The 57411-nt window shown below is 72.8% G+C and carries 48 protein-coding genes (1 of these 48 only partly in view); 22 read left to right on the top strand and 26 right to left on the bottom strand.

Annotated elements, in window-relative coordinates; all coding sequences use genetic code 11:
• Window positions 1-460, top strand: the final stretch of a protein-coding gene (locus FXF51_RS53700) for an esterase-like activity of phytase family protein (RefSeq protein WP_222871883.1). The gene continues 887 nt to the left of window position 1, outside the view; the window shows 460 of its 1347 coding nt (coding positions 888-1347); its start codon lies off the left edge, out of view; its stop codon occupies window positions 458-460.
• Window positions 457-714 carry a hypothetical protein gene (locus FXF51_RS62260; RefSeq protein ID WP_222871882.1) on the top strand — a complete coding sequence of 86 codons (258 nt, stop codon included), beginning with the start codon at window positions 457-459 and terminating at the stop codon, window positions 712-714. The genes FXF51_RS53700 and FXF51_RS62260 overlap by 4 nt, the downstream gene beginning before the upstream one ends.
• 54 nt (window positions 715-768) lie before the next feature.
• Here the strand turns inward: FXF51_RS62260 and FXF51_RS53695 are convergent, their stop codons facing one another.
• The 3 genes from FXF51_RS53695 to FXF51_RS53685 all read right to left on the bottom strand — a co-directional run bounded on the left by FXF51_RS53695 (window position 769) and on the right by FXF51_RS53685 (window position 6527).
• Window positions 769-1176, bottom strand: a complete 408-nt coding sequence (locus FXF51_RS53695; protein ID WP_148442589.1) for a hypothetical protein — start codon at window positions 1174-1176, stop codon at window positions 769-771.
• A gap of 1 nt (window position 1177) precedes the next feature.
• Window positions 1178-5620, bottom strand: a complete 4443-nt coding sequence (locus tag FXF51_RS53690; RefSeq protein WP_148442588.1) for a polymorphic toxin type 27 domain-containing protein — start codon at window positions 5618-5620, stop codon at window positions 1178-1180.
• Between the two features lie 64 nt (window positions 5621-5684).
• Window positions 5685-6527, bottom strand: coding sequence for an FG-GAP-like repeat-containing protein (locus tag FXF51_RS53685; protein WP_148442587.1), 843 nt, complete (start codon window positions 6525-6527; stop codon window positions 5685-5687).
• A 340-nt stretch (window positions 6528-6867) separates the two neighbouring features.
• On the opposite strand from FXF51_RS53685, the gene FXF51_RS53680 reads away from it, so the two are divergent.
• The 4 genes from FXF51_RS53680 to FXF51_RS53665 are packed head-to-tail and all read left to right on the top strand — an operon-like array spanning window position 6868 to window position 12809.
• Window positions 6868-7812 carry a hypothetical protein gene (locus tag FXF51_RS53680; RefSeq protein WP_148442586.1) on the top strand — a complete coding sequence of 315 codons (945 nt, stop codon included), beginning with the start codon at window positions 6868-6870 and terminating at the stop codon, window positions 7810-7812.
• Window positions 7809-8225: a hypothetical protein gene (locus FXF51_RS53675; RefSeq protein WP_148442585.1), complete on the top strand. Its 417-nt coding sequence runs from the start codon at window positions 7809-7811 to the stop codon at window positions 8223-8225. Before FXF51_RS53680 ends, FXF51_RS53675 begins: the two co-directional genes overlap by 4 nt.
• Window positions 8222-9019, top strand: a complete 798-nt coding sequence (locus FXF51_RS53670) for an Ig-like domain-containing protein (RefSeq protein WP_148442584.1) — start codon at window positions 8222-8224, stop codon at window positions 9017-9019. Before FXF51_RS53675 ends, FXF51_RS53670 begins: the two co-directional genes overlap by 4 nt.
• Before the next feature lie 13 nt (window positions 9020-9032).
• A complete protein-coding gene (locus tag FXF51_RS53665; protein ID WP_148442583.1) occupies window positions 9033-12809 on the top strand; it encodes a S8 family serine peptidase in 3777 nt (1258 codons plus the stop codon).
• Between the two features lie 8 nt (window positions 12810-12817).
• Here FXF51_RS53665 and FXF51_RS53660 read toward each other — a convergent pair whose 3' ends face one another.
• From FXF51_RS53660 to FXF51_RS53650, 3 genes are all read right to left on the bottom strand, one after another.
• Window positions 12818-13561, bottom strand: a complete 744-nt coding sequence (locus FXF51_RS53660; RefSeq protein ID WP_148442582.1) for a BTAD domain-containing putative transcriptional regulator — start codon at window positions 13559-13561, stop codon at window positions 12818-12820.
• A gap of 76 nt (window positions 13562-13637) precedes the next feature.
• Window positions 13638-14912 carry a glycosyltransferase family 4 protein gene (locus FXF51_RS53655; protein WP_148442581.1) on the bottom strand — a complete coding sequence of 425 codons (1275 nt, stop codon included), beginning with the start codon at window positions 14910-14912 and terminating at the stop codon, window positions 13638-13640.
• Window positions 14909-17137 carry a glycoside hydrolase domain-containing protein gene (locus FXF51_RS53650; protein ID WP_262380494.1) on the bottom strand — a complete coding sequence of 743 codons (2229 nt, stop codon included), beginning with the start codon at window positions 17135-17137 and terminating at the stop codon, window positions 14909-14911. Before FXF51_RS53650 ends, FXF51_RS53655 begins: the two co-directional genes overlap by 4 nt.
• A 168-nt stretch (window positions 17138-17305) precedes the next feature.
• Between FXF51_RS53650 and FXF51_RS53645 the strand changes: the two genes are divergently transcribed.
• The 4 genes from FXF51_RS53645 to FXF51_RS53630 all read left to right on the top strand — a co-directional run bounded on the left by FXF51_RS53645 (window position 17306) and on the right by FXF51_RS53630 (window position 21224).
• A complete protein-coding gene (locus FXF51_RS53645) occupies window positions 17306-17611 on the top strand; it encodes a hypothetical protein (protein WP_148442580.1) in 306 nt (101 codons plus the stop codon).
• A gap of 184 nt (window positions 17612-17795) precedes the next feature.
• On the top strand, window positions 17796-19322 hold the full coding sequence (locus FXF51_RS61460) for a choice-of-anchor I family protein (protein ID WP_262380488.1): 1527 nt from the start codon (window positions 17796-17798) through the stop codon (window positions 19320-19322).
• A 32-nt stretch (window positions 19323-19354) separates the two neighbouring features.
• The gene (locus FXF51_RS53635; RefSeq protein WP_148442579.1) at window positions 19355-19957 is read left to right on the top strand and encodes a TetR/AcrR family transcriptional regulator; all 603 of its coding nucleotides are present in this window, start codon (window positions 19355-19357) and stop codon (window positions 19955-19957) included.
• On the top strand, window positions 19950-21224 hold the full coding sequence (locus FXF51_RS53630; protein WP_148442578.1) for a glycosyltransferase: 1275 nt from the start codon (window positions 19950-19952) through the stop codon (window positions 21222-21224). The genes FXF51_RS53635 and FXF51_RS53630 overlap by 8 nt, the downstream gene beginning before the upstream one ends.
• Here FXF51_RS53630 and FXF51_RS62255 read toward each other — a convergent pair.
• Window positions 21214-21336 (bottom strand): S1 family peptidase, encoded by a 123-nt coding sequence (locus FXF51_RS62255; protein WP_222871881.1) that lies wholly within the window; start codon window positions 21334-21336, stop codon window positions 21214-21216. The two genes, FXF51_RS53630 and FXF51_RS62255, sit on opposite strands and share 11 nt — an antisense overlap.
• A 131-nt stretch (window positions 21337-21467) precedes the next feature.
• Between FXF51_RS62255 and FXF51_RS53625 the strand changes: the two genes are divergently transcribed.
• A complete protein-coding gene (locus FXF51_RS53625; protein ID WP_262380487.1) occupies window positions 21468-22778 on the top strand; it encodes a PP2C family protein-serine/threonine phosphatase in 1311 nt (436 codons plus the stop codon).
• A gap of 45 nt (window positions 22779-22823) precedes the next feature.
• Window positions 22824-23504 carry a GAF domain-containing protein gene (locus FXF51_RS53620; RefSeq protein WP_187415068.1) on the top strand — a complete coding sequence of 227 codons (681 nt, stop codon included), beginning with the start codon at window positions 22824-22826 and terminating at the stop codon, window positions 23502-23504.
• Here FXF51_RS53620 and FXF51_RS53615 read toward each other — a convergent pair.
• From FXF51_RS53615 to FXF51_RS53595, 5 genes are all read right to left on the bottom strand, one after another.
• Window positions 23482-24225: an ABC transporter permease gene (locus FXF51_RS53615; protein WP_148442576.1), complete on the bottom strand. Its 744-nt coding sequence runs from the start codon at window positions 24223-24225 to the stop codon at window positions 23482-23484. The genes FXF51_RS53620 and FXF51_RS53615 overlap by 23 nt on opposite strands.
• Before the next feature lie 61 nt (window positions 24226-24286).
• The gene (locus tag FXF51_RS53610) at window positions 24287-27958 is read right to left on the bottom strand and encodes a hypothetical protein (RefSeq protein WP_148442575.1); all 3672 of its coding nucleotides are present in this window, start codon (window positions 27956-27958) and stop codon (window positions 24287-24289) included.
• Between the two features lie 23 nt (window positions 27959-27981).
• On the bottom strand, window positions 27982-28794 hold the full coding sequence (locus FXF51_RS53605) for a carbohydrate ABC transporter permease (RefSeq protein WP_222871880.1): 813 nt from the start codon (window positions 28792-28794) through the stop codon (window positions 27982-27984).
• On the bottom strand, window positions 28791-29702 hold the full coding sequence (locus tag FXF51_RS53600) for a carbohydrate ABC transporter permease (protein WP_187415067.1): 912 nt from the start codon (window positions 29700-29702) through the stop codon (window positions 28791-28793). Before FXF51_RS53600 ends, FXF51_RS53605 begins: the two co-directional genes overlap by 4 nt.
• A complete protein-coding gene (locus FXF51_RS53595) occupies window positions 29699-31006 on the bottom strand; it encodes an extracellular solute-binding protein (protein ID WP_148442574.1) in 1308 nt (435 codons plus the stop codon). Before FXF51_RS53595 ends, FXF51_RS53600 begins: the two co-directional genes overlap by 4 nt.
• A 205-nt stretch (window positions 31007-31211) precedes the next feature.
• Between FXF51_RS53595 and FXF51_RS53590 the strand changes: the two genes are divergently transcribed.
• The 5 genes from FXF51_RS53590 (at window position 31212) to FXF51_RS53570 (ending at window position 36677) form a co-directional block, all read left to right on the top strand.
• Window positions 31212-31991, top strand: a complete 780-nt coding sequence (locus FXF51_RS53590; protein WP_222871879.1) for a DeoR/GlpR family DNA-binding transcription regulator — start codon at window positions 31212-31214, stop codon at window positions 31989-31991.
• 92 nt (window positions 31992-32083) lie between these two features.
• On the top strand, window positions 32084-33655 hold the full coding sequence (locus tag FXF51_RS53585; protein ID WP_148442573.1) for an alkaline phosphatase D family protein: 1572 nt from the start codon (window positions 32084-32086) through the stop codon (window positions 33653-33655).
• Between the two features lie 13 nt (window positions 33656-33668).
• Entirely contained in the window at window positions 33669-34562 is an 894-nt protein-coding gene (locus tag FXF51_RS53580) for a discoidin domain-containing protein (RefSeq protein WP_148442572.1), read from the top strand.
• 19 nt (window positions 34563-34581) lie between these two features.
• Entirely contained in the window at window positions 34582-36006 is a 1425-nt protein-coding gene (locus tag FXF51_RS53575) for an L-fucose/L-arabinose isomerase family protein (RefSeq protein WP_148442571.1), read from the top strand.
• 152 nt (window positions 36007-36158) lie between these two features.
• Window positions 36159-36677: a tyrosine-type recombinase/integrase gene (locus FXF51_RS53570; RefSeq protein WP_148442570.1), complete on the top strand. Its 519-nt coding sequence runs from the start codon at window positions 36159-36161 to the stop codon at window positions 36675-36677.
• Between the two features lie 375 nt (window positions 36678-37052).
• Here the strand turns inward: FXF51_RS53570 and FXF51_RS53565 are convergent, their stop codons facing one another.
• From FXF51_RS53565 to FXF51_RS53540, 6 genes are all read right to left on the bottom strand, one after another.
• On the bottom strand, window positions 37053-37286 hold the full coding sequence (locus FXF51_RS53565) for a hypothetical protein (RefSeq protein WP_148442569.1): 234 nt from the start codon (window positions 37284-37286) through the stop codon (window positions 37053-37055).
• Between the two features lie 111 nt (window positions 37287-37397).
• Window positions 37398-38093 carry an ABC transporter permease gene (locus FXF51_RS53560; protein WP_148442568.1) on the bottom strand — a complete coding sequence of 232 codons (696 nt, stop codon included), beginning with the start codon at window positions 38091-38093 and terminating at the stop codon, window positions 37398-37400.
• The gene (locus FXF51_RS53555; RefSeq protein ID WP_148442567.1) at window positions 38090-38995 is read right to left on the bottom strand and encodes an ABC transporter ATP-binding protein; all 906 of its coding nucleotides are present in this window, start codon (window positions 38993-38995) and stop codon (window positions 38090-38092) included. The genes FXF51_RS53560 and FXF51_RS53555 overlap by 4 nt, the downstream gene beginning before the upstream one ends.
• Entirely contained in the window at window positions 38992-39366 is a 375-nt protein-coding gene (locus tag FXF51_RS53550) for a GntR family transcriptional regulator (protein ID WP_148442566.1), read from the bottom strand. The genes FXF51_RS53555 and FXF51_RS53550 overlap by 4 nt, the downstream gene beginning before the upstream one ends.
• A gap of 216 nt (window positions 39367-39582) precedes the next feature.
• Entirely contained in the window at window positions 39583-40569 is a 987-nt protein-coding gene (locus FXF51_RS63995) for a transposase domain-containing protein (protein WP_148442565.1), read from the bottom strand.
• 366 nt (window positions 40570-40935) lie between these two features.
• Window positions 40936-41589, bottom strand: coding sequence for a hypothetical protein (locus FXF51_RS53540; RefSeq protein WP_148442564.1), 654 nt, complete (start codon window positions 41587-41589; stop codon window positions 40936-40938).
• 128 nt (window positions 41590-41717) lie between these two features.
• Between FXF51_RS53540 and FXF51_RS53535 the strand changes: the two genes are divergently transcribed.
• Window positions 41718-42635 carry an alpha/beta hydrolase family protein gene (locus FXF51_RS53535; protein WP_148442563.1) on the top strand — a complete coding sequence of 306 codons (918 nt, stop codon included), beginning with the start codon at window positions 41718-41720 and terminating at the stop codon, window positions 42633-42635.
• Window positions 42636-42651: 16 nt separating this feature from the next.
• On the opposite strand, the gene FXF51_RS53530 is transcribed toward FXF51_RS53535, so the two are convergent.
• From FXF51_RS53530 to FXF51_RS53520, 3 genes are all read right to left on the bottom strand, one after another.
• The gene (locus tag FXF51_RS53530; RefSeq protein WP_148442562.1) at window positions 42652-43341 is read right to left on the bottom strand and encodes a helix-turn-helix transcriptional regulator; all 690 of its coding nucleotides are present in this window, start codon (window positions 43339-43341) and stop codon (window positions 42652-42654) included.
• A gap of 89 nt (window positions 43342-43430) precedes the next feature.
• Window positions 43431-43634, bottom strand: a complete 204-nt coding sequence (locus FXF51_RS53525) for an ADP-ribosyltransferase domain-containing protein (RefSeq protein WP_222871878.1) — start codon at window positions 43632-43634, stop codon at window positions 43431-43433.
• On the bottom strand, window positions 43631-44974 hold the full coding sequence (locus FXF51_RS53520; protein WP_148442561.1) for an NAD(P)/FAD-dependent oxidoreductase: 1344 nt from the start codon (window positions 44972-44974) through the stop codon (window positions 43631-43633). The genes FXF51_RS53525 and FXF51_RS53520 overlap by 4 nt, the downstream gene beginning before the upstream one ends.
• Window positions 44975-45067: 93 nt before the next feature.
• On the opposite strand from FXF51_RS53520, the gene FXF51_RS53515 reads away from it, so the two are divergent.
• Together FXF51_RS53515 and FXF51_RS53510 are read left to right on the top strand one after the other, a co-directional pair.
• Entirely contained in the window at window positions 45068-45688 is a 621-nt protein-coding gene (locus tag FXF51_RS53515; RefSeq protein WP_262380485.1) for a TetR/AcrR family transcriptional regulator, read from the top strand.
• Between the two features lie 92 nt (window positions 45689-45780).
• A complete protein-coding gene (locus tag FXF51_RS53510; protein ID WP_148442560.1) occupies window positions 45781-47592 on the top strand; it encodes an FAD-dependent oxidoreductase in 1812 nt (603 codons plus the stop codon).
• Here the strand turns inward: FXF51_RS53510 and FXF51_RS53505 are convergent.
• On the bottom strand, window positions 47532-48389 hold the full coding sequence (locus FXF51_RS53505; protein WP_262380493.1) for a BTAD domain-containing putative transcriptional regulator: 858 nt from the start codon (window positions 48387-48389) through the stop codon (window positions 47532-47534). The genes FXF51_RS53510 and FXF51_RS53505 overlap by 61 nt on opposite strands.
• Window positions 48389-49690, bottom strand: coding sequence for a hypothetical protein (locus FXF51_RS61455; RefSeq protein ID WP_187415065.1), 1302 nt, complete (start codon window positions 49688-49690; stop codon window positions 48389-48391). Before FXF51_RS61455 ends, FXF51_RS53505 begins: the two co-directional genes overlap by 1 nt.
• Before the next feature lie 221 nt (window positions 49691-49911).
• Between FXF51_RS61455 and FXF51_RS53500 the strand changes: the two genes are divergently transcribed.
• On the top strand, window positions 49912-50871 hold the full coding sequence (locus tag FXF51_RS53500; RefSeq protein ID WP_187415064.1) for a GlxA family transcriptional regulator: 960 nt from the start codon (window positions 49912-49914) through the stop codon (window positions 50869-50871).
• A gap of 71 nt (window positions 50872-50942) precedes the next feature.
• Window positions 50943-51965 carry a serine hydrolase domain-containing protein gene (locus FXF51_RS53495; RefSeq protein WP_148442558.1) on the top strand — a complete coding sequence of 341 codons (1023 nt, stop codon included), beginning with the start codon at window positions 50943-50945 and terminating at the stop codon, window positions 51963-51965.
• On the opposite strand, the gene FXF51_RS53490 is transcribed toward FXF51_RS53495, so the two are convergent.
• The 3 genes from FXF51_RS53490 to FXF51_RS53480 all read right to left on the bottom strand — a co-directional run.
• Window positions 51958-55275: a CARDB domain-containing protein gene (locus tag FXF51_RS53490; RefSeq protein ID WP_148442557.1), complete on the bottom strand. Its 3318-nt coding sequence runs from the start codon at window positions 55273-55275 to the stop codon at window positions 51958-51960. The genes FXF51_RS53495 and FXF51_RS53490 overlap by 8 nt on opposite strands.
• A gap of 235 nt (window positions 55276-55510) precedes the next feature.
• Window positions 55511-56947, bottom strand: a complete 1437-nt coding sequence (locus FXF51_RS53485) for a serine/threonine-protein kinase (RefSeq protein WP_148442556.1) — start codon at window positions 56945-56947, stop codon at window positions 55511-55513.
• A 139-nt stretch (window positions 56948-57086) separates the two neighbouring features.
• The coding region (locus FXF51_RS53480) for a hypothetical protein (protein ID WP_187415063.1) at window positions 57087-57411 on the bottom strand (325 nt) is incomplete at its 5' end.

The raw sequence follows: 57411 nt of genomic DNA, 5'->3' as shown, positions 1-57411 counted from the left end.
CGTGCGCGTGTACCGGGTCTCCGCCACCGGCGCCGCCGACGTGTCCGGCGTCGAGTCGCTGTCCACACTCACCGACCGGCGCGCCTGGCTCGGCAAGCGGCTGCTCGCCGACATCGCCGACTGCCCGCCGTCGGGCGCCACCGCCAAGCAGCCGCAGCCCAACCCGCTGCTGGACAACATCGAGGGCATGGCGCTGGGCGGCCGCCTGTCCGGCGGCCGCCGCACGCTCCACCTGCTGTCGGACGACAACAACAGCGCCACCCAGACCACCCGCCTGTACGCGCTGAGCGTCCGGCTCGCGGACGAGCCCGAGCTGCCGGGACGCGCGCCGCTGCCGGCGACCGCCCACCAGCCCGGCCCCACGTCCGGCCCCACGTCCGGCACGCAGCTCCCGCCGGCCACCGTCAACGGCGTCACCCCGCCCTTCCCCGGCCGGCCGAGCCCGGCTTCTCCGCGGTGATCCCGGCCACGCCGCGCTCCCGCTCCGCCTCCCGGCTGCTCGCCATGCTCGACAAGAACGACTCGGCGGACTTCCTGCTCAGGGCGTGCTGTGGGGCCGCTGTTCTCCTTCCCGCCGCAGTCGGTGCTGCCGCTGGGGGTGACCGGGTGGTGGTGGCCGGCGACAACGACTTCCCGGGGAACGACGGCCGCGTCCCGGGCCGGGCGGACGACACCGAGGTGATCGTCCTCGACGTGCCGGGACTGCGCGGCTGACAAGGGCGCGTGCCGCCGGGCCCCGTCCGATGTGACGGGGCCCGGCGGCGCGGGTCACTCGACGATGCCCCACTCCGCCGGATAGTCCGGCGGCCACGGCTTGCCGAAGTCGAACAACCACTCCCGATCCCCCGGCGGATACTCCGTCTCACGCCAGGCCGGCTGCGCCCCGACGACGAAACTCCCGCCACCCCGTTCGAGCATCCACGTCCACCCCTCCGCGTCCGCACCGAGCCCGTGCCGCTCACGCAGCGAGGCGAACTCGGCGGGATCGGCGCGCCGGACGTGCAGCCCGTCCCGGTAGATGGGTTTGAGCAGCATCAGCTCCACGTGCCCGATGTGCACCTCGACCACGGTGGTGGTCGCGTCGACCGCCACGGCCTCGCTGCGCAGCAGGAGCTGCCGGTGCGAGGGGTCGAAGCGGACGACCCGGAACAGCCGTCCTTGCCTGCTGAACTCCATGTCACGACCCCGGTGCGGCCGGCGGTTTCGGATACACCCTGGTGGGATTCCCGTTCTTGGTCATGTAGAACTCGACCGAGTCCCAGGTGCGCTTCTCCAGCCGGTAGGCCCGCCGCAGCTCGGTCATCTCCCAGGCGGTGCCCAGCCCGCTGTTGACCTCGGCCACCATCTGCCAGTTCCCGGCGGGCACCGTGTCGCCATGGGCCAGGAGGGCGGCGAGCGCCTCGTCGGCGTTGGACGCGCCGGGCACCCCGTCCAGGCTGACGGACAGCCGGATGTTGGGGTTGCCGACCGCTTCTGAGACCGCGACCATCCAGATGGGTCTGCCGTCCCCGTTCGGGAACGGCGCCCCCAGCGCCCGGTTGTTGAACGTGAACGCGCCCGTCATCCCGGCGGCCAGGTCGTCGGAGTACGGGTTGATGCCCAGCACGACGTGGTCCCCGGCTCTGACGATGTCGGTGATGCAGTCGTTGTGCACCAGCACCGGCGTCGAGCCCGCGTACACGTAGTACGTGTGGTCGGTCTCGACCTCGAAGTTGTACACGTCCACCGGCCCGTCGGCCCGCGCCACGCCGAGCACGGGTTCGGCCGCGCCGGCCGGGCTCCGCAGCGCGTCGCCCGGACGCAGGTCCTGCGACTCGACCCAGCCCCGGCCCTGCACCCAGAACCGGTGGCCTTCGCTGGCCGACAGGGTGCCGCTGCCGGTGGTGATCGTCACGAGCGTGTCCACCGTCCGGTGGAACAGCCGGGTGACGTGCCGCAGCGTCCGTTCGCCTGTCGCCGGGTCGGCGGACCAGACGCGGTCGCCGACCCTGATGTCCTCGATCTTGCGCGGGCCGTGCTCGGTGTCCACGAGCGTGCCGGCGGGGAAGCAGCGCCCGGCCGCCAGCGCGTTGCCCGCGGCCCGCTCCAGGCCGTAGACCGCCTCGGCGGGCAGCGTCGAGTACCGCAGCCGGAACAGCGCGTGGGTGAAGGACGTGCCGTTGCTCATCGCGGTGCGCAGCGACAGCGCGTACGTGTAACCCGCCTTGATCATCGGCGGGATGACGATGGAGCCGATCGCCCAGGCGCAGCTCGTGGCCGATCCGCCGTCCTGACCGGTCACCTTGCGCCAGCAGGCGACGTAGTCGTACACCAGCGCGCTGACCAGCGCGCGCAGGAAGTTCTCGACCAGGTCCCTGCCGTTGAAGTGGGTGGTCTCGGAGTAGCGGATGTCCAGCGGGCCGTTGCCCAGGTAGTCGTAGACCAGGGGTCCTGTGCAGTCGGCGACGTCCCTGCCGGGCTGGGCGCAGGTCACCAGGTAGTAGTCCTGCGTCCCGTAGATGTGGTACTCCATGTCGATGTCGCACCCGTTGGTGCCGACACAGAGGTCCTCCAGCGGCGTCGCGTCGTAGCGGACGTCGTCGCTCGGCACGGCGATCAGGTTGGGGATGCCGGTCGGGCCGGACGAGGAGGCCCGTTCGGCCTCGCGCCGCCGGTCGGCCTCCACCTCGGCCCGTTCGGCCGCGGCCTGCGCCTCTTCCGCCGCCTCGCGGGCGCGTTGCGCCGCCGCCTCGGCCGTGGCCGCGTCCCGCTCGGCCTGGGTGGCCACGTCGCGGGCCTTGGCGGCGTCGCTCTCGGCCGCGCTCGCGGCGTCGCGCGCGGAGGCGGCGTCCCGTTCTGCCGCGTCGGCGGAGGCGTCGGCCTCGTCGGCGTAGCCTTCGGCGGCGGTGGCGGCCGAGTCGGCCGCCGCCGCGTCCGCGGTGGCCTGGCGGTCGTACTCGACGGTGTTGGCCTCGGCCTGCACCGCCGCCTTGGCCGCCTTCTTGGCCTCGGCCGCCGACGCCTGCGCCTCGGCCAGCGATGCGGCGGCCTGGGCCGCGTAGTCGGCCGCCTGGGCCGCCGCGGTGGCCGCTGCCTTGGCGTCGGCCGACGCCTGCGCCGCCAGCGCCGCCGCCTCCGCGGCGGCCTTCTTCGCCTGCGCGGCCTTGGCCTTGGCGACGGCGGCCTGCTGCTCGGCGAGCGGCTTGGCCGCCTGCCCGGTCAGCACGGCCAGGCCCGCCGAGGCGTCGGTGTCCTTGTACGGTGACCCGAGCTCGATCGCGTCGTTGGCCGGTTTGATCACCTGCGCCGCCGAGTCGCGGGCGGCGGTCGCGGCCTGGGCCGTGGAGTAGGCGTACCCGGCGGTGCGCACGGCCGAGGCGTGCGCCGCGTCGGCCTCCTTGCGGGCGATCGCGGCGTCCGCCTTCGCGGTGGCGGCCTTGGCCTTGGCGGTGTCGGCGTAGATCTTGGCCAGCCGGACGTTCTCGGCCGCCGCCTCTGACGCGTCGATGGCCTCGGCCGCCGCGGCGTGGGCCGTCTTGACGGCGGCGTTGGTGATCGCCACGTCGCGCTGGGCGGCGTCGGAGGCGGCCCGCGAGCGGGACGCGGCGGCGTCGGCGCGGGTGGCCGCCTCGCGGGCGGCGGTCGCGGCGGCGGTGGCGTCGTTCGCGGCGGCCCTGGCCTGGGTGGCGGCGGTGGTCGCGCGGTCGGCGGCGGCCCGCGCCCGGGTGGCGGCGGCCCGCGCGCCCTCGGCGGCGTCGGTGCCCTCGACGGCGGCGGCGTGCGCCTCGCGGGAGGCGGCCTTGGCCACCAGCACGTCCCGCTCGGCCTCCGCGTCCAGTGCCCTGTTGCGGGCGTCCACGGCCTTGCGCTCGGCCTCCAGGGCGGCGTCCTTCTTGGAAGCGGCGGTGCCGCCCGCCGCTTCCGCGTCGCTCAGCGCCGCCGCGGCCACCTGCCGCTGCTCCTGGGCGCGGGCCTCGGCCTGCGCGGCCTTCTGCCGTTCCGTGGCGGCGCGGTTCTTCTCCGCCTCGGCCTTGTCCCGCTCGGCCTCGGCGACCTGCCGCTTGGCCCTGGCGTCCGCGGCGGCGTTCTTGGCGATCAGCTCGGCGGCCTCGGCCTTCTGCTGCGCCGCCTTCGCCTTGGCGGCGTTGTCGGCCGCCTGTACGGCCTGCGCGGCGGCGCCCTCGGCGGCGGCCTTGGCCTGCGCGGCCGCCTCCTGTGCCGCGATGCGCCTGAACTCGGCCTGCGAGGCGTGCGCCTGCGTCTCGGCCAGCGCCATCAGCGTCTTGCTGTCGGCGGCGGAGGCGCGGGTGGCGTTCGAGGCCGTCTCCGTGGCCTTGGCCGCCGCCACCGTGGCCGCGGCCGAGGCCCGGGTGATCTGCACGGCCTGCTGGCCGTAGAGCAGGCCGCGGCCCCTGGGCAGCCCGGCCGCGTCGGCGATGGCGTACGCGGCCTGCTGGGCGGCGACGGCCGTGGCGGCGTGCTGCTGCGCCGACTGGGCGGCCCGCGAGGCGACGAACAGCCGGCCGAGCGCCAGGGCCTGCGCCTTGACGATGTCGTTCTTGACCTTGGTGAACTCCGCCGCGTCCGGGTAGCTCAGCCCGGCGCTCTCCGGCGTCTGCTTCAGCCAGTACGCCTGCCAGTCGGCCAGCCGTGAGGCGATGAGCGACTGGCCGAGCGCCTCGCCCAGGGCCTGCGAGGCAAGCTGGAGGTCGGCGGTGGCCTGCGCCTCCTCCTTCAGGATCGTGTCACGCTGGACGCGCTGGCCGTTCACCTCCTGCGCCCACTCCTGCGAGGCCGTGACGAACTCGGCGGTCAGCACCTTGCGCGGGTCCTGCGGGTTGTGCGTGGTGCAGGAGGCGTAGCGGGACTTGAGGTTCTCGACGTCGATCCGGAACTCCATGCTGTCCGGGTCGGGCGCGCTCTCCGGGAACCCGCCGGCGGCCAGGAAGGCCCGCGCGTCGTCGGCGTACATGTCGTGCATCCACGTCATGTCCTCCCACGCCTGCCAGCCCTCGAGGTCGGGGTGCGGCCACGTGTCGGGGTAGCGGACGGAGGCGATCGCGTTGACGGCGTCCACCGACTCCTGGCCGGCCAGCGGCGTCTGGTCGGCGTAGAAGTCGCTCTCCCCCTGCCAGAACTGGCCGGCGACCCAGGTGGACAGCCCGACCTTGTCGAACGGGTCGTCCTCGTCCTCGACCCACTGGAAGCCGGTGTAGGAGTAGTCGGCGGGAGGGGTGACGCTCAGCGACTCCTCCCACACCTCGGAGCGGGCCGCCAGCTCGTCCAGCTTGGCCGAGGCGCGCTCGCGGTCCGTGTCGAAGGCGGTGGCGAGCTGGGTCTTCGGGTCGGACGTCCAGTAGTCGCGTGCGCCGGCCTGCAGCAGGGCGGCGTCGTCGCCGGCGAGCCCGGCGCGGGCGACGGCCTTCATGTCCTGGCCGCCCTTGCGCTGCGCGACCGTGAGCAGGCACTGCGCGGCCCTGACGGCGATGGCGTGGTCGAGGTCGTATTCGCCGTCCGCGGTGGCGGCGGCAGCCACGGCCGGCTGGATTCCCGGCACAGGCACGACCTGTGCGAACGTCGCCAGGACGGCGACGGAGGTGATGGCCGCGGCGGTGGCGCGCAGCCGCCCTGATAAGGGCATGCGAGTAGGCATGGTGAGCCGTTTCTCTGCGGCGGGGTTCCCCGCCGGAGGGGGAGAGAGGGGATCAGAAGAAGGCGTTGAAGGCGTTCCAGCCCGAGGTGCCGATCTTCTGTGCGGCGGAGAAGGGGGCCGTCGCGACCCCGGTGCCCTTGAACAGCCACAGCGCGCCCGCCGAGTCGCGGGCGATCAGGTCGGCCTTGCCGTCGCCGTTGTTGTCCCCGGTGGAGACGAGCGCCGTGTAGGCGCTGAAGCCGGTGCCCGCGCTGATGCGGGTGCCCAGGATCTGGTTGGCGGTGATGCTGCCGGTGCCCGGATAGATGTACAGGGTGCCGGCCGTGGTCCTGGCCAGCAGGTCGTTCTTGCCGTCACCGGTGTAGTCGCCGTACCCGGCCAGGGCGTTCATGCCGTTCCAGCCCGCGGTGCCGGCCTGCACGCGCGTGCCCAGGAGGCCGTCGGAGCGCCCGGGGAACAGCCACAGCGCGCCGGCGGCGTCCCTGGCGAGGATCTCGGGCGAGACGGTGCTGCCCATGTTGCCCGGCGTCATGATCAGGTTGAAGCCGCTCACGTTCGTGACGGCGCGAACGGTGGAGGCGCCGCGCTCCGCGGTGTAGTACAGGTCGTTGCCCATCCGGAAGTACAGGTCGTTGCCCGCGCCGGACGCCGAGGTGTTGGCGCGCAGCAGGGCGGTCGCCGCGGCGAAGCCGCCGCCCAGGTTCACGGCCGGCTGCACGCCGCCGCCGCTCTTGGGTTCGTACACCAGCAGCACGCCGTCGCTGCTCCTGCGGACGAACAGCGGCAGCATCGGCGCGGCGGCCGCCTGCGCGGAGGCCGCCGGGATCACGACCAGCCCGGTGGCCAGCACGATCGCGGCGAACAGTGCCCGGTACCGGCGTAATTGTGTGCTCAACGCACTGGTTGTCAACGCAACCTCACAAGACTCATGGCCAATGGAGCGTCACATCTCACGGCTGATCAGCCGTCCCCAGGGGTTGCGGCGTTTCGCCAGGCAGGCTCGGTCCGCACGCCGGGAGACGCCCGGTGAGGGGTGGCGGGCCGGGCGATCGCCACCCGAAGGAAGATCTACTTTAGGGCAGCCCGCCGCGACCCCGAGCGCCGGGGGACGATCATCACGCTCGGAACGGCGGCGCATACGCCCCGTTGACGCGGCCGCATACGGGCGCCGTCCACGCTGGCCACCTCCCAGGCGGGTCTCCTCGCCGATGGGACGGCACGTGGAGGTGAGCGATGTGACAGAGCCCTTCGATGAGCCCTTCGAGGAGCCCTTCGAAGACCTGGACGACTGGGCGGAAGACGACGCGTGGGACGAGGCCGGGAGCCTGATCGAGCAGGGGCTGGGGTTCGTGCTGCGGGAGGTGCTGAGCGACGAGTACGACGGCGCCGACGAGGAGGACTACGACCACGCGCTGGAGGTCATGCTCGACGGGATGAGCCCGGCGGAGGCGATCGGCTTCGCCAACGCGTTCCGGCAGATCCAGGGCGGGGCGTCGCGGGCGCTGGCCGTTCCGTTCGTGGCGCAGGGGTTGCGTACGGCGCTGCCCACGGGGGCCGCCGCGCTGGGGACGCTGATCGGCGGGCCGGCCGGGAACCTGATCGGGACCCGGCTGGGAACGCTGGCCGCGGGGGCCCTGGCAGGGAGGGGCACACCACCGCAGTACACCGCCGTACCGACCGCCCCGCCGCAGTTCATCCCCGTACTACCGCAAATCCCCGGCGTGCCGTCCCCGCCCCCAGCCATCACCCCGGCGATCGCGCCACCGCCGGGTTTCCCCGCCATCCCGGCGGGGGCGGCCGGCGCCGTCCCCGCCGTGGTGGTGGAGCCTCCGGCGCCCGTCCCCGCCGTGGCCGAGGGCTCCGCCGCGGCGGCCCAGGGCCTCGTGCTGGCCTGCCAGCCCGACGTCCTCGCCGCACTGCTGGCGCTCTGCCTGGGCAGGCACGGCGCGAGGCGGATCGGCGGCGTCCCGGTCGCGCGCGTCATGGGCATGCTCAGCGACGTGTTCGCCCAGGCCGCCGCGGACGCCGACGAGCTGGCCTACCACGACGGCCTGACCTACGGCGCGGACGAGAGCGCCACCGGCTTCGGCGAGGAAACCGGCGCCGGCCCGTCACCGGGGTCCGGCCGCGCCCTCTACACCGCGTTCATGGACGCCGAGAACGAGGAGCTGGCCTCATGAGCAGCGCGTCCGAACTGGCGGCCGTCGAGGAGCTGCTGCTGAAGGTCCTGCCCGACCCGATGGGCTTCGCGGAGCGGGTGCTCGGCGAGCTGGCGGACCGCCTGGCGACGCCCCCGCCCGCCGACGGCCCCGCCGTCGTGCACGGCTTCCAGGAGCCCGACCATGCGCTCGCCGACCGCGACCTGCTGCTCGCCGCGGCGCTCGGCGCCTGCGGGTGCTGGGGCGAGGCCGCCGGCTGCCCCGACTGCGCCGGACGGGGGTCGCCCGGCTGGATGCCGCCCGACCCCGAGCTGTACGAGCAGTACGTCGCCCCGGCCGTCCGCCGCGCGGCCCCGCCCGCCAGGACCGGCCTGGCGCGGAGCGAGGGCGCCGCGCCCCGCGAAGAGCGTCCCGATGAAGGAGGAACCAGATGAGCAGTCTGTTCGAGGAGAACTACGACACCGGCTACGACGAGGAGGATGAGGAGTTCTACGACGAGGAGCAGTCGCGGGACTCGCGGGCGCGGCGCAGGCGCGCCCAGGCGCTGGCGTCCGCGCGCCGCCGGGCGGCGGCCCGCCGCGACCGCAGGCTGCCCGCCACTTCGGCGTCCCCGCCCGCCACGCCGCCGCGGCGGGCCGTGGTGAACGCCGTCAAGGAGCTGGACCTGCAGACCCAGGTGCAGCAGGACACGCTGCAGAGCGCGATCGCGGCGCAGAACAGGAAGTTCGACAGGGCCGCGCTGTCCACTGTGGCTACGCTGCTGGTCAGCGAGGGGTTCCGGACGTTCGGCACGCCGGACAACACGTTCGTGCGGGCGGGGATCCAGATCGCGCCGCTGCTGGCGTTCCCCGCCGGGGAGAAGCGCAAGGGCATCGGCGGCGTGATCAGGCATCCGGCGTTCTACGGCGGGCTGGGCGTGCTGGCGCTGGCGTTCATCGACGACCAGCGCAAGCGCAACTCGGCGGCGCAGAACGTCGACGTCCTCGGCCCGAGCCGGCTGACGGTGGGCGCGGTGGACCTGTTCGTGGCCGACGTGCGCGACGCGAGCGGCAAGGTGCCGGCGAACGTCACGCCCGCGTGGGAGTCGAGCAACGTCGCCGTCGCCGAGATCAACGCGACGACCGGCCAGGTCACCGCCAAGAGCGCGGGCGTCGCGATCATCTCGGTCAAGGCCGGCGACATCGTGCGCAGGGTCCGGCTGGAGGTCGTCGCGGCGGGCGGCAAGTGAGGCGTGGCAGGCCGTGGACCCAGCCCTGCGGGAGCTGCTGCGTGACGCGCCGGCGGACCGGATGGTCGAGGCGATCATCCGGTTCCGCCGGCCGGGCGTCGAGCTTCCCTCCGTGCGGCTCGTGGCGCGGTTCGGAAGCGTCGCGACCTGCCGCCTGCCGCTGTCGGCGGTGCGGGAGGTGTGGGCGCATCCGGACGTCATCAGCCTGAAGGCGCCCCGCCCCATCAGCCCCGAGATCGCCGTGCCCGCCCCACCGTCGTCACGGCCCTTCGGTCAGTGGACGGAGCCGCGACCGCCCGCCCAGACCGAGGTCGTCGTCGGCGTCGTGGACGCGGGCGCCGACTTCGACCACCCGAACTTCAAGCACGCCGACGGCACCACCAGGCTGCTCGCCCTCTGGGACCAGCGGCACCGGCCCGGCTCCGCGCCGCAGCCGTACGGGTACGGCGTCGTCCACACGCGGGAGGACATCGACCGGGCGCTGCGCACGTCCCACCCCTACCGGACGCTCGGCTACCACCCGGCGGACGCCGACCGCGGCGGCGGCGCGCACGGCACCCACGTCATGGACATCGCAGCGGGCAACGGCACCGTCGGCCCGGCCGGGATGGCGCCCGAGGCGAGCCTCGTCTTCGTCCACCTGTCCAACCGCGGCACGGGCGGCCTGGCCAACCTGGGCGACTCGGTGCGGCTGCTGGAGGCGGTGGACTTCATCGTCAGGACCGCGGGGGAACGCCCCTGGGTGATCAACCTCAGCCTCGGCTGCCACGGCGGCCCGCACGACGGCAGGACGCCGACCGAGCTGGCCCTGGACGAGCTGCTGGCGGCGGCGCCCGGCCGGTTCCTCGCGCAGAGCTGCGGCAACTACTACCGGGCGCGCACGCACGCCTCCGGCTTCCTGCTGCCCGGCAGGCAGCGGGTGCTGCGGTTCGTCACGGACCCCGCCGACACCACCGTCAACGAGGTCGAGATCTGGTACAGCGGAGCCGACGAGCTGACCGTCCGCATCGACCATCCGCGCATCCCGGCCGGGCCCGTCGTCCCGCTCGGCGGCTCCGCCGACATCGTCGCGGGCGGACGCGTCGCCGGGCGCGTCTACCACCGGGCTCACGACCCGAACAACGGCGACCACCACATCGACGCGTTCCTCTACCCGTGGGCGCCCGACGGCGAGTGGCGCGTCACCTTGGAGAGCCGCCGCGTCACCGGCGGCCGTTTCCACGCCTGGATCGAGCGGGACGAGGCGTGCCCGCGGTGCCAGGCGCGTTTCCTGCCGTCCGACGCGGATCCGGCGAGCACGATCGGCACCATCGCCAACGGGCGCGTTCCGCTCGTCGTCGGCGCGTACGACGCCCACTCCCCCGGCCGGCCGCCCGGCCCGACCAGCAGCGCCGGCCCCACCCGCGACCACCGCGCCAAGCCCGATCTCGCCGCGCCCGGCGTCGCCGTCCTGGCGGCCCGCTCGGCGCCGCGCGGCAGCGCGCGCAGCCCGGGGCTGCTGACCCGCAAGACCGGCACCAGCATGGCGGCGCCGCACGTCACCGGGGCGGTCGCCCTGTGCCTGCAGTACGGCGGGCACCGGCTGACCGCCGCCGGGATCCGGCGACTGGTGCTGTCCTCGGCCGACCCGCCGCTTCCCCAGATGGACCGGCTGGAGCCGCCGCTTCCCGGGATGGACCGGCGGGGGCCGCCCGCCGCCGACCCGCCGCCGCCCGGGACCGAGCGGCTGGGGCGCGGCCGGTTGAACGTCCGCGCCCTGCTCGCCGCCGTCCGCCGCAGCCTTCCGCCCCTAACGGAGGTCACCGCCATGGAAGAACACGACCGCATCGCCCCGCTCCTGTCCGTCGCGCCCGCCCGCGCCTACCGGGAGCTGCTCTACCGGCCCGCCGGAAGCCTCTCGACCTGGCTGAGGGACCGGTTCGCGGTCCTCGCGGGGCCCGGCCAGCGGGCCGTGGACGTGCCCCGGGCCGGTGACGTCCTGATCCGGGTCGTGCTCGGGGAGCCCGCGGCGGCCGGCCAGTGCGCGATCGTCTCCGCGGCGGGCCTCACCCGGCGGCTCGGCAGCCGGCGCGGCGCGCCGTCCGGCTGGTACGCGGTCGCGTCCGTCATGGGGCCGGTGGGGGGCCGGCGGCCGGTGCGGCTGCTGGATCCGGCGGGACGCGTGCCACCGGGGCAGTTGCTGCTGCGTCCCTGGCCGGTGGAGCCGCTCGCGCCGCAGACCCCCGCCGAGGAGCCGCAGGAGGAGCCGTTCGAGGATGACGGGCTCGCGGAGGAGAGCAGATGCGGCTGCGGCGGCACCGGGGAAGAGGAGCCGCCCGGCGAGAGCGAACCGGAGGAAGCGGACCCCGGGCCGTGGACGGGCACGGCCGAGCAGGAGGACTTCCGCGCCCGCGTCCTGGCCGAACACCTGCGCCGCTCCCGCGCGTCCAAGGGCGACCCGCAGCGGGACCTGCGCGACGACGAACTGGCCGGCATCGCCAGAACCCCCATGACCGGCGGCGGACGCAAGCGGGTCCGCACCGCGACGGCGACGGCCCAGGCCGTGGACGACCTGCTCGAAGCCGCGAACACCGCCCTGGCGGCAGCCCAGCAGGCGGGCCACGCCGACGCCCGGCGCACCGTCGAGCTGACGGTGACCAGCGGCTACCGCGGCGGCGCCCACCAGCGGCAGCTCTGGCTGGACCACTTCTCCGGCAAGTACTACAACCGCTCACGCGAGGCCCGCGCCGGGATCGCCGAAGGGCCGCACTCGGACGCGGCCGTGGACTACCTGCTGCGCCCCAGAGGACAGGGCGGCTACGGCCTCGGCGGCCGCATCGCCGCACCCGGCTACAGCAACCACCAGAACGGGGTGGCGCTCGACTTCTACCAGGTGCGGACCGCCGGCCAGGCCATCCCCAACGACTCCGACGACCCGGCCAGGTGCCGGTGGCGGCACACCTGGTTCCACGGGTGGATGCGCAGGAACGCGGCGGGGCGCGGATTCCGGCCGCTGGCCACGGAGGAGTGGCACTGGGAGTACCGTCCCGGCGTCCCGGCCGCCTCCGACCTGGCGGACTTCCGTGGCGGGAAGGTGTGGACCTTCGCCTCGGCGGTCCACCCGCAGCCGGTCGCGGTGTTCTGCCCGAAGGCCGCGCTCGGGCAGGCGGAGGTGGACGTGCTGGTGTTCGCCCACGGGCTGCTGACGGGGTGCACCAGGCCGAAGCGGGTGCCGCTCGGGTTCGTGACGGGGGCGCCGTTCGAGCTGGGGCGGATCGTGGACGAGTCGGGGCAGCCCGTCGTGCTGGTCGTGCCGCTGCTCGACTGGGGCAACCCGTGCGGCGAGGTCGTGTTCGGGCGCGGTCACCGGCGCCTGCACCCGCTGGGCAGGCCCGCCCTGCTCAACGCGGTCGTCGAGGAGAGCGTGGCCGAGGTGGGGCGGGTGCGCGGCGGGGCTGTCCCGGCGGTGCGGCGGCTGGTCGTGGCGGGGCATTCACGGGCGTACGACCTGCTGGAGCCGCTGGCCGCCGGCCGGGACGACGCGGAGATGGGGCAGGGAGCGCTGAGCCGGTTGAGCGAGGTGTGGGCGTTCGACACCACGTATCGCGGCGACGTGGGGAACTGGACGGACTGGCTGCGGGTGAACCCGTCGTTGCGGGTGCGGGTCTATTACCGGCCGGGCACCGGGACGGCGGGGGTGGGTGGGCGGTTCCTGGCGCAGGCGAGCGACCGGCTGGTGGTGACCCAGGTCAAGGAGGGCCACTGCGCCGTCCCCGCCACCCGCCTGGCCGAGCTGCTGCCCAAGCCCTGACACTCGCGCTACCCGGCCGCGCGGGCGACTTCCGCGCACCCCCGCACCCGCCGCGTCAGCCCAGCCGACGGCCGCAACGCCATCTCCGCCCACAACAGCGCCGTATAACGCTCAAGCTGCCGCCGGGCCTGCGCCACGTTCCCCTCGGCCAGGAACACCTCGATCAGCGCCGCGTGCGCCGACTCCCGCAACGGATCCTCACCGATCGCCGCGTAAGCGGCCTCGATGGCCTCCAGATACCGCCCGAGCCCGCACAACCGCCCCGCCAGGGCCTCCAGCGCGTGGATCCGGACCTGGCCGAGCCGCTCCCGCTCCAGCAGCAGCCACTCCTCGTCCCATCCGGGCAGCAGGTCACCGCGCAGCACGGCGAGGGAGGTGTCCTGGGGCCGGAGTTCCTGGTCGCCGGAGAGCAGCCGGCCGGCCTGGGCGGCGCACCGCCACACGTCGGCGTCCACGGCCTCGTGCAGCCGCACGGTGTCGCGGGAGGCGCGGACGAGCCGCTCGTCCGCCTGCCGCAGCCGCCACAGCGCGGTGCGCAGGCTGGCGGCGGAGCGGACGGCGGGTACGGGCCAGAGGCGTTCCGCCAGGTCGGCGCGGCGGTGGGCGAGGGGTGGCGGCCGCACGAGCGCGAGGTAGGCGAGCACCCGCTGTTCCTGGATGCCCAGGGTGACGGGCACGTCGTCGAGGACGAGGCCGAAGCCGCCCAGCAGGGACAGCTTCGGCCGGGTGGGGCAGCGCGGAGCCTGGGTCATCCGTCCCGAACCCCCTTCGGGCACGTCGGTCGTCCCTGGCAGTGTGCGGGGCCCCCGTTGCGCAACCGTTGAGGTCTCAGGCGGCGCCGAGCGCGGTCGGTTCCTGGGGGAAGAGGCCGTCGAAGACCGCGGCCCGGTCGAAGGCCATCGCGCGGGTGCGGGCCCGCAGCTCCAGGTCGTTGCGCTCGCCGGGCGTCAGTTCGAGTACGACCCGGTCCACGGCCGCGACCAAGGCGGCGACGTCGCCCGGCGGGACGATGACGGCGGTGTCGCCGACGGCTTCCAGGGTGCCGCCCGTCGGGGTGGTGACGATGGGCCCGCCACCGGCCAGCATCTTCTCGGCCAGCGCGATGCCGAACGTCTCGACGAAGTCGGGCTCGGGCTTGGTCGGCAGCACGTAGGCCGCGCATCCCCGCATGAGCAGCGCCTTCTCGCGGTCGTCCACGTCCGTGAGGAAGACGACCCGGTCGTCGCCTGCGGCCATGGCCCGCGCCTGTTCCAGCAGTGGCCCGGTCCCGGCGACGACCAGTCTGACGCGCGAACGGCAGCGCATCCGGGCGTAGGCGGCGATCAGGTCGTCGATGCCCTTGGCCTTGGTGACGCGGGACAGGAACAGGAGGTACCCGTCGTGTTCCAGGCCGCGCCGGGCGAGCGTGTCCCGCATGGCGGCCGGGTCGGGGTCGAGGAAGGCGGCGGAGTCGATCGGCGGGTAGCTGACGGTGACGCGGCGCCGGCACTGCTCGGCGAAGGTGGTGCCGCAGCGGGCGTCCACCTGCTCGGCGGAGGCGACGATCTCGTCGCGGGTGTAGTCGGAGACGGCGACGACCTCGTCATTGGCCAGGAACGTGCTGAACAGCACGGTGGCCGCGCCGAACCGGCCCTCCCGCAGGCAGGAGGCGATCACGTTGGTCACGTCCGAGCCGACCGCCTTGGCGACGGTGCGCACGTGCGGCGCGAACCCGGCCGCGCGGGCGGCGGCGACCGCGTCCACGACGACCGCCGTGTGCGGCGCCAGGTACATCGACAGGCAGGTCGTGGCGTACGGCTCGGCGAGCAGCTCGACGAGGCGGCCGGTGAGCCCCGACTGGTAGCGCCCGTCGGGCACCCGGTAGTCGCCGACCGGTTCCGGCCGTTCCACGGTGATCCCGTCGCTGTACGGCAGCAGCCGGTCCAGCGGTTTGAGCGGCAGCCCGGCGGCCCGCAGCGCGGGAACGGGCCAGGTCAGCAGGCGTACGTCGGCGTAGCCGCGGGTCAGCGCGACCTCGGCGAGGTTGCGTGCCTCCCCTGAGTGGCCGCAGATGACCGGGTCGGCCCTGACGGCGATGACGAGACGGCGAGGCAGGAGAGTCATCGCGTTACCTCCGATGTCGGAAGCGGACGGGACAGCGCTTGGGTCAGGGACGGCGGGCGGAGTCCGCGCCCCCACGCGGACGGTTCCGGGCCCAGCCGCAGGCGCAGCAGCCCGCCTTCGTGCACGGTGGCGGCGCTGAGGTGGGTGGCGTGCAGGGGCTTGCCGTTGAGCGTGGCCTCCTGCACGTACTGGGCGGGCGGGTGGCGGTCGAGGCCCTCGGCGCCGATGGGCGTCTCTCGGTGGCCGCTGGTCTCGATGACGAACTCGTTGCCGCCGGCCTGGAGCACGGCGCGGGAGAAGGCGGGCGTGTTGACGAGGAAGAGGTTCTGCCCGGCGACGGGGAACAGGCCGAGGGACGCCCACACGTACCAGGAGCTGAGGCCGCCGGAGTCGTCGTTGCCGGGCAGCCCGCCGGGGCCGGTGCCGAACTGCCAGGTCAGCGCGGCGTGCACGATCTCCGCCGTACGGTCGGGGCGGCCCGCGTAGTGGTAGGCCCAGGGGGCTTCCATGTCGGGCTCGTTGTTGAGTCCTTCGAAGCGGTTGAGCGCGTACCCGGCGGCCATCTCGGCCGGGTCGGGGCGGCGGCCGGGGCGTGCCACCGGTTCGGCGCCGTAGCCGAAGAAGCGGTCGAGCTTGCCGATGAAGGCGTCGTCGCCGCCGGCCAGGGCGATGCGCGCGGCCATGTCGTGCAGCAGGCGGAAGGAGTAGTTCCACTTGCCGCCCTCGTAGAACTCGGAGTCGCGCAGCAGCCCGGTGCCGGGGTCGAAGGCGTTGCGCCACTGCCGGGCGAGCTCCTCCAGGTCGTCGGCCAGGCCGCCGTCGTTGAGCGCGCGGGCGACCTGGGCGGTGCAGTGGTGGGCGTAGGCGAGGTCGAGGGTGTGGGTGATCGGGTGTACGACGCCGCGCTCGTAGAAGTCCTCGCCGTAGCCGCGGCGCAGGTCGCCGACCATGTGCACGAGCGCCCAGCTCCAGTCGAGCTCGGCGCGGCCGAGCGCGTGGGCGTCGGCGAGCGCGGTGTGGGCGAGCGCGCTGGCCTGGCGGAAGAACCGGTCGGCGCCGCGCGACATGCGGTAGCCGATGGGGAAGTTGCCCTCCTCCTCGCAGACCCTGATCAGCGACTCCAGCAGGCCCGCCGCCCGGTCGGGGGCGATGGCGGCCAGCAGCGGGAGCTGGGTCTTGTAGATGTCCCACATGGTGCACACGTCGAACGCGAACGGGCCCGGGGTGGGCCAGAACGGGCTCTCGTCGTCGGCGAAGCACGGCTTGATCAGCGCGTGGTAGAGGGACGTGGCCAGCACCGTGCGGCGGGCGGGCGTGCCGCCCTCGACCTGGACGCGGTCGAGGTGCTCGGCCCAGCGGGCGCGGGTGCGGAACAGCACGGTGTCGAAGGCCTGCCCGGCGGGCCCGCACTCGCGTTCCAGGTTCTGACGCGCCTGCTCGCAGCCGCGCAGCGAGAACCCCATCCGCACCTCGACGCTCTGCCCCGGCGCGGCGGGCCCCATGAAGAGCATGCCGAAGGGCCGCAGCGTGGTGTGCCGGATGCTGTCGAAGTCGAGCCGGGTGCCGCCGTCGATGAGGCGCCGGTCGTACCAGAGCATCTGCCGCCAGCCGGGGCTGTCGACCTCGACGTACACCGACAGCGGGACGCCCTCCATCACCACGGTGCCCTGGGCGCGGCCGTGGCCCATGCTCTCGACCTGGGCCCGCACCGGCACGGTCTGGCCGAGGTCGATGGCCAGACCGCCGCAGGACAGGTCGATCACGACACGGGCGCTGCCGTGCTCGGGGAAGGTGTAGCGGTGCACGGCGACCTTGGCGCCGACCGTGAGCTCGCAGCGGATGCCGGTGTCGAGGGTGGCCGCGTAGTAGCCGGCCCGGGCGACCTCGTCGTACAGCGGCCAGGACTCGCCGAGCACGTCGAGCGGCTGCACCATCGGGGTGACGCGGACGTAGTTGTAGTACTTGCGGATGGCGCCGGTGCCGGACTGCTGGAAGTGGGTGAAGCCGGAGGCCTGCAACCGCTCGAACATCTCCTCGGGCACGCCCTCGGTGTTCTTGGCGTACCGGCCGTAGCCCGTCGGGTACGCGCCGGAGTAGGCGCAGGCGGACACCATGCCGAGCGGCGACGTGGCGCCCGGGTGGGTGTTGCCCACCTGCGGTTTCGGCCACCACCAAGTGGCGGCCAGACCGCGCGCGCGTGGCAGGTCCGTCGCCGCTGTTCCGATGAAGGGGTCAACGTTGTCGAGGATGGCGGGACTCTACCCAGAGTGCCGCGCCCGTAGGTTTCGGCGAGGTGAACTCCTCGCCAGGCTTTCGTGGACCGTGATGGCACGCGGTGGAACCGGATGTCACGCCTCTGAGGTGAAGATTCAACGATCCATCGAGGGAGACCCATGAGGTACCTGACGAAGAAGCTGCTCGTCGCGCTGGCCTCGGCGGCGCTGGCCTGTTCCGGCGTCGCGGCCGTCGCCGCCGGGCCGGCCTCCGCCGCCACCGCCGTTCAGGGCGCGCTGTTCACCGGGACGGGGCAGAGCCTCGACCTGGACACGGCGCTCGCCATCGCCGAGGCGGACGCCAGGGCGGACGCGGCGGCGCACGGGTTCACGGAGTGCGACCCGTTCGAGTCGGTGGCCTCGCAGAGCCCCAAGCTGGTGTGGACCGCGTGGTTCACGGTCCGCTGCCTGGCGATCAGAGGCTAGGCGGGCGCCCAGGGATTGATTCTGCCGACGGCCCGCCGCCGCTCGCCTGCGGCGGGCCAGGGACCTGGCGCTGTTCATGTCCGGCGCCGCCTTTCGTCATCCGGACGTCGGAAAGCGTTCATGAAACATCACGACACTCCGCCACATGCACATTAAGACCCCGATTTGTCTGGCAGCGGCGACTTTGTCGGTATTCGCCACGCTCTCCGTCGTCCCTGCCTCCGCCACCTCGAAGCCGAAGCCGTCCGGGCTGTCGCTGTCCCTGCTCGGCCGCTACTCCGCCGGCGCCGTCGGGGCCGGGGCGGCGGAGATCACCGCGTACGACGCGAAGACCCGGCGCGTGTTCGTGGTCAACGCGGAGCAGGGCACGGTGGACGTGCTCGACATCCGCGACCCGCGCACCCCGCGCAAGGTGGCCACGCTCGCCACCCCCGGAGCCAACAGCGTGGCCGTGCACGACGGGCTGGTGGCGGTCGCGCAGCAGGCGGCGGACAAGACGGCCGCCGGCACGGTCGCCTTCTTCGACGCCCGCACGGGGGCGAAGAAGCGGCAGGTCACCGTGGGGGCGCTGCCGGACATGCTGACGTTCACCGCCGACGGGCGGCAGGTCGTGGTGGCGAACGAGGGCGAGGCGTCGTCGTACTGCGCGGGCGCGGTGAACGACCCGGAGGGGTCGGTCAGCGTGATCGACGTGCGGCGCGGCACCGTCCGCACGGCCGGTTTCCGGGCCTGGAACGGCAAGGAGGACGCGCTGCGCGCCGAGGGCGTGCGGATCAGCGGGCCGGGCGCGAGCGCGGCGCAGGACCTGGAGCCCGAGTACATCAGCACGGAGAACGGCACCGCCTGGGTCACCCTCCAGGAGAACAACGCGCTGGCCGTCGTGGACCTCGGCCGGGCCACGGTGCGCGACATCGTGCCGCTCGGGCTGAAGGACCACTCCAGGGCCGCCGCCGGGCTGGACGCCTCCGACCGCGACGGCAAGGTGGACATCCGCCCCCACCCGGTCAAGGGCGTGTACATGCCCGACGCGATCGCCCACTTCCGCGAGCGCGGGCGGACGTACCTGGTGACCGCGAACGAGGGCGACAGCCGCGACTGGGACTGCCACAGCGACGAGGTGCGGGTCAAGGACGCCGAGCTGTCGCCGTCCGCGTTCCCCGACGCGGCGGCGCTCAAGCAGGACGCCGAGCTGGGCCGGCTGACCGTCCTGTCCGACTCGCCGAAGGACGCCGAGGGCCGGTACACGGAGCTGCGCGCGTTCGGGGCGCGCTCGATCTCGGTGCGCGCGGCCGACGGCTCGCTGGTCTGGGACTCCGGCAGCGAGCTGGAGCAGCTCGTCGCGCGTGAGCTGCCGGGCGAGTTCAACGCCGACAACGAGGAGAACGACTCCTTCGACTCCCGCAGCGACAACAAGGGGCCCGAGCCGGAGGGCGTCACGGTCGGCGAGGTGCGGGGCCGCACGTTCGCGTTCGCCGGTCTGGAGCGGGTGGGCGGCGTCGTCGCCTACGACCTGTCGGACCCGCGCCGGCCGAAGCTCGCCGGATACGTCAACACCCGGGACTTCGCCGGCGACGTCGAGGCGGGCACCGCCGGGGACGTCGGGCCGGAGGGGGTGCTGTTCATCGACGCGCAGGACAGCCCGACGCGCTCCCCGCTGCTGGTGGTGGGCAACGAGGTGAGCGGCACCACCGCCGTCTACGCTTTGGTTTGACCCGACACACAATTGAATATAGATATGACTCCATGGAAAATGGGGCAAGGCGCCCGTACCGCATGGGGGCGCGCGCGGCGGCCGTGGAGGTCACCCGCGCGCGCGTGATGGAGGCCGCCGCCGCGCTGTGGACGCGGCGGTGGTACGACGAGGTCACGCTGCAGGACATCGCCGACGAGGCGGGCGTGTCGGTCCAGACGATCGTCAACCACTTCGGCGGCAAGGAGGGGCTCGCCGACGCCGCCGCCGAGGTGGCGGCGGCGCAGGCGGAGCTCGCCCGGCAGGCCCCCGCCGGCGACGTCGAGGCCGTCGTGACCGTGCTCTTCGAGGAGTACGAGCGCCAGGGCGACGCGACCGTGCTGTGGACCGCGCAGATCGACCGGGTCCCGGCGATCGCCCGTGCGGCGGCCCACGCCCGCCGCCAGCACAGGGACTGGCTCGAACGGGTCTTCGCCGACCGGCTGCCCGGCCCGGGGCCCGCCCGCGAGCACGCGCTGCACCTGCATCACGCCGCCACGGACGTCTACCTGTGGAAGCTGTGGCGGCGCGACCTCGGCCTGCCGCGCGACGACGCCGAACGCGCCATGCGCGACCTGCTGACGTCGATCGACCCGCGAAGGGGGCACGATGCCTAGCACGTTCCTGTTCGCCACCTGGAACGGCGGCGGCGCCGTGCCGCCCGTCCTGTCGGTCGCCCGCGCGCTGCGCGAGCGCGGCCACACCGTCCGGGTGCTGGCCGACACGTCGCTGCACGCCCAGGTCGCCGCCATCGGCGTGGAGGCGATCGCCTGGACCACCGCTCCCCAGGGCGACCCCGCCGACCCGGCCAAGGACGTCATCAAGGACTTCGAGGCCCGCACCCCGATCGGCGCGTTCGCGCGGCTGCGCGACCGCATCGTCTGCGGCCCGGCGTCCGCCTACGCCCGGGACACGGCGGCCGAGCTGCGCGCCCGCCCGGCCGACGTGCTGGTCGCCGAGTTCATGCTGCTCGGCGCGCTCACCGCCGGCGAGGGCGCCGGCGTCCCCGTGGCCTCGCTGGCCACGACCCTCTACACCTTCCCCACGCAGGGAGCGCCGCCGCCCGGCCTGGGCCTCGAACCCGCCACGGGCGCGCTGGGCCGCCTGCGCGACCGGGTGCTGACCAGCGTCATGCTCAAGCCGTGGGAGAAGGGGCTGCCGCCGCTGAACGTCGCGCGCGCCGCCTGCGGCCTGCCGCCGCTGGATTCGGTGGTGGACGCGTTCGGCCGCGTCGACCGGCTGCTCGTCCTGTCGCCGCGCGCCCTGGACCACCCGGGCCGCGAGTTCCCCGCCTACGTGCGGCACGTCGGGCCGCGCCTCGACGACCCGGCCTGGGCGGGCGACATCGAGCTGCCACCCGGTGACGCGCCGCTGGTGCTGGCCAGTATGAGCTCGTCGTACATGAAGCAGCGCGGCCGGCTCGAACGCATCGCGCGGGCCCTCGGCACGCTGCCCGTGCGCGGGCTGCTGACCACCGGCCCTGCCGTGGACCCGGCGACGATCCGCGCGCCCGGCAACGTCCTGGTCACCGCGGCCGCCCCGCACACCGCCGCGCTGCGCCACGCCGCCGTGACGATCACGCACGCCGGCCACGGGACGGCCGTCAAGTCCCTGGCCGCCGCCGTGCCCCTGGTCTGCATGCCGCAGGGGCGCGACCAGCCCGAGGTGGCCAGGCACGTCGAGTCCGCCGGCGCGGGCATCACCGTGGGCGGGAACGCCTCGTCCCGCACCATCGCCCAAGCGGTCGAACGGATCCTGCGCGAGCCGTCCTACCAGTGGCACGCGCGGCGGATGGCCGCCGCGATCGCCGCCGAGACGGCCACCGACCTGGCGGTCGCGGAGCTCGAAGCCCTCGCGGGAGCGGGCGCGCAGCTCAGCGGGTGACCAGCGTGCGCCCGTACGCCGACAGCGCCTCCGTCACCGGCTGGAAGAACGTGCTCCCGCCCGTGGCGCAGCTGCCCGCGCCGCGGGGTGTCCAGCCCGGGAGGAGCGACACCCAGGCGTAGTCGTCGCCCGGGCAGGAGGCCCGGGTAGGAGGACGCCTGGAAGACGCCGTTCGGGGTGCCGCGCCGCACGTGAACGCGACCGTGCAGCGTCCCCTGCCGTCGACACCGTTACGTTAGGTGCATGACCGGTCACGATGGCGCGGCAGCGTCCGGCGCGGCTGAGCCCGCGCCGGCGCGCGGGGCGGAACACACGGCGGCGCGCGCCGCGATGTTCGGCGCGCTGATCTCCGCGAGCCACACCTCCACCCTGGAGCAGATCCCCGCCCTGGTGGCCGAACAGGCCGCCCGCGTGGGGCTGCACGACGTGCTGATCTACCTGGCGGACCTGCAACAGGAGGTGCTCTCGCCGCTGGTCCCCCGCCCGGCGCCCGCGGGGGCGGCCGAGCGCGGCGAGATCTGCATCGAGGGGACGGTGGCCGGCCGCGCCTTCCAGCACGGCAGGACCATGCCCGCCTCGGTACGCGACCCGCGCCAGTGGTGGGTGCCGCTGGTGGACGGCACGGACCGGCTCGGCGTCCTGCGGATCAGCGCCCCCGGCGCCGACCCCGCGACGATCCAGGACATGGAGCGCCTGGCCGGGCTGGTCGCGCTGCTCGTCGTCTCCAAACGGCCGCTCAGCGACACCTACGCCCGGCTGGTGCGGCGCAGGCGGATGAGCGTGTCGGCGGAGATGGAGTGGCGGCTCATGCCGCAGCGCACGTTCGCGACCGACCGCCTCGTGATCAGCGCGGTCATGGAGCCCGCGTACGACGTCAGCGGCGACGTCTACGACTACGCCTTCGAAGGGACCGCCGCCCACCTGGCGATCTTCGACGCGATGGGCCACGACACCGCCGCCGGCCTGACCGCCAACCTCGCCCTGACGACCCTGCGCAACAGCCGCCACGAGGGGCAGGGGCTCGTCCGCGCGGCCCGCAGGATCGACCAGGCGCTCATGGGGCAGTTCGGCGGCGAACGGTTCGCCACCGGCGTGCTGGCCACGCTCGACATCCCCAGCGGCGAGCTGACCTGGGTCAACTGCGGCCACCACCCGCCGGTGATCGTCCGCAGGCGCGCCACCATCGAGCTGGCCTGCGAGCCGGGGCCGCCGGCGGGCACCGGCCTGGGCCTGCCGGTGACGCAGTGCCACGACCAGCTCCAGCCCGGCGACCGGCTCCTCCTCTACACCGACGGCATCACCGAGGCGCGCAACCGCCAGGGCGAGGAGTTCGGCATGGAGCGGTTCACCGACTTCCTCATCCGGCACCAGGCCGACGAGCTGCCGGTGCCCGAGACGCTGCGGCGGCTGATCCTGCACCACCTCGACTACCACGAGCGCCGGCTGCGCGACGACGCCACCGTCCTGCTCGTCGAATGGCCGGGCACCCCGTACACCAGGAAGGAGGCCGAGGCCCTGACCGGCGTCCCCGAAGGGAGCGATGGCCTCTTCTAGCCATGGGGGTGGTGCGCCGGCGCGCCCGGCGTGAGACTCGAAGGCGTGGACCCGGATGCCGGCGACCTCAAGCGGCAGATCGAGCGCCTGATCGCCAGGACGCGGGCCGCGCGACGCCGTGCCGAGGAGCTGCGGCTCGACGCGGCGGTGAGCCGGCGACGGGTGGAGGAGCGGGAGACGGACACGCTGCGGCGGCTGGAACGGCAGTGGGCCAACAGCGAGAAGCTCGGCGAGCTGGGCCTGCCCCCGCCGCCCGCCCGCCCCCACGCCGACCCGGGCGGCCTCGCGGAGGCCGGCCTGCGCGCCGCGCTGGCGCTCACCGGCGCCGACATGGGCACCGTCCACCTGCTGGACAGCGCCACCGGGGCGCTGACCATCGTCGCCGGCCAGGGCTTCCAGCAGCCGTTCCTCGGCTTCTTCGCGGTGGTGGACGACGACAGGCCGGCGTGCGGGCGGGCCATGGCCACCCGCAAGGCCGTCGCGGTGCGCGACGTCGAGCAGGACCGGCTGCTGGCCGGCACGCCGGCGTCCAGGGTTCTGCGAGAGGCGGAGGTGCGGGCCGTGTACTCCGCTCCCCTGCTCGACCGGTACGGGACGGTGCTCGGCGTGCTGTCGGTGCACCATCGGCAGCGGCACGAGTGGACCCGGCAGGATCACCTGCTGCTGCGGCTGCTGAGCCGCCACCTCAGCCACCTGCTGAGCACTACTGACCCGCGGTCCGGGTGAAGCGGCCGCGGGCGACGAGCTCGACCGTCACCACGGTCGCGACCGCCTCCGCGGCCAGCAACGCCACCAGCACCACGAGCTGGACGATCCCCGCCTCGATCGGGCTCGCCCCGCCGAGCAGCATCCCCACGAACGCCCCCGGCAACGTCACCAGCCCCACCGTCCTCGTCTGGTCCAGCGCGGGCACCAGCGCCCCGGCTGCGGACGGGCGGCAGATCTCCATGGCCGCGTCCCGTGGCATGAACCCCAGCGCCAGCGCCGCCTCCACCTCTCCCCTGCGCTGCCGCAACTCCTCCACGGCCCGCCGCCCGGCCAGCGCGGTCGCGGTCAGGCAGCCGCCCAGCAGGATCCCCGCGATCGGGATGATCACGATGCCGGACGTGGGCGTCACGCCGCTGCCGGTCAGGACCGCCAGCACCGGCGCGGTCCCGGCCGCGATCGGCAGCCCCGCCCACCACCATCCGGGCCCTGCGCCGGTGACGCGCCGACCGGCGGTGAAGGCGGCGACGCCGTACATGAGCAGGATGAAGCCCGCCACCGCCGCCGCGTACGCGACCACCCAGGTGATCACCAGTGACACGGCGCCGAGCTGCAGCGCGGCCCGCAGGCACGCCGTCACGACGGCCCGGCCGTGCCCCAGCCGCCCCAGCCACGCCACCGCGCCGCCCAGCGCGGTCAGCAGGAGGACGATCACGGGGAGCAGGGGGGTGAGGGCGATCATGGATGAGGACGACGAATGCACAGCAGCAGTCTGGCGGAAACGCGCCGCGGTGATCGTCGCGTCAGCCGGTCTCCCGCAGGCGGACGGGGCCGAACAGGCCGGTGGTGCGCTGGCCGGGGAAGACGAAGTGGGTGGGGCTGACCTCGTCCAGGTAGGCGGCCAGGGTGCCGAGGACGAGAATCTCGACCTCGTTGTCGCCGTCGTCCAGGTCCACGTCGAACACGTACGGGGAGCACACGCGGACGCCGCAGGGGCGGCCGTTCACGCTCACCTCGGCGCTGCCCCTGACCCGGCCCAGGTCCAGCTGGGCCGGGCCGCGGCGGGCCGGCACCGTGGTGCGGTAGCGCACGCCGCCGCTGTATCCGGCCAGCCCCTGCTCCTCCCAGTCGCCCAGCCGCATCCGGCCGGGGCCGCAGGTGAAGCGGACCGGCCCGGTCAGGGCCGCTCCGGCTTGGGCGTCCGGGGTGGTGTGCACCACGAGCTCGACCGGCGCGCCGAAGCCCACGCGTTCGGCCGCCGTGCCGCCGGTGGCGCGCTCAGCCTCCGCGCCAGGGGCCGGACGCCCGGTGGGCGTGGCGAGGGCCGGACGCCCGGTGGGCGTGGCGGGGGCCGGGGGTTCGGCGGGCGTGGCGGGGGCCGGGGGTTCGGCGGGCCATCGCACGTCGTACCGGCCTGCCGCGTTCACCTCGACGCCGGTCGCTCCCGGGGGCGGGTCGAGCAGGAACCGCTCGACGCGCGGCCGGGCGCCGGGCACCGCGAACGTGGCGGGCAGCGCGACGGGCCCGCCGTCGAGCCATCCCGCCCCGGGCAGCGGGTGCGGGCGAGGCAGCAGCCAGAGGGCGGCCGGATCGCCGTGCGGCCGCCGTCGTACGCGAGTCGCGGGCGACCAGCCGGGTCCCGAGACCGCCACCCCGTCCACCAGCACCCACCCGTCGGACTCGACGCGCACGGTGTTGGCTCCCTCCCGCAGCAGGGAGGTGACGTCGTAGCGGCGCACCCGCGGGATGTCGGCCTCCGCGTACGGATCGAACCCGCCCTGCCGTCCCGCCTCGACCCCGTTCACGAGCACCCGGCAGAACGCGGTGGACGCCACCTGCAGCAGCTCCCGCCCGCCGATCTCCCGGACGTGGACGACCGTCTCCAGCGGCGTGCCCGCGATCCACTCCGGCCGGACGGCGTCGGCGGGATCGCTCACCAGGCAGGCGTACGCCCGCAGGTCCAGCTCCTCGTCCGGCACCAGCAGCAGCTCCAGGAGATGCGCACCGGCCGGGAGGGGCGAGCGCGCCACGGCGGAGTAGCCGCGGTCGTCGAGCGGCTGTTCTGCGCCGTCGATCGTGACCGTCTTGGCCGCGCCCGCGCCGAGGGCGAGCCACGCACCACCCTCCGGAACGGTGACGACCGTGCGGAAGCGCGCCTCCGTCCCCGCCGCGACCCGCCCGAACGCGAGGAACTCGACCGGCACGTGTCCCTTGGGTCCGAGTACGTCCCGGTGGACGGGGTCCTTGCGCAGGCCGCGCGAGGCGGACCACACGGAAGGCGTCCACGGGCCGTCGCCGGCCCGCTGCTCGCCGTGCGGACCGAACGTCACGTCCACCGGCTCGCCGTCCGGCGTCCGCAACGTCCAGGCCTCGACGCCGCCGCCGGAGCCGAAGTCGGACCAGGTGTCGTCCAGGGTGGGGGCCAGTTCGACGTCCCAGGTGTCGCCCAGGTCGCTCTCCGCCGGGTACGCGGGCCGCACCGGTGGCTCGGCTTCGGTGCCGTCGAACATCAGGAGTGCGGCGGGCCCGTCGTCGAAGGGCACGACCACCTGGACGGTATCGCCGTCGCGGGTGTGCGGCAGCGGCACGGGGTCGCCGCCGGCGAAGGGGCGCAGCAGCAGCGGCGTGCCGGAGACGCCTCGCACGGTGATGGGCATCCGGCGGGCGTACCGGGCGGGGTCGAAGTCGATGACGGCGTCCAGCCAGCCCAGGTCCACCCCGCGTTCCTCGGGGCGGCCGACGTGGATGCGGCTGGCCATGGGGAAGGCGGCGGGCAGGAACACCAGCGTGGTCTCTCCGTGCTCGCGCACGAGTGCGGGCACGGGCGCCTCGACCCGCCGCTCCAGCCCTTCCAGCGCCTCCCCCAGCCGGTCGGCGGAGGCCACGAAGCGAGCGCCCAGGTCGAATCCGGCCGCACCCGCCTCCGGCCCGCCCGACGACGCAATCGCGCCCGCCTCGGGACCGCCGGGCAACGCAGTCGCGCCCACTTCGGGGACACCGGGCGGCGCGACCGCGACCACCCCTGGCGCACCGACGGCGACGAGCACCCCGCCGCGCGAGGCGAACTCCGCCAGCCGGCCCGCCACCCCCTCGTCCAAGGTGGTGACGGCAGGCAGAACGATCACCCGGTAAGCCTCACCGGCCACCGCCAGCCGCCCGTCCTTGACGACAGCCCGCCGCACCGACTCCTCATCGATCACGTCCGCGTCCAGCCCGAGCCGATCCAGCACCCCAGGCGAGGTGGCGAACCACGCCATGTCCCCGACCAGCTCCCGATACACCTCCTGCGCCCGCACCGCCGCCGCGTCGGCGACGCCGTCCGGCCCGATGCCGGCCTGGGCGGTGGCGGCCGGCAGGAGGACGGCCACGTCGCAGGCGTGCCGCCCGAGCGACAGCGCCGCGCACAGCCGGGTGACGGCGTCGGCGAAGACCCGGTGGTGCCGCCAGTACGGCTGCCGCCAGTCCGTGGACGGCGGCGCCCACTCCCACCAGCCACGTTTGGTGGTGTAGTAGACGGCGTGCGGGTTGTAGAGGGTGGCTCCGGCCCGCAGCCACGGCACGAGCCAGTCGAAGGTCTCCTCCAGGGTGCCGCCCCAGCCGCTGGAGTGGAACGCCTCGATCCAGGTGCGTGGCCGCCCGTACAGGTGGGCGAGGGAGGAGTGGAGGCGGGCGTCACCGTGGTGGTCGGAGCCTGGGGCGCCGAACCAGCGGTGGGTGCGCGCGTAGTCGGCGTAGAGCTTCACGCCGTCGGCGGGGTGGCCGGCGCGGGCGGGGTCCTGCTGGTCGCAGCCGTGGATGAGGCCGTGGCGTTCGTGCCATTCTGCGAGTGGCCGGAAGAAGGCGTCCTCGGCCAGTTCGGCGCGGGTGAGCTGGTAGGCGCGCGGGTCCTGCGGCGAGTAGGGGCGTCCTCTGCGGGCGAGGTGCTCGTCGGCGAAGCGGGCGGACCAGGTGGGCAGTGTGGGCAGCTCGTCCTGGAACGATCCGGCGATCACCTTGCCGAACCAGTGCCCGACCCGCCGTTCGAACTCGCCGTGCACGCGGTCGAGCAGCACCTGGCACGCCTCGCGGGACAGGTAGTCGAAGCCGCGCAGGGTGACGGTCCCGTCGGGGGCGAGCCACTGCCCGGCGAACTCGGGCCGTTCCTGGACGAGCCGCGCCTGGAGGTCGGCGCCGGAGAAGCCGAGCTGGTCGTAGAACCACAGGTACGCGCCCAGTTCATGGGCGTCGGCGCACACCCCGTCCAGCAGCTCCCACCACGCCTCGGACAGGAACGGCGGGTCGTCGGCGTCGGCGCCGAACATCGGCCCCGAGGGGGCGAGGTTGAGGATGACCAGGTTGTGCACCCCGCCGGCGACCAGGCGTTCGAGCTGCCAGCGCAGCCGGTCGCGGCGCAGCGGCTCGCCGCTCCACCACCAGATGGCCGCCGGGGAGTAGGCCCGCGGCGGCGCGCGGAAGATGTCGTGGATCTCGCTCATCCCTTGAGTCCGGTGGATCTCGTTCATCCCTTGAGTCCGCTCGCGAAGCCCTTGATGACGTAGCGCTGCAGCACCAGGAAGACCAGCACGATGGGCAGCGCGCCGAGCACCAGCCCGGCGAAGACGAGGCCGTGCTGGGAGACGTACTGGCCGACGTAGGCGAACACGCTGACCGGGACGGTCTCGAAGCCGGATCCGCCGAGGTAGACCAGCGGGGTGAAGAAGTCGTTCCAGATGAAGACGGCGTTGAGGATCAGCACGGTGCCGGTGATGGGCCTCAGCAGCGGGAAGACGACGCGGGTGAACGCCACGAGGTGCGAGGCGCCGTCGATCTGGGCGGCGCTGGCGTAGTCGCGGGGCAGCGCCCTGATGAAGCCGGTGTAGAGAAAGATGGTGAACGGGAGCTGGATGCCGGTGTAGAAGAGGATCATCCCGGCGTGCGTGCCGATCAGGCCGAGGTCGTTGACCAGCTCGTACAGGGGGATCATGCCGAGCTGGAAGGGCAGCACGATGCCGAGCAGGAACAGCACGTACAGGCCGTAGCCGAGGCGGGTCTGGACGCGGGCCAGGAAGTAGGAGGCGAACGAGCCGAGCACGATGAGCGCGACCAGGCTGACCACGGTGATGACGGTGCTGTTGACCAGTGACGGGCCGAGCGCCGCCGCCGTCCAGGCGCTGGCGAAGTTGTCGAAGGTGGGCGGGCTGGGCAGGGCGAGCGGGGAGCGCGCGATCTGGCCTGGGTCCTTGAGCGCGAGCGAGATCAGCGTGTAGACGGGGAAGAGGAACGCCACCGCCACCGCGATCATGACGATCTCGAGCACGAACGTCCTTCTCACGCCGTCACCTCCCGGCTGCGCAGGTAGTAGATCTGGATGAGGGACACCGCGGCCACGAACAGCGCCAGCACCAGGGCGACGGCGGTGCTGTAGCCGAACTTGCCGAAGACGAACGCCTGCTTGTAGAGCACCGTGGACAGCGTCTCGGTGGCGTACCCGGGGCCGCCGTTGGTGGCGGCGAAGACCTGGTCGAAGAGCTTGAGCCCGCCGATGGTGGAGAGCATCAGGTTGATCGTCAGGGCGGGGGCGAGCAGCGGCCAGGTGACGTACCTGAAGCGCTGCCAGGTGCCCGCGCCGTCGATCATGGCGGCTTCGTGCAGGTCGCGCGGGACGCCTTCGAGCCCGGCCAGGAAGATGACCATGGAGTAGCCGGCGTTCTGCCACACGACCATGCCGGCGATCGACCAGAGCGCGATCGACGGGTCGCCGAGCCAGTCGACGTGCAGGCCGAGCAGCCCGTTGAGGCCCGCCGACGGGTCGGGGTTGTAGATGTACTTCCACAGGAAGGCCACCATGACGGGGCTGACGACCACGGGCGCGAAGAAGATGACGCGCAGCAGGGCCCGGCTCCTGAGCTTGACGTGCACGCCGAGGGCCAGCAGCAGCCCGACGCCGTTCTGCACGACGACGATGGCCACGGTGAGCAGCAGCGTGTTGCCGATGGAGCCCATGGCCTGCTCGTCGCCGAGCAGGGTGCGGAAGTTCTCCAGTCCGACGAACGACATGTCGCGGCCGATGCCGCTCCAGTCGGTGAAGGCGTAGACGACGCCGGCCACGGCCGGGTACAGCACGATGAGCGCGTACACGGCCAGGGCGGGCGCGGCGAACAGCCAGGAGGGTGCGGCCGCGGAGAAGCGCCGCCGCCGGACGTGCGCGGGGCGGGCGCGGCCCGCGGTTACGGGAGTCACTTGCGGTATGCCTCGTCCATCTTCTTCAGCGCTTCGTCGATCGTGGCGTCGCCGGCCAGCAGCTCCTGGACGACCGCGAAGTGCGTGGGCTGGACCTCGGCGTTCGGCCAGCGCTGGTCCATGAACGGCACGGCGCGGTCCTTGGTGAAGGGCAGGAACGACTGGACGGCCGGGTCGATGGCGGAGCCGGCGTCCTGGGTGAGCGGGATGGCGGCGATGGCCTTGGCCCAGGCGTTGATGTTCTCCTGGCGGCCGAGGAAGTCGATGAACGCCTTGGCCTGCTCGGCGTTGCGGCCCTTGGCGGAGGCGCCGAGCCCGACGACGACGCCGGCCGGGATCCACACCTGGTTCGCGTCGTCGGCTCCCGGCACGGGGAACATCGACAGGTCGTCGGGCGAGGAGGCGGCCTTGCGGAAGTCGGGCAGGACGGCGGAGACCTGGATGGCCATGGCGGCCTTGCCGGTGGCCACCATGGAGGTCTGCTGCTCGAACGTGGTGCCGTTCGGCTTGTCGTTGAAGTAGCCGCGTTTCTGCAGCTCCAGGTACATCTCCATGGCCTGGCGCCAGCCGGAGCCGGCGAAGGTGGCCTGCCCGGCGAGCTGCTTGTCGTCGAACGTCGGGTCCTTGGCGTAGACGGTGGAGGGCACCAGCGCGTACGTGATGAGCTGGGTGACCCACGGCGTCTGGGCGCCCAGCGCGATGGGCGTCACCCCGGCCTTCTTCAGCTTGTCGCACACGGCGAGGAACTCGGTCCACGTCGTGGGCGGCGCGTCGATCCCGGCCTGCTGGAAGACCTTCTTGTTGTAGACGGCGCCGATCACGGACGAGCCGGCCGAGTACAGGTAGGTCTTGCCGTCGAGCTGGAAGGCGGGTTTGAACCCGGCGGGGATCGTCTGCGTCCACGCCTGTGCCGACAGGTCGGCCAGCAGCCCGGCCTGGGCGATCTGCGTCATCGACATGGCGCTGCCGCTGCCGGGGTAGACGACGTGCAGGTCGGGCGCGTTGCCGGCGCCGAGCTGGGTGCGGACGGAGGTCTGCACCTGGTCGGTGGGCGCGTAGGACGCGGTGATGCGGACGGCGGGCGTGGCCTTGGCGTAGGCGGCGGCCAGCTCGTCCATCGGCGTCTTCTGGTCGGCCACGCCGATGAACTTGAGCTCGGTGGTGGCCCCGCCTCCCCCGGTGGTGGCGGTGGTCTCCGGTCTGGTCGAGCAGGCCGTGGTGGCGAGGGTGGCCGCGGCCAGACCGCCCATCATGCGCAGGAACTGGCCGCGGCTGACCCTGGCGTGGTGCAGCAGGTCGGTCATGTCGCTGTCTCCTCGGTCGTGCGAAGTGCTAGAAATCCCCCGAGTGCATCCGGCGATCACGTGCGGGATGCCGATGCGAACGTTTTAATGATTGTTAAATTAACAGTCAATCGTGTTAAAAGTAGCGGTGGGTGGAGGGTACGAGTCGCCCGAGCGGGGTGTCAAGGGTAGGATGCGCAGCCGTCCGAACAGGGTGGAGACAGTGGTGAATCAGCAGACCTCCAGCAGGTCCACGCGGTGGCAGGGCATGGCCGAGCACATCGTGCGCCAGGGCTCCGCCTCGGTGACCGAGCTCGCCGAGAGCTTCGGCGTGAGCCTGATGACCGTCCACCGCGATCTCGACGAGCTCGAGCGCCAGGGCATGGTGCGCAAGGTCAGGGGCGGCGCGACCGCCCAGGCCAGCAACGTCTGGGAGAGCAACATCGCCTACCGGCTCAAGGCGCACACGGCGGAGAAGGACGCCATCGCCAGGGTCGTGGCCGGCCTGATCGAGCCGGGCAGCTCGGTGATGCTCGACGACTCGACGACGGCGCTGGCCGTGGCCCGCCACCTCGGCGAGCTGGCCCCGCTCACCGTGGTGACGAACTTCCTGGAGGCGATCAGGCTGCTGGCCACCGAGCGCGACATCAGGCTTATCGCGCTGGGCGGTGAATATCACGCCACGCATGACTCGTTCCTCGGGCTCGGCTGCGTGGACGCCGTCGAGGCGGTGAACACCGACCTGGCCGTGGTGTCCACCTCGGCCGTGTCCGAGCAGTACGCCTACCACCAGGAGCAGGAGATCGTGCTGGTCAAGCGGGCCATGCTGCGTTCGGCTTCCCGGCGGGTGCTGGCCGTGGACGGCTCCAAGCTGGCCCGCGTGGCGCTGCACCGGGTGGCTCCGCTGGACGACTTCGACGTGGTCGTGGTGGACGCGAACGCCCCGGCCGAGCTGCTCCAGCGGCTCAGGGACCACCACGGGGACGTCCGCGTGGCGGAGATTTAACGCTGTAACGCGTTATTTGTAACTTGTATCTTGTTAAGAGCGTGTCTGCTTGCTAGAAAGTGAGGGCTTCGTCCCCCAGCTCAGGAAGCAGCATGCCGCACCCTTCACGCCGAGGCTTTCTCGGCTTAGGCAGCGCCGCCTTCGCCCTCGCCTTCACCACCGACCTGGCCGACCCCTGGACCGCGCCCGCCGCCGCCAGGACCGCCGGCTACCCCTTCCAGCTCGGCGTCGCCTCCGGTGACCCGCTGCACGACCGGGTGATCCTCTGGACCCGCCTGGCGCCCAAGCCGCTGGAGCCGCTCGGTGGCCTGCCGTTCAACCGGATCAAGGTCGAGTGGGAGATCGCCGAGGACGAGGCGTTCACCCGCCGCGCCCGCTCCGGCTCCACCTGGGCCACCCCCGAGTACGGCCACTCCGTGCACGTGGACGCCAAGGGCCTGCGCCCCGGCCGCGAGTACTTCTACCGCTTCCGCTCGGGCGGCGAGCTCAGCCCCGTCGGCCGCACCAAGACGGCTCCGGCGCCGCGCAGCAGCCCCGAGTCGATGCGCCTGGCGTTCGCGTCGTGCGCCTCGTGGCAGGACGGCTACTACACCGCTTACCGCCACCTCGCCGACGAGAACCCCGACGTGGTCTTCCACCTCGGCGACTACATCTACGAGTACGGCATCGTGCCGATGGGCGGCAACCGCAACACCCCGGTGCCCGAGCAGTTCAGGGTGCAGTGCGACACCCTCGACCGCTACCGCGTCCAGTACGGCCTCTACAAGAGCGACCCCGACCTTCAGGCCGCCCACCACCGCGCGCCGTGGATCGTCACCTGGGACGACCACGAAGTGCTCGACAACTGGGCCGGCCGCTTCGGCCCCGGCGGCGAGGTGACCGAGCAGGACTACCTGGTCATCCGCGCCAACGCCTTCCGCGCCTTCTGGGAGAACATGCCGGTGCGCGTGCCCGCCATGGAGGGCCCCGACGCGCGCATCTACCGCCGCTTCACCTTCGGCGACCTCGCCGAGTTCAACGTGCTCGACACCCGGCAGTACCGCGACGACCAGGTCTGCGGCGACGGCCAGCAGGTGGACTGCGCCGACCGGCTCGACCCGGCCCGCCAGATGCTCGGCGCCGGGCAGGAGGCGTGGCTGCTCGACGGGCTCGGCGCCTCCCGCGCCAAGTGGAACGTGCTGGCCCAGCAGATCGCCATGATGCAGCTCGACTACGATCCCGGCCCCGCGCAGAAGCTCAGCATGGACCTGTGGGACGGCTACAAGGCCGCCAAGGACCGCGTGCTCACCGGCATGGTCGAACGCCAGGTCAGCAACCCGGTGGTGCTGACCGGCGACATCCACTACAACCTCGCGGGCGACCTGCGGACCGACTTCGACGACCCTGCCTCCCCGGCCGTCGGCGTCGAGTTCGTCTGCACCTCCGTCACCAGTGGCGGCAACGGCAACGCCGGCACGGGCGTGCCGCCGGGCGGCTCCGATCCGGCCAACCCGCACCTGCGCTTCTCCAGCTACCAGCGCGGCTACGTCTCCTGCGAGGTCACCCGCGGCCAGTGGCGCTCCGACTTCAAGGTCGTCCCGTACGTGGACCGGCCCGGCGCCCCCGTCTCCACCCGCGCCAGCCTGGTCACGCTCGACGGCGCGCCCGGCCTTCAGGTGCTCTAGGAAGGAGCCGATCATGCGCGTACTCACCGCCGCCGCCCTGGCCGCCGCCGTCACCCTGACCGCCACGGCAGGCGCTCACGACCCCGAGCCGACCCCGCAGTCCGCCTCGGTCAAGGTCGAGCCGGGCGTCTCCAAGGGCACCGGTAAGCTCACCCCCGTCGCGGGCGCCGAAAAGCTCGTCGCCCCGCTCGGCGTGGACCCGGCCTGCCCCGCCAAGATCAAGATCGGCATGCGCAGCGACGCCCGCAAGGCCTCGTACGCCACGATGCGGGTCGAGCTGGACCCGCCGCTGACGGCCTCGCGCCCGATGCTGACCAGCTACCTGCCGCCCGGCTACCAGGTCGGCGCGAACCTGCTGGTCGCCGTGCCGCCCGGCACCCCGCAGGGCACGTACGGCCTGAGCCTGCGCACGCCGGACCGCACGCTGGAGGTGCCGGTCGAGGTGGTGCCCGTGGACGGGCTCGACAACGGCGGCAACCTCGCGCTGCGCCGCCCCGTCACCGCCTCCTCCCAGCACGTCAACGCCAACTACCCGCCGTGCAGCGTCGCCGACGGCGACCGCTCGTCCAACGGCTGGGCCGGCGGCAACGGCTGGAACGACGCCACCGCCAGGGCCTGGCCCGACACGCTGGCCATCGCGCTGGGCGGGGCCAGGCAGATCTCCCGCGTGGACCTGTACACGCTGGACACCGAGCGCTACCCCGCCTCCCGGTACGGCGTGCGCGACTGGGACGTGCAGGCCCAGGCAGGCGGCCAGTGGCAGACGGTCGCCCAGGTGCGCGGCAACACCGCCGGATCGGCCCGCTCGGACTTCGCCCCGGTCACCGCGGACGCCGTCCGCATCGTCGCCCTGGCCTCCAACGGCGCCAACGACTACACGCGCGTCATCGAGGTCGAAGTGCGCTGACACCCCTGAGGAGAAACTCGTGAACACCACCACCCGCATCGCCCCGCCCCGCGTCAAGGTGGGACTGGTCGCCGGAGGGCTGGGCGCCTACTGGCCGCAGTTCCCCGACCTGCTGCCCCAGCTCCAGCGGTCCGCGGAGCGGGTCTCTGAGCGCATGCGCGGCTTCGACGCGGAGATCGTGGACGTCGGCTTCATCTCCGACGCCCGCGAGGGGGACGAGGCGGCCGAGAAGCTGCGGGCCGCCGGCTGCGATCTGATCGTCGGGTTCCTGACGACGTACATGACGGCCACCATGCTGGTGCCGATCGCGCAGCGCAGCGGCGCGCCCGTGCTGCTGATCAACCTGCAGCCCACCGAGTCGATGGACCACGCCACCTTCGACACCGGCCAGTGGCTGGCCTACTGCGGCGCCTGCCCGCTGCCGGAGATGGCCAACGCCTTCACCCGCTGCGGCATCCCGTTCCGGTCGGTGTCCGGCTACCTGGAGGACGAGCGGGCCTGGGAGCGGATCGGCCGCTGGATCAGGGCGGCGGGCGTGCGCGCGGCGCTGCGGCACGGCCGGCACGGCCTGATGGGGCACCTCTACCCGGGCATGCTGGACGTGGCCACCGACCTGACGCTGGTGAGCGCCAACTTCGGCGGGCACGTGGAGGTGCTGGAGTTCGACGACCTGCGCGTGCGTACGGAGAAGGTCACCGACGCCGAGGCCGGCGAGCGGGTGGCGCTGGCGCGCGAGGTGTTCGAGCTGGCCGACTCGGTCAACGAGGAGGACCTGGGGTGGGCGGCCCGCGTGTCGGTGGGCCTGGACCGGCTGGTCGAGGACTTCGGGCTGGACAGCCTCGCCTACTACCACCGCGGCCTGGACGGCGAGGTGCACGAGCGGCTCGGCGCGGGCATGATCCTCGGCGCGTCCCTGCTCACGGCGCGCGGCATCCCGGCCGCCGGCGAGTACGAGCTGCGCACCTCGCTGGCCATGCTGATCATGGACCGGCTGGGCGGCGGCGGCTCGTTCACCGAGCTGCAGGCGCTGGACTTCGCCCGCGGCCACGTGGAGATGGGCCACGACGGCCCCGCCCACCTGGCGATCAGCTCCCACCGGCCGCTGCTGCGCGGGCTGGGCGTCTACCACGGCAAGCGCGGGTGGGGCGTGTCGGTCGAGTTCGACGTCAAGCGCGGTCCCGTCACCGCGTTCGGGCTGCGGCAGGCCAGGGACGGCAGCTTCGGCTTCGTCGTGTCGGAGGGCGAGGTCGTGGCGGGGCCGCTGCTGCAGATCGGCAACACCACGTCCCGGGTGGACTTCGGCTGCGACCCCGGCGAGTGGATGGACGCGTGGAGCGCCAGCGGCATCTCCCACCACTGGGCGCTGGGCACCGGCCACCGCCTGGCCGACCTGCGGGCGGTGGCGGACCTGCTCGGGGTGGAGGTGACGCACGTCCAGCCCTGAGCCGCCGGCTCATGATCGCGGCCCTTGGCGCGCCTCCACGGGGTACCGGTAAGAAACGTGTCAGTACTGAGCCCCAAGCGAGCTGCTGGCCCAAGCTCGCGCTTGGCTGATTCTCTTCAGGAAATGACCCTTTCGTGAAGTAATGTGGCTGCTTGCTGTCCTCCACCCCCAGCTCGGCGTCCCTGCTCGCCGGGCAGGATCACGCCGAAATCACTTCACGAAAGGTGATCGGGCTTCCCGAACGCCTCGATCCGGCCGACGACAGCCTCCCAGTCTGGACGGAGCGCTACCTCGATCTCGCCGTGCGCGGAGTCCGCTCAGCTGAGGTCACCGCCAAGATCTCCCGGCACCTGGAGCGCTTCGGCGCCTGGATCACCGGCCGCGCTGCTGCTGTCGGCCGCTTCGACGGCCGCCTCTCGGCCCGCTCCATCAACGCCATCGTCGGCGAGATCGGCCGCCTGCACGACGCCCAGATGCCCGACCCCGACCGCAAGCTCGGCACCCTGCGCCCGCACGACGCCCGGCACACCTTCGCCTACGGCCTGTCGCAGGCCTCCGGCCGCAACCGCGCCGAACTTGAGCGCCGCCTCGGCCACGCCAACGACCGCTACCTGCGCCTGTACACCAACCCACCCGACGACATCGCCGCCGACTACGTCGAAGACCTATGACCGCCAGACCTGGACACCTCAACAAGACGGGCAGCGTAGCCATCCGCCCAGTCGACGATCCGGCCGGCGAGTGCCATGGCGGCCACCGCGACGCCGGGAGTGCCTGGACGGCCGGCTGCGTCGATGACGCTGAGTGTGAGCCGAGTATGGAGCACCGCTTGGCCTGGCGTCGGTTCGACCAAGCTGTACCGGTACCACATCGCCATGGTGGTGGCGCGCTTCGGGCCGGCTGCTGATCGTACTCAACCGCCACCAGATCTCGGCCCGCCGGGGCGCGGTCATCTGGCGCGGCCGCCATCGCCAGCGCCGTTGCGTTGCTTTCTGGACTTTCCGGTGGCGCCTGCGACCCCGTAGCCGATACTCGGGTTCGACGGTTCAGGAGTCGCGGCGGGTATTCCTTCGCGGCGCGATGAAGACGGCCCAGGCGGTTATGCCCAGGGCCGGACCGATGGACGAACCTAGCGCGACACCGTAAGCGAGGTTGTCGGAAAAACTTCCAACGACGACGCCGACGAGGAGGCCGAAGGCAGCGCCGAAGGCGATCCAGATCCCGAGATTTTCCCAGATCCCGAGACCTGGGGCGGGCGGGGGCGTGTTGTTGCTCGTCATTGCATCTCTCCTAAGGACGCGGGCGGACAGGGCTGACAATCTGGCGGCCCATCACGGCGGAGTTGGCGTACGCGTTGTCCGGTGTCCGGAGCGGCCGAGTGCCCGCCGCGCCTACGCGGTGGCACGGCGGATGAGCCTGTACCCGCCGACCGCGAACGCGGCGGCCACCAGGACCGGCCAGCCGGCGAGCAGTGCCGTGGGGGACTGGTCGAGCAACCAGCGGCCGATCGCGTGCCATTGCCGGGTCCACGTGATCAGCGCGGCGGCCAGCCCGAGCGCTGTGAAGGCCAGGGTGAGGCTGGCGAGGACGCCGGTGGTGCCCCAGCGCAGGTGCACCGTGCCGAGCAGGATCCCGAGGTGGGTCACGACCAGCATGGGTACCGCGTACCCGAGCAGGAGCAGCACCGGGTGGGCGTCATCCATGAACGGCAGGCCGAAGTAGCGCAACCCCATCCCCCAGTAGCCGGTGGCCTGTTCCACGGCGTGCAGCAGGCAGAGCACCAGCGCGTAGAGCACCGACTGGACGACCGCGAGCACCGACCAGGCCAGGTAGAACTCCCGGCGGGTCACGCTCATGCCCAGCGCGTACGGGAAGATCTGGGTGACCGAGACGGTGGCCATCCCGATCGCGATGCCGTACAGGCTGACCAGGCCGCCGGTGTTCGTCACGCCGTCGCCGGGGTCGTAGTTCGCCATGAAGGCCAACAGGTTGATGCCGAACGTGACGGCCGTCATGCTCCACGTCCAGCCCAGGATCTGCGGCCAGGCCGGCACCTGGAGACGGGCCACCTGACGGATGCGGTTCATCGGGCGGCCTCCCGGTCCGCCGGCGCCGTTGTCGTCGGCGGTACGGTCAGGCGGACCACGAGTTGCTGCAACGACAGCGGCTCCAGCTCGACGTCCAGCGCCTGCGCGAGCACCTTCGCGTGCGGTCCGAGCCCACCGAGCACGGTCGACCGGACCAGGCCGCTCAACCGCTCGCGGTGCAACTCGGTGCGTCCGGCGGCGAACCCGTCCACGGCCTCCGCCCGTCCGGTGGCCACCACCGCCCGCCCGCGCAGGTCGTCGGCGTCCTCATCGAGCAGCAACCGGCCACGGTCGATGAGCAGCACCCGCTCGACCAGATCGCTCACCTCGTCGATGAGGTGGGTGGACAGCACCACGGTGCGGGGATGCCCGGCGTAGTCGGCGAGCAGGCGGTCGTAGAAAAGCTGCCGGGCGGCCGGGTCGAGCCCGAGGTACGGCTCGTCGAAGAACGTCAGGGGCGCCCGCGCGGCCAGCCCGACGGTCACGCCGAGGGCCGACAGCATGCCCCGCGAGAGCCTGCGGACCAGCCGCCCGGCCGGTAGCTGGAAGTCCGCGGCGAGGCCGTGCGCGAACGTGTCGTCCCAGTTCGCAAACAGCCGGCGTGCGGTGCGAAAGACGTGGCGCACGGTGTAGACGTGGGGGTAGCGCTGGCTCTCCCGGACGAAACAGACCTTCGACAGGACGGCCGGGTTCTCCACCGGTGGCGCGTCGAAGACCGACACGTTCCCCGACGACGCGAACGCCTGCCCGGTGAGGATCTGCATCAGGGTGGTCTTGCCCGCCCCGTTGCGCCCGAGCAGGCCGTAGATCGTGTGCTCGGCCAGCGCGAAGCTCACGTCGTCGAGCGCCGTGACGTCACCAAAGCGCTTGGTCACCCCGTGTGCGGTTACCACCGTCGTCATCCCAGGTCCCTCCCGACAACCGCACCGAATGAATCGATCATCTTCATCAGCTCGTCGTGGCCGATGCCGAGCTTGCGCGCCTCGGCGAGCAGGGGTTCCACGTACTGTTCGGTGAACCGTTCCCGTCGCCGCTCGCGCAGCCTGGCCCGGGCGCCAGGGGCGACGAACATGCCGATGCCGCGTCGCTTGTAGAGCGTTCCCTCCGACACGAGCTGGTTGACGCCCTTGGCCGCGGTGGCCGGGTTGATCCGGTGAAAGGCGGCAAGCTCGTTGGTGGACGGGACCTGGGCCTCCTCCACCAGCGACCCGTCGATGATCGAGTTCTCGATCAGCTCGGCGATCTGAAGGAAGATCGGTCGGTCGTCGTCCATCGTTGGCTTAGCCGCCCAACTGGTTAGCTACATGTGTAAGTAACCATGCAACCTTGCGCCGCGGCTGTCAAGCCGCCCGGGCGTCCCGCGACCTCAGCCGGCGGCGGCGCCGGGACCTGTCTCCCGCTCAGGAAGGGCAGCCGGGGATGCGTGGATCGCCGGCCCCTGGACCCGATTGCTTGTGGGAGGGCTGCTCATGACAGCCAGAATGGACGGCTAACGCCAAGGCCAGGTAGTTAAGGCTTTTGCGCTGCTGGCAAGAGCGCAGAGGATGGCGGTCCGGCACGGTGGATACCCGGCCCGATCTTGCAGATGAGCTGGCCGTCGGCCCAGCGCGACAGCTGCCGATAAATGGTGTTCTTGGTGACATCGCCGAGGTGGTGGGCGATGTCGCAGGCCCTCCAGGGGCGGTTGGGGTCTTGATGGAGGAAGGCCAGGACCCGTTGTTGTCTGCGGCGGTCGGCCGCGGGCATGGGTCGCTCGTCTCGGGAGGCGGCGGGCAGGGTGGATGGGGGTGGCAGGAGGGTGATGTCGAGGCTGGTGATGGTGCGGCTGCGGTCGGGAACACGGCGTCCGATGGTTGCGACCAGGCCGGTGGCGTTGCCGGGGTCGTCGACGGGGCGAATCACCAGGTCGCGGGCGGCGTGCAGGGCGATGGAGAAGCCGCAGCGGTCGGGGTCGCAACCGGCCGAGCACCTGCGCTCCGGTGGCGCTGACTTGGGTGAGGAAGGCGTTGCCGTCGAAACCTTTGTCCCATAACACGAGCATGTCGGGCGTCAGCAGGTGCAGCAGGCGCCGGGCATAGCCGCTCTCGCCTTCGCTGGTGGGACCGAAGATCGCGCCGATCAGGGCTCGGGTTCCGGTCTCGACGAGTGTCATCAGTTCCAGCTGGGGGTAGCCGCCGTGGCCGGGGCTGCCCGCCCCGAACCGTGCTCCGGGCGTCGTGGGCTGGGCCAGCGGTCCGCTCAGCACCTCGAACAGGCGCCGCATCGGTGCGCCGCCCACTCTGCGGCGCAGGTCACGCAGGGCTTTGGCGGTGTGCGTCACGACCGGCAGGTCGGTCAGCGAGGCGATCAGCTTCTGCCAGACCAGCAGGTAACCGACCTCGGGGAACAGGCACATCGCCAGCAGGAAGTAGACCCGACGCGGGAGGGCAGAGCGCGCAGGCGACGCGCACGTTGCGCGTCTCCTCAAGGATCGCATCGATGAGCTCGAACGGCACGAGCGCGGTCAGCTCACCCAAGCGTCCAGGAGCGAACAATCTCTCGGCTGCCGAGCGGGGGCGAAGAGTCCGTCTCGACAGCGCGGGAAACAACAGAGCCGGCTTACTCGGCAAGCAACGGAGATCCAGTTCTTCGACGGCTGATTGTGGAAGATCACCCGTTCTACTGGATCTCCGTCCTCACGTCCCGAGAACTCACGCGCTTGACGGCACTACGAAAACCTTAACTACCTGGCCTGGGGGAACGCCCCCTCCTGCTTCACCCCACCGCTACGACAGCCGGGCGACGGTGGTCTTCCACCCCCATTCGGACAAACAGCGCTTTCCATGGCGCACTGACACGTTTCTTACCGGCACCCCTCCACCGGCGAGGTCACCACGAGGGCCGCGATCAGGACGGCCTCCCCCGCGTTGCCCAGGATCGGCACCGCCACGGCCGCTCCCGCGCTCACCAGCAGCACGGCCGCGCCCGCGGCGAGCCAGGGCGTCCGCCTGCGCGCCCACAGCGTCGCCCCGGCGGCCAGCAGGGCCACCGTCGTGACCAGCGCCGCGATCGGCGGGCCCGACGGGTCGGCGGAGACGAGCCGCAGGGTGCCCGCCCACCATCGGGGCTCCAGCCGCAGGTCCGCGAGGGCCACGACGTCGAAAACGATCAGCGCCCCGGCCAGGACCCAGGCCGGGACGAGGAGCCCGCGCCGGGCGAGAACGGCCGCGTGCACGATGAGCAGCGGGGTCAGGACGGCGTGCGCGGCGAACCGGCCGAGGCTGAGCGCGTCCAGGGCCGGGCCCTCGCCGATCAGCGCCCCGGCTCCGACGACCGCCGAGTCGTAGGCGACGCCCACCGCGACCACGAACGGGATCCACCTCCCCGATCGCTCGAGCGCGGAGAGGCCGCCTGATCGCACCGGCGCCGCGAGCGGGGTCCGCCGGGCCGATCGTGCCAGCAGCGCGGCCGTCACGGCCTGGATCAGGGCGAGCATGCCGTACAGGGCGGGCATCACGGCGTCCTCCTCGGCAGGCCGGGGTCTTTGGCATTTGCCTGAATCCTGCCGCCCGATGTTGCCATAGGGGAACCGGCGTTTCCAATATGCGGATGACAGACTCCCCGCGTGAAAGCTGGTGAAGCGTCATGCGCTCCTGGCCGATCAGGATCTGCGCGACCCTCCTGACCTCCCTGCTGGCCTCCCTGCTGTTCCTCACCTCCGCCCCCGCCGGGGCCGCCGTCGATCTGTCCGTGCCCGGCTCGTACGCCGTCGGCTACGCCGACGTCAGCGTCTCCGCCTCGGGCCGCTCGTTCGGCGCGCGGGTCTACTACCCGGCCACCTCGGCGGGCAGCGGCACGGCCGTCGCCGCCGGACGGTTCCCCGCCGTGTCCTTCGGCCACGGGTTCTTCCAGAGCATCAGCAAGTACGCCTCGCTCGGCCGCCACTGGGCCTCGTGGGGCAGCATCACGATCATGCCCACCTCGCAGGGCGGCCTGTTCCCCAGCCACAGCGCCTTCGCCGACGACCTGAACGCCGCACTCACCTGGATCGTCGCGCAGGACACCACGACCGGCTCGCGGTTCCACGCCCACGTCCGCGCCGACCGGCTGGGCCTGTCAGGCCACTCCATGGGCGGCGGCGCCTCCGTGCTGGCCGCCGCGCGCAACGCCTCGGCGCGGACGGTGACGAACCTCGCCGCCGCCGAGACCAACCCGTCGGCCGTCGCCGCCGCCGCGACCACGACCGTCCCGATGCAGCTCGTCGCCGGGACGAACGACAGCGTGGCGGGGCCGTCCGGGCACCAGATCCCCATCTACAACGCCAAGCTCGCGCCCAAGCAGCTCCGCACGATCGTCGGCGGCTTCCACTGCGGGTTCACCGACTCCGGCGGGCTCGGCTGCGACAGCGGCTCGATCAGCCGGGCCACCCAGCAGGCGATCACCCGCCGCGTGACCACCGCCTGGCTGCTGTACTACCTGCACGACGACGCCACCCACTACGACGCGGTCTGGGGCACGTCCGCCCGCAACGACCCCGCCGTGCGGTTCCTCGGCGTGCAGTGACCGCACGCCCGCCCGTTCAGCCCGGATCCCCAGGCCGGCGCGGGGCGGGCGGGTGCAGGGCGGGCGGGTGCGCGGCCGGCGCGTGCAGGACCGGTGGCCACACGCCTGGCACGAACAGCCCCAGGACGAACGCGCGCCCCGCGAGCGCCGACCGGCTGTCGGCCCCCAGCTTCGCCCGCAACCGCGCCAGGTGGTAGTCCACCGCCTGGCGCGTCAGATACAGCCGCCGCGCGATCTGCGCGTTCGAGGCCCCGACCGCGACCAGCCGCAACACCTCCCCCTGCACCTGCCCCAGCACCGGCGCCCGCACCTGTCCCTGCACCTGCCCCGGCTCCGGTCCGTACAGGGGCGTGGGGCAGGAGATCTCGTCCAGGACGGCCACCGCCCGCCACGGCAGGCCGTCCGCGCGATGCTCCACGGAGGCGCTGACGCGGGCGCGGATCACGGTGCCGTTCCGGCGGACCAGCCGCAACCGCGTCTGGTAGGTGTCCAGCCGTCCGAGGGCGAGCATCCGCCAGTAGGGCCGCTGCGCCTCGATCTCGCCGGGCGCGAGCAGCTCCTCCGCCAGGACGTGGTCCAGTTCCTCGGCCGTGCGGGCCACCACCGAGCAGAACGCCGGGTTGCTCTCCCTGATCCGGCCGAGCCCGTCCACGGCCGCGATGGGGATGCGGGCACGTTCGAAGTACACCTGATACCGGCCCTTCATGACCGCACCTTAGATCGCCGCGCCCGCGCGGTCCATGCGCGCGGGTGCGGCGGGCAGGTGCGGCGGGCAGGTGCGGCGGGCGGGTCCGCTCAGGCCACCAGGTGCTGCTCGTCCAGCTCCGTCAGCGTCACGGTGCACAGCCCTCCCCGCTCGGCCTTGACGTCCGTCACCTGGAGCTGCGTGCCGGGCGCGAGGATGAACTCCTCCTCGCCGGTGAACGCGGAGAACCGGCGGATCCCCACGGCCCGCCTGGGCCGCACCTCGAACAGCGTCCGCATCAAGCCGCCGGTCACGGGCGGCCGGTGAGCAGCCGCCGGGCCTCCGCCCGGTGCCCGGCGAGCTCGGCGAGCGCCTCGCCCGAGGCCCGCGCGATGGCCGCCCGCCTGCCGCTGCCACCGCGCAACGCCCGGGCGGTCGCCTTGAGCAGCCCCGGCAGGGCGAGGGTCTCGCGCGGGTCGCGGATACGGGAGTACACGTCGAGCACCCGCCGCACCCCGTCCGGCCCCTCGGTGAGCGCGCGCAGCAGCTCGAACTGCACGTGCGCCAGCCCGTCCCCCCGCCCGAGCAGGTTCGTCCAGTGGTAGGTGTGCACGCACTGCGCGTCGCGCGTGCGCTCCCACGCCAGGGTGGCGCGGTCGAGCGCGACGGGGTCGTCCAGGACGCCGGCGACGCTCTCCCCCAGCAGCCGCCCGAACCGGACGGCGTCGCGGATGCCCTGCGCCGTGACGGGGTCCTTGAAGTGCCCCGCGTCGCCGGCCAGCGCCCAGCCGGGCCCGGCGGAGCGGCGGAAGTACGACGGGTGCTCGGCGGAGCTGACGATGCGGGTCTGCCGGGCGCAGCCGCCGAGCCGCTCCGCCAGGCCGGGGACGAGGCCGACGGTCCGGTCGAACTCGGGTTCCAGGTTGCCGCGGAAGTCGGCGGCCCGTTCGACCGGCGGCATCAGCAGCACCAGCGTCAGCCCGTCGTCGCAGGGGAAGGCGTTGCCGAGTTCGCGGCCGGTCAGCCACATCGCGGCGGTGGAGCGCCATTCGGGGTGCGGGTCGTCGTAGTAGGCGTAGTAGCAGGCCCGCCCGTTGGCGTGGGCGATGCGCGGGTGTTCGGCGCCGGCGAGGCGGGCGACGGTGGAGCGGCGGCCGTCGGCGCCGACGACGAGCGAGGCGCGGATCTCGTACTCGCGGCCGTCGTGTCCCGGCGCGCTCTGGTCGCGGACGCGCACGCCGGCGGCGCGGCCGTTCTCCCAGATGAGCGCGGTGACGCGGTGTCCCTGCCTGATCTCGGCGCCGGCTTCGCAGGCGGTTTCGACGAGTGCCTGGTCGAGGGGCGCGCGCCGGACGCAGAGGCCGTAGTCGATGCCGTCCACGGGGTTGTAGGCGCCGTCGGCCGCGTGTCCCGGGCCGCCGATGAAGGCGCGGGACAGGCGCGGGGCGCCGATCTTGGCGACGCGTTCGAGCGCGCCGACGCGGGCCAGCTCGGCGACGCCGCCGGCGAACAGCAGGTGGGTGGAGACGGTGGTGGCGGGGAAGCGCACCGGGTCCACCGCGATCACCCGGCGTCCCGCCCTGGCGAGGGTGGCGGCCGTGGCCGCGCCCGCGCACCGTGCTCCGGCGATGACGACGTCGGCCTGCTCCGCCATCGGACCTCCTCGCCCGCATCAACCGACGAGAGTGTCGGTTAAGCAGGACGGTAAGCGCCCGGCGGTCCCGAGTCAACGGGTAGGGTGCACGGCATGGCCAGCAAGGAGCTGAAGAAGCGCATGCCGGGCTCGGCCCGCCGGGCCCGCATCGTCGAGGCGGCTCTGGAGGTCTTCGCCGCCCGGGGGTACCACGCGACGGCCATGGAGGAGATCGCGGCCGCCGCCGGGGTGACGCGGTCGGTGCTCTACGACCACTTCCGCTCCAAGCGGGTGCTGCTGATCACCGTGCTTCAGGAGCAGAACGCCCTGCTGGTGGAGCACGTCGGCGCCAGGATCACCGGCTCGGGCTCGCCCGGCAGGCGGCTGCGCGCCACGCTGAACGCCTACTTCAGCTTCGCCGAGGGCAACCCGGCCGCGCGCCGCCTGCTGTTCGACCACACCGACGAGGACGACCCCGAGATCAAGGCCGTGCGCTGGGGCATCAGGGAGACCCGCACGCGCTCGGTGGCCGTGATGCTCGGCCGCGACCTGCGCCGGCTCGGCCTCGACCCGGAGAGCGAGGCCGCCCAGGCGGTGGTCGAGCTGCTGATCTCGGGCACCGACGGCCTGGCGCAGTGGTGGGCCAGGCATCCTTCGGTGTCGCGCGACGACCTGGTCGACTCCGCGATGCTGGTGCTGTGGAACGGGCTGTCCCGGCTCCCCGACTCTGAGTGATCCTCACCTTCACTGTTGACAGAAGTGAGCCACGCGTTCATCGTTCGCCTAACTGAACCAACAGCAGTGTCGGTTAGGCGGGAGGTTCCGTCGTGGACCAGTCGGAGCAGTCGTCAGAGAATCGGAACGGAATCGGACGCCGGAGCTTTGTCACGGGCGCGCTGGCGACCGCCGCCGCCGGCGCGGCGGGCGGCCCGCTGTGGGGCACCGGGCCCGCCCACGCGGCGCCGTCGCTGGTGAGCGCGGCGGGCAGGAACGTGGCCGTCTTCGGCGCCGGCATGGGCGGCCTGAGCGCCGCCCACGAGCTGGCGGAACGCGGGTTCCAGGTCACCGTCTACGAACGCAGGACCCTGGGCGGCAAGTCACGCAGCATCCCCGTGCCGGGGACGGGCACCGGAGGCAGGCAGGACCTGCCCGGCGAGCACGGCTTCCGGTTCTTCCCCGGCTTCTACCAGAACCTGCCGCACACCATGAGCCGCATCCCGTTCGGCAGCGGCACCGTGCGCGACAACCTCGTCCCGGCGAGCCTGGAGGTGATCGCGTACAAGGGCAAGGAGTTACGCATCCCCATCCCCGGCGACATCGGCGGCGCCCTCACCCCCGACGCGATCAGGGACTACCTGAACGCCGCCCTGGTGGCGGTCTCCACGGTGCCGCTGTCGCAGATCCAGTTCTTCGTCTCCAAGCTCGTCGCGTTCATCACCAGCGGCCCGCGCCGGCGGCTCGGCCAGTGGGAGAACATGGGCTTCGCCGACTTCGTCAAGGCGAGCCTCATGTCGCCGGAGTACCGCGAGCTGCTGGTGCACATGTTCACGGCGTCGCTGGTCGCGGCCCAGCCCGACAAGGCCAACACGCGCACCATGGGGCTGATGTTCGAGGCGCTGATCTACAGCGGGCTCGGCCTCGGCCCGTACGGACCTCCCGACCAGGTGCTCAACGGCCCCTCCAGCGACGTCTGGCTCACCCCCTGGATCAACCACCTCACCGGCATGGGCGTGCAGTTCAAGGTCGGCTGGACCGCCACCGGGTTCGACTACTCGGGCGGCCGGATCACCGGCGTGCGGGTGACCGACCCGACCGGGGCCGCCGGCACCGTCACCGCCGACCACTACGTGGCCGCCCTCCCCGTCGAACGGCTCCAGCCCCTGCTGACGACCGCCATGAAAGCGGCGGACCCCGCCCTGGCCAGGCTCGACCGGCTGGAGACCGACTGGATGAACGGGGTGATGATCTACCTCAAGGAGCCCCGCCCGATCGCCAACGGCCACCTCATCTACGCGGCCACGCCGTGGGCGCTCACCTCGATCAGCCAGGCGCAGTTCTGGCGCGGCGACTTCGCCGCCAAGTACGGCGACGGCACGGTCACCGACTGCCTGTCGCTCGACCTGTCCGACTGGAACACCCCCGGCATCCTGTTCGGCAAGACCGCCAAGCAGTGCACCCGCCCGCAGATCGTGCAGGAGGTGCTGGCCCAGGTCCGCTCGGCCCTGCCCGGCGGCGCCGCACTGCTGCCCGACTCGATCGTGTCGTCGTGGTTCGTGGACCCGGCGATCACCGGCGAGGGCACCCCGGCCGTCGCGAACGAGGAGCCGCTGCTCATCAACACGGCCGGGTCGTGGGCCGACCGGCCCGCCGCGACGACCCGCATCCCCAACCTCTTCCTCGCCGCCGACTACGTCCGCAACAGCATCAACCTGGCCACGATGGAGGGTGGCAACGAGGCCGGCCGCATGGCGGCCAACGCCATCCTGGACGCCTCAGGCTCGTCCGCCGCCAAGGCCCGGCTCTTCGAGCTGTACGTGCCGAACGAGTTCAGGCTGCTGCACGACACCGACGACGCCCGCTACCTGCTGGGCCTGCCGAACAAGTTCGACGTGTTCAGCCCGTACTGGCCTGGCCGGTGACCCCACCGCCCCCGCTCGGGGACGGGGGCGGCGCCAGGAAGGCCGAGCGGGCGGGCGGCGAGCAGGTCGGCGTGCGCCTGCCGCAGCTCGCGGTTCGGCTCCACGCCCAGCTCGCGGGTGATGACGGCGCGGATCCGCCCGTACCAGCGCAGCGCCTCCGCCTGACGCCCGCACCGGTCGAGCGCGACCAGCAGGCGCAGGCACAGGGACTCGCGCAGCGGGTGGCGGGTGACCTGCTCGGCCAGCTCCGCCACCGCGTCGACCGCGTGGCCGGCCAGGATGTCCAGCTCCGCCCGGCGTTCCAGGGCCGTGAGGTAACGCTCGGTCAGGCGGGGCGCCTGGATCTCCGCCAGCCAGCGGGACGTCACAGCCTCGAACGGACGGCCCCGCCACAGCGCCATGGCCTCCTGGAGCAGCGGGCGTTCGGCGGGCGAGCCGCGCTCGCCGGACGCGCGGCCGAGTATCCGCTCGAAGCGCAGCGCGTCCACGTCGCCGGGGTCGGCGCGGAGCGTCAGGCCCTCCTGGCGGGTACCGATCCACTCGCGGCCGAGCGCGTCGCGCAGGCGGGCGGCGTAGATCTGAAGGCTGCGGCGGCTGTTGCGGGGCTGCTCGTCCGACCACACCGCTTCGGCCAGCCGCTCCATCGACACGTTTTCCGAGGCCGACATGGCGAGCACGGCCAGCAGCGTCCTGAGCCTGCCGGTGGTCAGCGGCACCGGCCGCCCGTCCACGGCGACCTCCAGCATGCCGAGCACCCCGACCTGCAGCCCCGGCGCGAACCGCCCGCGCGGGCCCATCACCGCGCCACCGGCCCGCCCGGGCAAGCCGAGCCATCCGGGCGAGCCGCGCCGCCAGGACGGGCCGGGCCGTCAGGACAGGCGGCGCCATCAGAACGCGCCACGCCCTCGGGACGCGCCACGCCCTCGGGACGAGCGGCGCCCTCGGGACCAGCGGCGCCCTCGGGACCAGCGGCGCCCTCGGGACCAGCGGCGCCCTCGGGACCAGCGGCGCCATCAGGACGAGCGGCGCCATCAGGAGGGGCGACGCCGTCAGGGCGGGCCGGATCGTCTGGGCGGGCCGGGCCGTCGGGGCGGGCCGGGCCGTCGGGGCGGGCCGGGCCGTCGGGGCGGGCCGGGCCGTCGGGGCGGGCCGGGCCGTCGGGGCGGGCTGTGGCGAGCACCGCTGCCGTTCCCGCCAGGACGAGCGCCGCCAGCACCCCGGCGACCGCCAGCGTCAGCCCGTCCGGGCGGAGCAGTGGCTGGCCGCGCAGCGCCTGCCAGAGCGTCAGCCCGGTGAAGGCGGCGTACCCGGCGGCGGCCACCAGGACGAGCCGCGTCCTGACCCGCTCCCCGCTCAGCAGCCGCACCCGCCCCGCCAGCGCCGCCAGCAGCACCGCCAGCAGCGGCAGCGCCTGGAGCGCGTGGATGCCGACGAAGTGCGCGATCCGCAGGTCGCCCCCGGTGGTGCTCCACCCGGTGACCGGCATGATCGGCCCCCCGTCCGCCACGCCGACGCTGTGCCTGCCGATGATCCCGCCGAAGCCGCCGTCCCGCATCGCGGCCCGCTGCCCGTCGGTCGGCCTGGTCATCAGGAACGCCATCCCGATGCCGAACAGCGAGATGGCGGCGCCAGTACGCACCGCCCAGGTGAGCGGCCCGCCGCCGACCCGCCGCCTGATCAGGAAGAGGGCGACGGCGATGTTGGCGAGCCAGAGCACGGTGATGGAGGTGCCCATGACGCCCCACAGGACGCCGTCCAGCGGGGTGGCCACGTTGAAGTGGCTCTGGCGGCCTCTGATCACCTGGGTGACGATGATCGCGTACTCGATCGCCAGGGCCGCCGCGATGACGGTGGCCGGCCACCGGACGAGCCGTCGGCGCGGCAGGCAGGACACCAGCCACGACCAGGTCACCGCGTACAGCACGATCGACACCGCGAACTTGAACGGCTTGCCCCAGATCGGCGCGCCGACCAGCACGCGGCCGTCGAGCGCGAGACCGGCGAGCGAGATCGCGACGAACGGCGCGGCGACGGCCGCGACCATCAGCAGCGGCCGGTGCCAGCCCTCCGGGCCTGGCCATGCGCTCCGCTCGCGCATCGTGATCACCTCCTGTTCCTGTACGGCGCGCGCCGGGACGTCCGGTGCGCGGGCATGCCAGCAGCATCGGCGCCCGGCGCGGGGAGCCGGCCGGAACGGCGGTCGGCTCGTCCGTTCCGCTGGGGATCCTGTCCGTGCGACTCGGTTCGCCTTCGGGAGAGCCTTCGGGGATCTTGTCCGTACGGCGCGGTTCGCCCCGCGAGGAGCCTTACCGTGGAGCCATGGTGGTGACGCCGCTGATCGTCATGGTCGCCTACGACGGCATCGAGCTCGTCGACGTCGCGTCGGTGACGTCCGGGTTCGACTACGCGAACCGGCTGGGTGCGAGCCCGGCGTACGAGGTGCGGCTGGTGACCCCGCTGGGCCGGCCGGTGCGCTGCGACTCGGGGCTGGAGCTGCGCGGGCAGGGCCGCATCGACGAGGTGGACGGCCCGATCGACACGCTGGTCGTCTCGGGCGGGCAGGGGCACGAGACCGCCGCGGCCAACCCCCGGCTGGTCGGCCAGGTCATGCGGCTGGCCGGGCTGTCGCGGCGGGTGGCGTCGGTGTGCACCGGCGCGACCGTGCTGGCCGCCGCCGGGCTGCTCGACAACCGCCGGGCCACCACGCACTGGTACGAGGCCGCCCGCCTCGCCGCCAGTTTCCCGAAGGTGCATGTGGACCCGTCTCCGATCTTCGTCAGGGACGGTGAGGTCTCGACCTCGGGCGGGGTCACGGCGTCCCTGGACCTCACGCTGTCGTTCATCGAGGAGGACCACGGGCCGGAGATCGCCCGGCGGGTGGCCATGGGCATGGTCACGTACCTGCAGCGGCCGGGCGGGCAGACGCAGCTCAGCCTGTTCACCAACCTGCCGCGCTCGGACCAGGCGCTGGTGCGGCGGGTCATCGACCACGTGATCCTGCATCTGGACGGCGATCTCGGCGTGGCCCGGCTGGCCGCGTTCGCCGGGGTGAGCGAGCGGCACCTGAACCGGCTGTTCGCCGAGCACGTGGGCAAGAGCCCGTCCAGGCTGGTCCGCGACATGCGCCTGGAGGTGGCCTCGCTCCTGCTGTCCAGGACGGCTGAGCCGCTGGCGGCCATCGCGCGGCGCTGCGGCTTCACCTCGACCGAGACGTTCCGTCAGGCGTTCGTGGCGTGGGCGGGGGTTCCGCCGTCGAAGTTCCGCGCCGCCGGGCGTTGAGCAACTTGCGTTGACTAATTCCGAATTAGTCAACTACGGTTGCTCATACCGTCCCATGCCCAGGAGGAACGATGTCCCATGCCCAGCTCCAGCACGCGCTCGACCGGGCAGTCGCCGACGGCGGCGGCCCCGGCGTCCTCGCCGAGCTGGAGATCGACGGCGCGCCGGTGTGGCGCGGCACGGCGGGGGTAGCCGACCTGACGTCCCGCCGCGCGCGCCGCCTCGACGAGCACTTCCGCATCGGCAGCTTCACCAAGGCGTTCGCCGGCACGGTGGTCCTGCTGGTGGCGGCCGAGGGCGGCCTCGGCCTGGACGACACGGTCGCGCGGTGGCTGCCCGGCGTCGTGGAGGAGAACCTCGGCGGCGACAGCACGAGGATCACGATCAGGCAGTTGCTCAACCACACCAGCGGCCTGCCCGACGCCTTCCCCGGCCAGGCCCCGCCCGCCCCCGAGGAGCCCGGCAAGCGCTTCATCTACTCCAAGGTCAACTACACGCTGGCGGGAATGATCGTGGAGCAGGCGACGGGCGTCCCCATCGCCGGGGAGATCGAGCGCCGCGTCGCCCGGCCGCTCGGCCTGGCGGGCACGTACCTGCCGGGCGCTGACAACACGCTGCGCGAGCCGCACGCCCGGCACTACTCCAAGGCCGACGAGTCCGGCCGGCCCGCCGAGGTCCACGACGTGACGGGCGCGGACCTGAGCTGGGCTGGCGCCGCGGGCGGCATGGTCTCGACGGCCGCCGACCTGCGCCGCTTCCTCGGCGAGCTGCTGCGGGGCCGCCTCCTGCCGCCCGAGCAGCAGGCGGAGATGTTCACCACCGTCCCGACGGACGGCGCCGGCTGGGTGCCGGACACCGCCTACGGGCTCGGCGTCTACTGCCAGCGGCTGCCGTGCGGGGTCACGCTGTGGGGCGGCGGCGGTTACATCCAGGGCTCCATGACGTACGCGATGGGCGACCGCGACGGCGGCCGGATCCTGGTCAGCAACCTCAACGGCGACTGGAACGACTTCCTGGCCACCTTCACCGACCTCTACGGGACGCAGTTCGGCGGCTCCGGGGCGCGGGGCCCCGGAGCCGCCGACCCTAGTTGATCACGAAGGTCGAGCCCGGTTCCCTGACGATGTCGCCGGTGGCCGAGTTCGTGATGGTGACACCGGTCAGCGTCGCGCTGCCGCGGGCGCTGCCCTGGGCCAGGATGCCGGCGCCGTTGTTCGACTTGTCGATGCGCACGTTCGTGATGGCGACGTTCGGCATGTTGCCGCCGCCGCCCTTGAACTGGATGCCGTCGTAGGTCGAGTCGTGGATCTCGGTGTCGCGGATGGTGACGCCGGTGATGTCCCGGTTCTGGGCGAAGAGCGTGATGGCGCCGAACTTCTGCGCCTCGCCCCAGAAGACGCCGCCGCACCGGTACAGCGCGTTGCCGGCGATCAGCGTCTGCCCGGAGAACGGCAGCGGGTTGTGGTCGGTGGCGAGCATGATGCCCGGGTAGTTCATGGTGTCGTAGATCAGGTTGTTCTCGATCCTGTTGTTGTAACCGCCGTAGACGGCGATGCCGTTGGCCCGCCATGGGAGCTGCACGGTGTTGTTGAGGAACTGGTTGTCGTGGGCGATGTCCACCGACGGGTCCTTGACGTACGGGTTCGCCCAGACGGCCAGCGAGTCGTCACCCGTCGTGCGGAAGGAGGAGTTGAAGACGCGCGAGTTGCGGGTGCCGTTGCTGAAGTTGATGCCGTCGGCGTAGGTGTTGCGGACGCGCATGCCGCTGAACTGCAGGCCGTCGGCCGGCCCCCACAGCTCGGGGATGTTGTCGTAGTCGCGGCCGACCCAGACGCCCACGTTGGCGTGCTCGATCCAGACGTTCGAGATCTTCGTGTTCTGGCCGAACCGCCCGTTCAGCCCGACCCCGCCCTCCGCGCCGCCGGGGCCGCCGCGGATCCGGCCGGAGCCGAAGATGGCCAGGTCGGAGATCTGCACGTTGTCGTCGATGTCGAAGCCGAAGTTGCCCTCGTGCGGGTGGTTGATGCCGCCCGTCGCCAGGTGTGGCTCGGTCAGGGTGTAGAGCTGGGAGTGCCACATGCCCGCTCCGCGGATCGTGACGTCGCTGATGCCGACCTGGTTGTACGGGCCGCGGTTCAGCGGGTCGTCGGTGAGGATCTTCTTCTCCTGCCGCCACTGGCCCGGCGGGATCCACACGCAGTCGATGACGCCGTTCTGGTCGTCGGTGACGGCCCGCTGGATGGCGGCGGTGTCGTCGTTGCCGTCGCCGGGCACGGCGCCGTACTCGGTGATCGAGGTGCACGCGGCCGGCTTGGCCGCCGCGGGCGCGACGTCCTCCAGGTCGATCAGGTCGATGATGTAGAAGGCGGCACTGTCGCCGGCGTCCCGCTGGAGCCGGAACTTCGTGCCCGCCGGGTACGAGCGCGTCAGCAGCGCGTGCGACTCGTCGAACAGCCGCCTGGCGTCGGCCTGCGGCGTGTTGGTCAGCGCCTCCGGATCGTCGCTGGTGCCGTACAGCCAGCTGTGCCTGGAGGACAGGGTGAGTTTGCGGGCGAACGCGCCGTCGATGTAGAGGCTGATCGTGGCGTCGATGCCGCCGCCGCCCGGCGCGTCCGGGATCGAGTTGCGCACCACGATCGAGTTGGCGGGGCTGGTGGAGGTGAACTCGACGTACTGGCCGGTGCCGTCGAGGCGCACCGACTTCCTGCCGGACGACTCGGTGGCGAAGTTCGTGTGCCCGAACGTGCGCAGCGGGTCCGCCTGGAGCAGGGTGCCCTGGTAGGCGGCGGACTCGGCCTCGTACTCGACGTACGGCACCGAGGCGCCGCGGCCGACGGTGATCGCCTGCGAGAGCGTGTTGTTGCTCTCGTCGGTTTCGGTGACGACGCCGGTCGCGTCGGCGGTGGCGACGATGGTGGCGCCGCCGCTGGTGGCGGTCCAGCCGCCGCTGACGGCCACGTTCGCCGTCGCGCCCGCGGCGATCGGCGCGGTGTCGGTGTTGAGCGTGGTGCCGCCCACCGCGACCCGGGTGACGGTGGTCGCGCCGGTGGTGGCGGTCCCGCGGTTCCTGACGGCCACGGTGAACGTGACGCGCGCGCCGGCGGCGGGGTTCGGCGGGGTGGCGCTGATGCTCAGCACCTGGAGGTCGGGGCCGGGGGCTTCGGCGACGACCAGCGAGGTGGGCGCGGTGTAGGTGTTGTTGCCCTCGTTCTGCTCGGCGACCTCGCCGCCGGCGTCGGCCTTGGCGGAGACCTCGTACGTACCGGCCCGCCTGGTCCCGATGTTCGTGGACACGGTGGTGGAGGCGCCGGCGGCCAGCGCGCCCACGGCGGCGGTGCCGGCCTGGGCGGCGCCCGTGAGGAAGGCGACCGAGGAGGCGGCGGAGGGGGCGTTGCCCGCGTTCCGCACCGTGGCCGACATCGTGATCGCGCTCGTCGCGGTGGGCGAGGCGGGCGTCCAGGTGAGGCCGGTGACGACGAGGTCGGGGTTGGGCGCGGGGGTGCCGAAGACCTGGAACTCGGCGACCTGGCCGCTGGGCGCGCCGGAGTTGGCGGTGAACTGCAGCCGCACGTCGGCGGCCTTGCCGGTGACCGGGACGGTCACGCTGTTGCCGGTGGCGGGGTCGAAGGTGTGGGTGGCCTGGGCCGCCAGCGTGGTGAAGGCCGTGGCCGACTGCGCGCGGCCGAGCACCTGGAAGGTCTGGGTGCGGCGGCCCCAGACCGGATCCGGGTTGAGCTTGACGGTGACGGCGGTCAGGTCGGCGTCGGCGCCGAGCTGCGCGGTGAGGGTGGCCGGGTAGGCGCCGCCCTCCCAGTAGGTGGCCACGTTGTCGTCGTTGGCGTTGGCGGCCACGTAGGTGTGGGTGTGGCCCGACTCGGTCATCGTCTTGCCGAGGGCCAGGTTGGCGCCGGGGCCGCCGGGGTTGTCCGGAGCGCTTCCCCACACCTCGACCTCGGAGAGCTGACCGGCGGGCCAGCCCGAGTTGGCGGTGACGTGCACGCGAACGTAGCGGGCGGTGGCGGCGGGGAAGGTGATGGTGGCGGCCGGACTGATGGAGTGGGCGGCCGAGGCGGACAGGGTGGTGAAGCCGGAGCCGTTCGTGCTGCCCTGCACGCTCAGCGTCTCGGTGCGGCTCGGCCAGCCGGCGGGCAGCTTGAGCACCACCTTGCTGACGCTCGCGCTCGCGCCCAGATCGACCTGGACCCACTGCGGGAAGGCGTTGTTGGCCGACTCCCAGTAGGTGGCCTGGTTGCCGTCCGTGACGTTGGCAGGGCGGTAGACGTCGTTGAAGCTGCTGGCGGTCGCGGTCTTGCCGGCGGCGAGGTTGGTGTCGGCGGCGGCGTGCGCGAGGGGTGCGGCGAGGAATCCGATGACTAACGTAAGGGCGGCTAACAGAACTCTCATGGGGGTGGCCCTCCGGGTAAGGCGGATGGCCGAACCATAAGATGCCGAGCAGATAGCCGCAATATTTCGACGAGATTGCGCAAAGAAATAACTTCGCCAGCCCGGCATGTGATGGATCTTCGCGCTGGTGACGCCCGGGAGCTGGGCGAACAACAGGTCATGGCGGAGCGCAAACGCCTACGTCGGACTAACGCAAGTTTTGCGCTCCGCAAGCGGCCGGCTTGCGGCCCTGGAGCTACAGCCCCACGAGCGCGATGATCACCGAGGTCAGCGCGATAGGCCCCATCACGGCCACCGTCACCACGGTCGCGCTGTGGCCGGGCAGCAGCCGGTTCAGGACCCCGGAGGCGGCCCTGCGCACCGCTCCCGCACCCGGCAGCACGAACAGGCCGAGCGTGAAGAATCCGGCGGCCAGCGACTCGGCGTGGCTGGTGCTCAGACGTCCGGCCAGGTGCAGCAGGCCCGCCGCCGCGATGCCGAAGGCCAGCGACAGCAGCAGGTGCCCCATCGCCACCAGCGCGGCCCTGGTCAGCTCCGGCCGCTCCTCGGCGAAGTAGTGGTCACCGGCGCGCAGCGCCAGCGAGAGCGCGGCCACCACCAGGCCCACGACGACCGGCATGACGACGGTCAGCGCCATCAGCGTCACGAGCGCCAGCACCCCGACGAAGCCGCTGCTCTTGACGAAGCGCCGCAGCTCGAACGGCTCGGCGGGACGCGGCGGCGCGATCGGCCGCCGCTCCCGCGGCTGGCCGGCGTGCACGGTCGGCGCGGGCTGCGGCGAGCCGCCGCGGGCGTACTCGACCGGCGGGAGCAGGTCGGAGACGGTGTTCATGATCGCCGTACGGCCGCCGCGCGCCGGCTGCGGCCCGCGGCCCGCCTGGTCGAGCGCGCCCGCCATCCGCAGCAGCTCCCCCGCGCCGGGCCGGGCCGACGGATCGACCTGCAGCGCCCGGCTCAGCCAGTCGCGCAGCCAGACCGGCGCCTTGTCGATCTGTGAGCGCCCCTCCATGGTGTTGAAGCAGACCGCCTCGAACGTTCCCGTGCCGAACGGCGGCAGCCCGGTGGCGGCGAAGAACACCGTGGAGGCCAGCGCGTGCACGTCGGCCGCCTGGGTGATCTGCGCGCCGCGGATGATCTCCGGCGCCAGGTAGCCCGGCGTGCCGACGAACATCCCGCTCTGCGTCAGCCTGGCCGCGTCCACCAGGTGCGCGATGCCGAAGTCGATGACCAGCGGCCGGCCGTTCACCATCATGACGTTGGACGGCTTGAGGTCGCGGTGGATCACGCCGGCGGCGTGGATGTCGACCAGCGCCTGGCACAGCCCCTGCGCGAGCCTGATGACCTCGTGCGGCGGCAGCGGTCCCTCGGTCAGGACGGTGTCCTCCAGCGTGCGGCCGGGCGCGAACCTGGTCACCACGTACGGCCGGGGGCCGGACAGCTCGGCGTCGAGCACCTCGGCGACGTAGGAGCTGCGCACCCGGCGCATGGTCTCCACCTCGCGGAAGAGCCGATCGCGCGCCTTGAGGTCGGCCGCGACGTGCGGATGCAGCACCTTGATCGCGACTTCCCTGCCCGCGCCGTCGAGACCGAGGTGGGCGACCCCCATGCCGCCCTCGCCGATCTTCCTGACCATCCGGTAAGGGCCGAGATGCTCGTACGTCTGCATGCTCATTCCCGACGTCATCCTCCGCTTTCCCCCGTATGCACTGGGACATTCTCCCGCAGTGCTCCCCCAAGATGCACAGTAAGCGAAGATCTGTCCGGGTGCGGCGCCCTTCGTCTTTCGCGGGCGCCGCACCAGGGGGTGAGCGTCAGATCTCCTCGACGCTGCTCGGCTCGCGCCGGGACAGGTCGATGCCGAGTTCCTCGGCCGCGCGGAAGACGTCCTCGTCGGTGTCGCGCATCTCGATGGACATGCCGTCGCTGGAGAGCACCTCGACGTTGAGGCACAGCGACTGCATCTCCTTGATGAGCACCTTGAAGGACTCGGGGATGCCCGGCTCGGGGATGTTCTCGCCCTTGACGATGGCCTCGTAGACCTTGACCCGGCCGATGACGTCGTCGGACTTGATGGTGAGCAGCTCCTGCAGCGCGTACGCGGCCCCGTACGCCTCCATGGCCCAGACCTCCATCTCG

It is taken from the genome of Nonomuraea sp. PA05, from assembly GCF_008086045.1.
GTDB classification, from domain to species: Bacteria; Actinomycetota; Actinomycetes; order Streptosporangiales; family Streptosporangiaceae; genus Nonomuraea; species Nonomuraea monospora.
Note: the sequence above shows the minus strand (reverse complement) of the source record. Positions and strands in the feature narration are given on the sequence as shown.

Coding starts and splice junctions, on each gene's coding strand:
- FXF51_RS53500 (WP_187415064.1), top strand. CDS start 49,912: ATGGTGGTGACGCCGCTGATCGTCATGGTCGCCTACGACGGCATCGAG.
- FXF51_RS53485 (WP_148442556.1), bottom strand. CDS start 56,947: ATGAGCATGCAGACGTACGAGCATCTCGGCCCTTACCGGATGGTCAGG.
- FXF51_RS53555 (WP_148442567.1), bottom strand. CDS start 38,995: ATGACGACGGTGGTAACCGCACACGGGGTGACCAAGCGCTTTGGTGAC.
- FXF51_RS53535 (WP_148442563.1), top strand. CDS start 41,718: ATGCGCTCCTGGCCGATCAGGATCTGCGCGACCCTCCTGACCTCCCTG.
- FXF51_RS53630 (WP_148442578.1), top strand. CDS start 19,950: ATGCCTAGCACGTTCCTGTTCGCCACCTGGAACGGCGGCGGCGCCGTG.
- FXF51_RS53625 (WP_262380487.1), top strand. CDS start 21,468: ATGACCGGTCACGATGGCGCGGCAGCGTCCGGCGCGGCTGAGCCCGCG.
- FXF51_RS53560 (WP_148442568.1), bottom strand. CDS start 38,093: ATGAACCGCATCCGTCAGGTGGCCCGTCTCCAGGTGCCGGCCTGGCCG.
- FXF51_RS53515 (WP_262380485.1), top strand. CDS start 45,068: ATGGCCAGCAAGGAGCTGAAGAAGCGCATGCCGGGCTCGGCCCGCCGG.
- FXF51_RS53675 (WP_148442585.1), top strand. CDS start 7,809: ATGAGCAGCGCGTCCGAACTGGCGGCCGTCGAGGAGCTGCTGCTGAAG.
- FXF51_RS53580 (WP_148442572.1), top strand. CDS start 33,669: ATGCGCGTACTCACCGCCGCCGCCCTGGCCGCCGCCGTCACCCTGACC.
- FXF51_RS53505 (WP_262380493.1), bottom strand. CDS start 48,389: ATGGGCCCGCGCGGGCGGTTCGCGCCGGGGCTGCAGGTCGGGGTGCTC.
- FXF51_RS53595 (WP_148442574.1), bottom strand. CDS start 31,006: ATGACCGACCTGCTGCACCACGCCAGGGTCAGCCGCGGCCAGTTCCTG.
- FXF51_RS53610 (WP_148442575.1), bottom strand. CDS start 27,958: ATGAGCGAGATCCACGACATCTTCCGCGCGCCGCCGCGGGCCTACTCC.
- FXF51_RS53695 (WP_148442589.1), bottom strand. CDS start 1,176: ATGGAGTTCAGCAGGCAAGGACGGCTGTTCCGGGTCGTCCGCTTCGAC.
- FXF51_RS61455 (WP_187415065.1), bottom strand. CDS start 49,690: ATGCGCGAGCGGAGCGCATGGCCAGGCCCGGAGGGCTGGCACCGGCCG.
- FXF51_RS53495 (WP_148442558.1), top strand. CDS start 50,943: ATGTCCCATGCCCAGCTCCAGCACGCGCTCGACCGGGCAGTCGCCGAC.
- FXF51_RS53660 (WP_148442582.1), bottom strand. CDS start 13,561: ATGACCCAGGCTCCGCGCTGCCCCACCCGGCCGAAGCTGTCCCTGCTG.
- FXF51_RS53655 (WP_148442581.1), bottom strand. CDS start 14,912: ATGACTCTCCTGCCTCGCCGTCTCGTCATCGCCGTCAGGGCCGACCCG.
- FXF51_RS53615 (WP_148442576.1), bottom strand. CDS start 24,225: ATGATCGCCCTCACCCCCCTGCTCCCCGTGATCGTCCTCCTGCTGACC.
- FXF51_RS53670 (WP_148442584.1), top strand. CDS start 8,222: ATGAGCAGTCTGTTCGAGGAGAACTACGACACCGGCTACGACGAGGAG.
- FXF51_RS53690 (WP_148442588.1), bottom strand. CDS start 5,620: ATGCCCTTATCAGGGCGGCTGCGCGCCACCGCCGCGGCCATCACCTCC.
- FXF51_RS63995 (WP_148442565.1), bottom strand. CDS start 40,569: ATGCGATCCTTGAGGAGACGCGCAACGTGCGCGTCGCCTGCGCGCTCT.
- FXF51_RS53645 (WP_148442580.1), top strand. CDS start 17,306: ATGAGGTACCTGACGAAGAAGCTGCTCGTCGCGCTGGCCTCGGCGGCG.
- FXF51_RS53635 (WP_148442579.1), top strand. CDS start 19,355: ATGGAAAATGGGGCAAGGCGCCCGTACCGCATGGGGGCGCGCGCGGCG.
- FXF51_RS53550 (WP_148442566.1), bottom strand. CDS start 39,366: ATGGACGACGACCGACCGATCTTCCTTCAGATCGCCGAGCTGATCGAG.
- FXF51_RS53530 (WP_148442562.1), bottom strand. CDS start 43,341: ATGAAGGGCCGGTATCAGGTGTACTTCGAACGTGCCCGCATCCCCATC.
- FXF51_RS53520 (WP_148442561.1), bottom strand. CDS start 44,974: ATGGCGGAGCAGGCCGACGTCGTCATCGCCGGAGCACGGTGCGCGGGC.
- FXF51_RS53490 (WP_148442557.1), bottom strand. CDS start 55,275: ATGAGAGTTCTGTTAGCCGCCCTTACGTTAGTCATCGGATTCCTCGCC.
- FXF51_RS53585 (WP_148442573.1), top strand. CDS start 32,084: ATGCCGCACCCTTCACGCCGAGGCTTTCTCGGCTTAGGCAGCGCCGCC.
- FXF51_RS53565 (WP_148442569.1), bottom strand. CDS start 37,286: ATGACGAGCAACAACACGCCCCCGCCCGCCCCAGGTCTCGGGATCTGG.